The following is a 40,680-nucleotide window of genomic DNA, read 5'->3' on the forward strand; positions in this document are numbered from 1 at the left end:
CATCATGCATAACTGCAGTGTTTTTAGACAAGATAGTAATACCACGTTCACGTTCCAAATCATTGGAGTCCATTACGCGTTCTGCTACCTTTTCATTTTCACGGAACACATGGCTTTGTTTTAATAATGCGTCCACCAAAGTAGTTTTACCATGGTCAACGTGGGCGATAATCGCTACATTACGAAGATTTTCGCGAATCATAAGATCCTCCCTTTAATTCCTTTAGTATATTCTATATCATATAACGCTTGTGAAAGTCGCTATATAGGTATATTCCCAAAATTGGCAACACTTAATTATAACGCAGTCTATAGAAAAAAGTCAAAACAGACGCTATTCTAATCATGGCAATTTCAACATTTGATTATACTTTTGACTCATCTTAAACCAAAGACTTATTTACGCTCTATCACGCGCTTAGCAGATTTACGCAACAATGGAATTTGTTCATTCGTTAAATGAAAACAGAATTTAGGAATCATCTGTTCTATAATCTCTTCATCAGAGGCTTTCAAAATAAATTCTGGCTGTAGCATAGGTTCCAATTCATCAAGTCCAGGATAGTCTTTCCCGACGCTCCAATCATGATTCTTATTAAATGGGCACGAGTCTTGGCAATTATCACAACCTATAATCCACTCTTCCAACATATCCTCTGTCACACCTTCTGGCAAATTACCATCACCAAAGGTATTGATAAAAGATACACAGGTTAATGGGTTCATTGTAAACGGTGCAGATAAAGATTTCGTTTTACACCCTTGCTGACATAAATCGCAAGTATCTGGACATGGTGGTATCTCTAGATGCTGAATATACTCACAAGACTTATCTATTAAATAGGCTACCAATTCATAATTAGAACCTTTAGGGCCATAAAAGAAATTATTTTTCCTATAAATGCCAAGTCCTGCTGCTACGGAAGCGGGGCGTAGCGGAACAACCCCTGCAGGCCTTGCTGTTTCACCGCCAATACATTGGATATTCTTACTATGCAACCACGTTTCAAAAGATCGTCTTCGTTTGGCTTCAACACCATCTGGGATATTGGCTAATGATAATAGTAAGCCTTTTGCATATCGCTTCTGCAGCGACACAGGAAACTTATAATTTCCAAAATACTCGGTACAAACTACTATAGATTGTGCCCAAGGATAATTATCTTTTAATGCTAGAAAGTCTTTACTATGAGCATATACATCTTCACTTTCAGGTACATCTTCTAGACGCTTCGTTAACCGGTCTTTATAAAAATCAAGTGCATCAAGAGGCACTATACCACAACTATCATAGCCACATGCTAGCGCTTTATCATGAATCTCCTGGGCCAACAAAGTATTCATATCATCGCCTCCTAAACATAGATTAACTATATAGTTATCATACTCTTTTACAGACTATAAAAAAAGATTTCTTATGAATTCATCATACCTAAAAAAGGATAACGGTTCATAAGAAATCTTGTATGAGTATTTAGTTTGTATTAATCTTCGCCAATCATACGTACTTCTGGTTCAAGATGCACACCATGTTGGTCATATACGCGACGTTGTACTTCAGCAATTAAATCAAGTACATCCTTCGCACTAGCACTGCCTGTATTGATAACAAAGCCCGCATGCTTATGGGATACTTGCGCATCTCCTACGGATAAGCCCTTAAGGCCTGTTTGTTCAATCAAGGTCCCTGCAAAATACCCTGGTGGGCGTTTAAAGGTGGATCCAGCACTAGCAAATTCTAAAGGCTGTTTGGACTCGCGTTTTTCTGTAAGCTCATCCATTCTAGCCTTAATAACATTTTTATCGCCTGGTTTAAGCGTCATAATCACTTCGCCAATAACCTCATGATTATCATGGAATACACTATGACGATACCCAAAATCTAAATGCGATGCATCGTATTCTTTGATATTGCCTTGAAAATCTACAGCTCGCACCGCAGTGACTACATGGCTCATTTCCCCATCATAAGCGCCGGCATTCATAAATACGGCACCCCCTAATGTGCCAGGAATACCGATAGCAAACTCAAGGCCGGTCAAGCCATTTTCCCAGGCGAACTCAGAAGCGTCTTTCAACATATACCCAGAACCGATACACAATACGTTATCATTGCAGTCCATAATTTGTGTCATATGTCGAACAGATACAACAGCACCGCGAATGCCACCATCCTTCACGAGAATATTGGATCCGCAACCAATAATGGTAACAGGCACATCAAACTCGTGAATGGTGCGAAGCGCAAAGCTCAATTCAGCCATCGTTGTAGGCTCAACGAACAAATCAGCAGGACCGCCGATTTTAAAGGTCGTATGATGACGCAAGTACTCCTCTTCTCGTACACGTGTACTTGGTAATGTTTCTAATAAAGCCGTTTGTAGGGCCTTAATGTTGTGGTTGTTGTTTTTCCCCATGATCTAAAACTTTCATCCCCTCAGTGATTGGTTCGCTAATGATTTTGTAAATATCATTAGATACTTGGCTCCAACGCATTTGCGCTTGCAAATAATTAGCAGCTGCAGTATTTGCTTGAATTTGAGGCATCAATTCCTCTTGTTTCTTTTGCAAATCATCTGCTTCAGGCGCGCCGGACAACTTAGCATATTCCCATTGCATTTGTTGAGCCATAAATGTGCGCACCAATGCAGTTGCTTCTGCGTCAGCTTTCACAGCCTCTTGCGCTTGCATCAACTCTTTATACTCTTCAGATTCACGCATTGCGTGTGCTAAATCATGAGCTTTATCGTAATTCATATTCATTCCCCCTATTGCATACACTATTCTTTGTGAAAGCTAAGTCTCACAAACATCATACATTATTTTACTTATGGCTAATCCAATTGCCAACTTCTTTCAAATCTGGATAATCCAATTGACGCATAGCCTCATAGGCAATAATAGCCACAGAATTAGAAAGGTTTAAAGACCGAGCCTCTTCCACCATAGGAATGCGAATGCACGTTTCCTCATTACCTTCTAATAAACTTTCAGGTAAACCTCTAGTTTCAGGACCAAACACGAGCATATCACCGATTTCAAATTTCACATCAGAATGCACATGTTTTGCCTTTGTAGTAGCATAAAAATAACGACGATCAGGATATTTCGCATATAATTCTTCTATATTTTCATGTACCTGTACATCTACCAAATGCCAATAATCAAGGCCCGCTCGTTTAACGTGCTTGTCATCAATGGAAAAACCCAATGGCTTGATGAGATGCAAGGTCATATGGTTTGCCGCACAAAGGCGTGCAATATTACCGGTATTACCAGGAATCTCCGGTTCATATAATACAATTTCCATACTATTCCCTCTATTCTTATATCTATATTATTCTACCTAATCTAAAGTACGTATTCAAGTAGTGAATTCTATTTTTCCTAGGTGGGACACAAATAGCCCTACACCACTAAGATTATTTACTGCTACTTCGAATAAAATGGCCGCTCTTTCCCCCATCTTTTTCAACGAGATACGTAGGCCCCATAATCATGCCTTTATCAATGGCCTTGCACATATCATATACCGTAAGAAGGCCCACTTGAACAGCCGTAAGGGCCTCCATTTCAACACCGGTTTGCCCCGTCGTCTTAACCGTAGCCGTAATTTTAACTGCTTTATTATGTGTATCCGTTGTGAAAGCCGGACTTTCACCATCAACAAGGTGGCAATGAACCTCTACCTTCGTAAGCATCAAAGGATGGCACAACGGAATGAGATTACTCGTTTGCTTAGCCCCCATAATAGCAGCCAATTGAGCCACGGACAAAACATCACCCTTTTTCATCGTTCCACTTTGGATACGATCAAAAATAGCATCATTAATGGCGATAAAACCTTCTGCTACCGCAATACGATGCGTGTGGTCCTTCCCCGAAACATCCACCATCCACGCATTACCTTGTTCATCAAAATGTGTTAATTCCATAATATTTCCTTATTTTATGTATAAATGTACATCAATAGTTTTACTTTTTCCATTTCTATTATACAATATAATTAAATTAGTATATATGAGGAAGGAAGTGTTCCTATGAAAACAAAATTAACTTATTTCGGCCATGCGTGCTTTATGTTAACAAACGGCGACGTATCCATGATTTTCGACCCATTTTTAACAGGCAATACATGGGATATCGCAAAAAAAGAAGATATTAAATGCCAATACATCTTCGTCAGCCACGGTCACGATGATCACTACGGCGACACTGAGTTCATCGCTAAAGCTAATGATGCGCTCGTAATCTCTACAGCTGAAGTTGCTGGCAAAGCAGCTGCTGCAGGTTGCCGTACACACGCGATGCACCTTGGCGGTAAATATGACTTTGAATTTGGTTCCGTTCGTATCGTTCCTGCATTCCATGGCGCTGGCGTACCAGGTGGTCACGCAGCAGGTTGCATCGTCAACTTCTTTGGCGACATCGTATACTTTGCAGGCGACACAGCCCTCTTTAGCGACATGAAACTATTAAACCGCTTCGGCGATATCGACTACGCACTTCTCCCTATCGGCGATAACTACACAATGGGCGTTGAAGATGCAGCCCTCGCAGCAAGCTATGTAAAAGCTCGTATTTCCATCCCAATCCACTACAAAACATGGCCTGTTATCGACCGCGAACCAGGCGTATTCACAAGCCTTGTAGAAGGCAAATACAACCAAACTGCGGTTATTATTGATCCAGGTTCTTCTATTGAATTAAACAGCTAATTAAGCACACAAGACTGAGGAGGCACCTACTTCCGAAATCTTCCACCGGCTATTTCTTCGCCCCTTCGGGGCTCAGGCCAAAGTCAGATTTCGAAAGCAGGTGTCTCCTCTTTTTCTTTTACTGTAAAGGGAAACATAAAAAAGGACGCAATCGCGTCTTTTTTTATGTGATGAATACTTTAAAATCACAATAAAATAAATAGTATTTACGCCCTAAAGGAAGCTACGGACATCTAAAATTTAACCCGTCCCGCCCTCTGTATATACGTCTAAAAATTAGAACAGGCCTGTTCTATTTCTAGAACCCTAGTGTAATCGGCAACTTAACAATCTTAATAGATAAGTATCATCTACGCTCAAAAGAAAGTTAGGGACGTCTAAAATCTAACCCATCCTATCCTCTATATATGCGTCTAAAAATTAGAACAGGCCTGTTCTATTTCTAGAACCCTTGTGTAATCAACTACTTAACAATCTTAGTGACTAAATTAATAGAAGGTTCAAAAAGGCGCGATGGCTTTCAAAATCTGACTTTGGCCTGTTCTCTTTTTACCCGATGTAATCAGCTACTTAACAATCTTAATAGACTAAATTAACAAGACGTCCAAAGGGGAGGTGAGGGTGTTTAAAATCTGACTTTGGCCTGAGCCCCAAAGGGGCGAAGAAACAGCCGGTGGAAGATTTTAGACACCCTCACCTCCCTTTGCCGTAAAGAATATGGTCTAATTAAGATTATTAAGTAATGATTACTCTTGATTCGCCATGGAAAACCCCGACCGACTGCTCATTCTCACGAATTCGTCAATGTCTTGTGTTTCGTCAACGGCTACATAGCCCATTTCACGAACTATGCCGTGCGGATTATGCAAGGATAGTTTAGGTTCAGAGCCCGTAAGGACCCAAAGTACTTTGTATCCTTTTGGAGCTTCGCGAAGGCGGTCTTCGCCTTTCCCATCCGTAAAGTATACGAGTAAATCTACGTGATGTTGATTGGCTAAGGAGAATACAGGTGAAAAGGCTGTTGACCCACGCACATCGAGTCGTGGTTTTACGTCTTTCACAGTTTCCATTGTGTAGGTACGACGTACTTCGTTATCACATTCTACAATGGTAATGCGATGATTATAGGCATGTACGATTTGTAATACTTGTTCTAAAGCATTGGTAAATTCCGCATCTGTAATGCTACCGCTCATATCGAGGGCTACCCACACATTCGCCTTATGTTGGCGTAATGTGCCAGATAATTCCAGACGCTCAGGTTGACGACGATTGCGACGCATCGTCGTTTTTTTATGTCCACTAGCCACCTTGCCCATCAACTTTTTAAGATAAAAATACCATGGCAAGGAACGACGCGTCTTTTGGAATGTATCGATAAGGCTTTTTACATAACCTTCCATATCCCCTTTTGATGCTTCGTTGATATAGCGTTCCGTAATTTTATCCATCGTCTCTGTATCGATAGCATCGGACTCATCCCAAATATCATGGCTTGAATCAGCATTAAACTCCATGGCTATGATTTGACTGGAATCCTCGACAGCTATAAAAAGATCTGGTTTTTCCTGCATTGCTTTATCAATGGCCTTTGCGTAGTACTCCAATGTGCGGAATCGCTTTAGTAAAAGTCCATATCTTGCATTTACATTGGCAACGGTTATAGCATCGCGGTCTACATGTTCTAAATAATCGTTTACAACCATGTCCATAGCCATGTGAACAGCTTTTTTATTAAACCGTTGACTAAGTTCTTTGACCCGCATCAAATGAGCGGATATAACATGTAATATTTCTCGCTTAATACCATCTTTCATAACATCCGGCGGTTGTCGTAACATAATGAAAGGATTCACATATAGCACATAGCCACCGTGTTTGAGGTTAACACCAAAAGCGCTGGTCATGTCTAAGCGTACACGATGCGTCATTTGTAGATAAAAATAGCCAAAGAATTGATCCTCGTCAAACAATAAACTATTTACATCATGCAAGATATGCCATAACCGTTGTTCATAGCCATCGGCTAGTACGTGTTGTGTCAACACATCGAGATCTGTGCCTTCGCCCTCATACAGTTCCGTTAATCCCTTGCCTATCGTGCCAATATGACTATCCGACATATTGTGATTTACCATATCTACAGCAATATCTTCTGCCTGTTGTTTATGCACTGGATGTTCATCTACATACGCTTGATAACGCGCATATACTTGCTCATACAACGCATCCGCATCACGAGCAATCTGATTTCGCTTTCTATGCCAGCGATCGAGTTCCTTGATAGCCTGTTCATCGTAGCGTCCAGTCTTCTCCCATCCGTCTATATGAGTGAGCAGGTCAGACGCATCCCGAATATCGTCTTTATCTAAATTTCGATTCATAATTTCTACCTGTCATTTGCACTTTCACAATTAACGATTGGCTTCAAAAAACGTTTCAATAAAGAGCTCATCCTCAATAGCATAGCTATACACATGAGCATATGCGTTACGTAAATCTTTCATAACAGCAATGCGCAAATCACCTGGATACAATGTGATGAACTCAATAAAGTAATGAACTTCTTCGGCATTACTATTACGATTCAAACGATACAACATATTTTTCGCAGAAACATAGAGGCGAGTAGGACTTTCACCATTAACACGTTCTTGCAAGGACATAATGGCACCCGGTTTATGCACAGCCTCTAACACATCATCAAAGGAAATCAATGGCTCTTGTTCAGTTTCAACGAAATTAACAAAGGCCTCCGCAATGAGTTTACCCACATTACCACGGATCACATTTTGGAATACTTCACGGTTATAACCACCTTCCTTATAGATACCATAAATATGAGATATCCGTTCAAAGGAACGCGGTGTCGCATCAATATCATCTTCATGACGTTGATTTAAATAATCTGGATAAGAGGAGATAAATTCCACCACCTTATCTTCAATGCCTGCAGAAATAGCCCAGTCAATCCACTGCATATAATCCGCTTCCATATAAAGCCATACGAAACGGTTTTGTTGGGCTGGATCCATATCAATCGTTTGGTAGTCAAAGGAATCCTCTGGGTTCATAGCCGCAATGATGCGCACATCATCGCTCAAAGCAAATCCATTGATTTCTCGATTCAAAATCAAATTCATCAACTCTTGTTGTACCGCATGCTCTGCCCGATTAATTTCATCGATAAACAGCAACACATGTCGACCTGTATTAACAGCTCGTGACACATGTTCTAATGTATGATGAACGGCATACACTGTGGTCTTTATTTCTTTAACCGCCCCATTACTATCTTTATGAGATACAGTTTCCACCGTAGGCAAACCGCCTATTTCGCCTTCTTTTAAAAGATTACCATCAATGGTGACGAGTTCCCAATCATGCGACTCTGCTACGCGCGCTGCTAGCGATGTTTTACCAATTCCCGTTTCACCGACGAGCAATGGTACTTGATTAGCGGCTAGCACCAATTCCACACTAGCCATTGTATCTGTAAAATTCATTATAACTCCTTCTTAATTAATATAGTAAATACTGATCAATAGCAATTTTCTTTGCCTCTATAGATCCGTATGCATCAACTAATGACAATATATCGATGGGCCATGTTGATTGGCGTCCACCAATGGCAGGATTGCTTACGAGTTCTCGCACATAGCGATCTTCTACAGCAGGATTTGCAATCATTTCAGTTATAATTTGTCGAACCATATCGACAGTCAAGCCTATTTGTTTCGGTACATACCCAAGTATCAATGTAGAAACCTTCAATAGCTCTACCACTGTATCTAAATCTAGGTTCGTAATTTGACGCATAGCCTGCGGATCTTGTAACACGGCGGCTTTCAAAATGTCCAATGTCGGATTCTGGATATAGCGCAATGATAAATAATTAGATTTTACAGCAGCCATTTGAACCCGCTCTGATGGATTGGCAATATATTGCAATGCATCATATTGTGTTTCTACAGCCCTTAACTGTAATTCCTCTGATGGATTTGTAATATATCGAATGGCCCAGCCCGATTGGTCTAAGGCAATGCGAACCACATCATCTGATGGATGTTGAATATACTCAAGTACCGCCCAATCTTGTTTGACTAATGAAATCAATAATTCGTCACTTGGATTGTCCACATATTGAATGGCCCGTGGCGACTGTGCTAACGCAGTTTCAATCACTCGATCAGTAGGATTTTTAATGTACTGTAATAGCATCCCATTCTGTTCCACACAGACTAACTGCATTTCCTCTGTAGGATTAGGGATATTGCGTACGCCATGGGGATTGTTTTTGAGAGCCGTTATATATTGTTCTTCTGTCATACTATCCTTCATTTCTATCTAAAAAGGCCATACGAATACGTACGGCCTATACTGAATTCTATTCCTATTGTATCATAATTTTTCGATATAATTATATCTGTTTCGTATACTTACTACACTGTTAATGAATCTAAATCAGAATTATTCCCAATAACTAATAATTTATCATCTTCACCGAGGATGGTAATTGGGTTTGGTGGAACTTCTAAATCCTCACCGCGTCTTATGCCTACTGCATTAAGATTATATTTCTCACGCAAATTGGAATCTTTCAAACATGTGCCAACCATAAATGAAGGCATTTTTATTTCTATAAGACTAATATTTTTGGATAGTTGTAAATAATCCATCACATGGTCTCTAGTTAAAAATTGTACAAGACGTAATGCCATATCATATTCAGGGTAAATCACTTGATCTACACCTATTTTATGAAGCATTTTACCTTGTATATTATTTTCAGCCTTGGCCACAATTTTAGGTGCGTCTAACTCTTTAAGAAGCATAGCTGTCATTAGATTAGCTTGAAGATTTCCACCTATAGCCACAATAACCATATCAAACTGGCTTAGCGCCAATGCTTTGATTGCCTCTTCATCGGTTGTATCTGCAACTATAGCATGTGTTATAAATGGTGAAATTTTCTGTACAACTTCTGGATCAATATCTACACCTAATACCTCATGATCCATGGAAGCTAACATCTTGGCAACAGTGCCACCAAATTGACCAAGACCTATTACTGCTATCGTTTTATGTTTCATATATGCCCCCTTTTATATTCAATCTAATCTGTTTTTATAACAATACACGCTCTTCTGCATAGCTAATTGGTTTAGTCGGTGCCGTTCTTAACGCCCAAGTACCAATAACAGTCATAACCCCAACACGGCCCGTAAACATGACAAGCATCAACACCCATTTACTACTTTCAGATAAATCAGGTGTAATCCCCGTCGAAAGACCTACGGTCCCAAAGGCAGAGGTTACCTCAAAAAGTATTCGAATAAAGTTATACGGCTCATCCCAAGCTAAATAGCAAGTAGCAAGCAAAACAAGAAGGATGGATAAAAAGATTATCCCATTTGCCTTAAGGACAGTAACCAACGAAATACGACGTTCAAAAACCTCTGTATCAGAACGGTTATTAAATAATGTACGCGATGCTAGAAAAGCGACAGCAATAGTACTAATTTTAACACCTCCTCCTGTGGAGTTAGGACCTGCCCCGATAAACATAAAAATGATGGTAATAAACAGAGTTATGGGATGTAAATCATTATAATCTACAGTTGCAAGACCTGCCGTACGAGGGGTAATCGATTGAAATAGAGCAGCCATGACCTTATTCCATATAGGTAAAGGACCAAAAGTTTTGGGATTCGCCCACTCAACTCCCAAGAAAATAATAGTCCCTAAAAGGATGAGCACCGTTGTGCCAACTAACATTATTTTTGTGTGTAGTTTTAAATCTACAAAACGTCGTAGCTTGCGATGCGACCAAATATCAAAGGTTGCGAGATATCCGAAACCACCTATTACAATAAGGGCCATTGTATTTATATTAAATAATACATCGCCCACCATGGCATAAGGTAGATTATTATCAAAGAATATAAACCCTGCATTACAAAAGGTCGAGATGGATTGCATGATTCCCGTATATAATGCAGCATCACCAATATAAGGATATAGCTGAATGGTATAGAGAATACCACCAATAATTTCGGCACAAAAGGTATAAATAGTTAGCTTTTTCGTAATGTGTAAAAGCCCTTTCATTCCATCTTGCCCTACATCCTCAGATAAAAGCACGCGATTTTTTAGACCTACCCGTCGCCCTAATACTAGAGCGATAATAGTGGTAAAGGAAACAATCCCCAAACCACCTAATTGGATAAGGATTACCATGACGATTTTGCCAAACAAGGACCAATGATAATAGGTATCTACTGTCGCCAATCCTGTTACAGAAACGCAAGATACTGCGGTAAAAGCTGCATCTACAAGCGCTGTACTATGGCCTTGAGCATTTGATAGGGGCAACATGAGCAATATCGTCCCTATAGTCATAACAGCCAAAAAGCTAAGAGCTAATAGACGATAAGGATTATGTTGCATATATTGCTGAACTTGATTTTTTGAAGTATTTTTCCACATAACCATAATCCTATCCTATAAGCGCCTTGATATCTTCTAAACTCGGCAATGGACTGCGGCCGCCAATTCCTTGCGTATTAAGAGCTGCTACAGCAGAAGCAAAAGTAGCCGCTTTTTCTAAGTCCTCGTGCGCACAACTATGGAGTAAATCGATAGCATTTAAGGACTGGCTCGTTTCATTCATAGTTGATGTGTTAGTACCATCTGCTATTTTGCAAAGTGTTTTTGTAAGCATATACAAAAAAGCACCATGGAAGCTATCCCCAGCCCCCGTTGTATCTACTACAGTAGCTTGAGAAAATGGTTCACATCGATAAGATGTTCCATCAGGCCATACAAAATAACTACCATTAGCACCATCGGTAACACCTGCTATGAAGGCTCCTCGTTCATGAATGATACGACAAGCATCTTCTAAATTAATTGTGCCTGTATATTTTTCAGCATAGTCTCGAGCTACGATAACGATGTGACTGGCTTCTGTAATAGGCTTCATATCTTCATCGTAGCGTTGAGCACCACCATCTAAAGAAATAATAGTGCCTACCTCTTTTGCAACGGCCATAGCAGAGCACATGAGTTGGCGATGTCTACCATTGATATGCAAAATATAGGCAGATTCTATGAGTTGTTTATGAGCCTCTAAGAACTCAGGCTCAGTTGCAGTAGCTCGTTCAAAAAATACAGCCCGTTCCCCTGTCTTCTGTTTCACAAGAATCGTTGCAGTTCCACTCTTAGCATCCGCATCAACTTGGATGCCCTCTGTATTGACATTATATTTATGAAAGTCCTCTAGAATATAGCGTCCAACCATATCATCCCCAATACGATCAATCATTACCGTCCGAGATCCATATTTACCAGCCGTGGCTAGTGCAGTCGCTACCGGACCGCCGCCATCTGTAGTAGACGAAACGGCCTCTTGCACCTCACGCCCCGTTGGAAAATGATCAACCACGATGAATCGATCTAAGGTACTAGCCCCAATACCAACTATATCTATCACTTCGTTAGGAAATGCATTCATACTAACCTCCTAATACCTTGTATAACTATATGTACAGAATACATTCCGAAACATAAAAAGTAAACCCTAGGCCACGATATATTCTCGTTAAACTGAATAGTCCAGTTTAAAGAATAGATCGTAATCTAGGGTTTTAATACTAAGATAAAACGTACCTGTCAATGTTTGTAGTTATTTATATGAGAGGTTGTTAGTGATAATTAGGACATCATACGTTCCATCATGTATTCAATTTCATCAGCACTCAAATTCGCCATAGCTTGAATCATGCGATTTGCTGCTTCACCAGAGGCACCACTCTTAGCGATTTCTTCTTTCGCTTTTGCCATGAGTGCTTCTTTACGTTGCGCTTCTGTCTGTTCATCGGTTGGTACCGAAATATTCGCCTTACCTTGGCCGATACCACGTACCTCTTGATTAGGATTTTCTTTAGATGTGGTCTTCGTATCTTGAGCCGCTACGGATTCTAAGGCAAAGGAGTTTTTACCAGTTAAAATATATTCCATAGCCTCCAATGTACTTTGCGTGATATTTACAGTCCAGAATTCACCAGCGGATGTCAATTTATACAATAAGCCATTATACGAAACTAGGCCTCGTTTCTCCCATAGTTTATACAACCAATTCAATTCATCTAAACGAGAATCCATAGCCACTAATGTATTGATATCCAAATAGCCTTGTTCCAATTGGCTTACTACTTGGTTTACAAATGGTTGTAAATCACTTTGCTTCATAAGTGCCATAAATGGTTTTTCGCCGCGGCTTACCATATCTTCATATGGTTTAAGCGCACGATGTAACATCATCCCATAACCATCCACATTGCCACCGGCACCACTGCCAAACGGGAACATCGGTACACCTGCTTTAGCTAAAATATTGTATAAACTACGTTCACGATTATTAGCACTCCAGTGTGCGGCACTCAATCTTCGATAGGCACGAGCCTCTAAATAGGTACGTCCAAATTCAAACATATCCCCTTGCATAGACGTTGTGGCTGCTGGTGGCACCTTACCGCTCGCAATATCGCGGTTTAGATCACTACCATCGAATACATTCAATTGATATAGGTCAGCACCATCTACACCAGAACTTACTAAGTCGGATAAGTCTTGTTCCCAAACCTCCATTGTTTGACCAGGTAAACCATAGATTAAGTCGATAACAACAGAACATTGACCATAGGCCTTTAGAGCCGCTAACCGTTCAAGTACAGTTTCTTTTGTATCCAAACGTCCTACCATTTGGCGCACCTTAGTATTAAACGACTGGATACCGATAGACATACGGTTAACTCCATTATTCATCCATACTTCAAGATTTTCAGGAATCAAATCATGAATGCGACCTTCTAGGGTAAGCTCATAATCATTTGCTAGTGGTAAGTATTCTTTAATCGCTTTTAACAAGCGCTCAGAGTTTGTTGGAGATAAGGATGTCGGTGTGCCACCGCCAATGAATACAGCGTGGATAAGACCATCCTTTAAGCGCGGACTTTCACTAGCCAGCTTAAGTTCCCCAATGAGGCCATCAATATAGTTATCTTCAATACTTTGACTTGTACCATTTTGGAAGAACCCACAGTACGTACATTTTGTCTTGCAGAATGGAATATGTATATAAGCACACTGCATTTGCCTCCTCTTAGGAGCACCACGCATTACAGTATCCCATACAGATTGTGATTCCTTCGGTGAAATTAAAGTCCCATTAAGGCCTGCGTGAACAACGCGCTTATGAGGAAAGGCGCCACTCATAGGATTATCACAGGCCAATCCTAGTTGCAGATTCCGTTGTTTTTCTGGAATCGATTCGAAAAAGCTTGCTAAACTCATACGTTCCCCCTTTCACTCATTAGCCTTGCAACTTTGCAAGCACAGATTTAGCAAATTCTTTCGCATTTGCAAAATCTTGTTCATCAGGATGCGTTTCTGCCGCCTTATGCAATGCATCACGTTCAGGGCTTTGTCCATGAGCAGATCCTGGTGGGAACATTTTGTACATCATCTCAATAACCTTAGGGTCGATTTTACCTTGGCATACAAAACCATCTACAAGAGATTCTTTATTAGGCAATAAGGCAGATGCCTTTTCAATACTTTCACGAGCATGATCAGAATCGGCATACATACCTAGTGTAGCAAAGAATACTACATGTTTATTGGTAAGGGTTTCAATCAACTTAGCCGCTTCTTTATTAGCTGTGCCACGATCTACCCAGAAACCTACAAATACCGTATCGTAATCCGCTAGATTAGTAGGTGACTCTTTTACCGGTACACAAGGTGTACCTTCAGGCATAACAGAGGCCATCGCCTCCGCTACGCTTTTTGTATTCCCAGTGAGGGAAGAATATAAAATAATAGTACCCATATTTATCTCCTTACATTATGTATGATTAATCATCGTCATCTGTACCTTCGGATAGGTCAAATCGTACCGGAACAGTTACCGGTTGAATGTCATCTGTTGGGTTTTGATATGGTAATGCACGATTTACCGCAGCCATAGCCTCTTCTCTCAACAATGGATCATCGCCAGATTCCACATATTGTTCAACGGCATTACCATTTGTATCAATACGTACAAATACGTAAATTGTTTCATGAACTTCTTTATGTTGACGAATGTATTGTTGAGGAATCACCTTCTGATTATTTACAGCATTATAAAAGCCTTGTTTATCAAAAGCGACATGAGCTCGACCATGACCATCACCAGAGCCCTTGTCCGTACCAGAGCCTTCGCCTTCACCCTGTCCATCACCAACGCCCGTTCCTGTACCAGTGCCATGGCCGCCACCTTCGCCACCGCCAGAGCCTGGACCATTACCAGCACCGCCGCTTTCGCCAGATACATTTGATGTATTTTCACTACCCTTACTTGGGACATCTACCGCATCAGGAATATCCGTCGCTGTAGATGGTTCTACATTCGCTACTACAGCCTTTGTTCTTGCCGCCACTTCATCTGCAGACAATGGTTTTGGGAATAGAGATGACCTATCACCGCCGCCACCACCAGCGTGACCACTACCGCCATCGTCGAGCACACTTTGGGTGAGATCGACTTCATAGGTTTCCTGCTCTTGAATGGCCGGAACAACTACGAAAAAGATAACGGCAATAAAGAGAATGATAAGATGAACTACGGCGGATATTATGGCTGCTTTTTTCCATGATATGCCTAATCCCATAGTTATCCTTTCTGTTCTGCTGCAATAGCTAAGCGTTTAACACCAGCTTGTTTAAGCATGTCCATAATTGCTACTACTTGTCCATGAGCAGAGCGTTTATCCGCTTGCAATATAACGCTAGCATTCGGATTTTGTGCAATTCGTTCTTTTACCATCGCTTCTGCTGCATCAATGCTCATTGGGACATTATCAATCGTTATATGACCTTCTGCATCTAATGTAAGCACCACCGGTAATTGAGCTGGTGCAGATGCGGTTGTAGCCTGTGGCAACTGTACAGACAAAGCCTTTTGGGCAATTGTTTGTAAGCTATTCATCATGAAGAACACCAATAAGAAGAATATGATATCAATCATAGGGATAATCATGAATTCAGGCTTGGATTTCATACGAAAACTTTGTAAATTCATAGTTATTTCCACCCTTCTCGTTTTGCGGTAATGATGTTAACACACATGTTTTCAATTTGGTTAATAATAGAGTCCAAACGATGGCTAAAGAATGTATACACAATAAAGGCCATAATGGCTACACATAGGCCAGTCGCCGTTGCGATAAGGGCTTCCCCTACACCACCAGTAATGGCAGATGCACCAGCACCGGCATCGAGAATACTAAAGGAACCAATCATACCTGTTACGGTGCCAAGTAGGCCCAACAATGGGGAAATTGTAACGGTTGCACTTAAGTAATCCATATATTTTCTAAAACCTACTGCATCGACACCCATTTGATCAGAGAATGCTGTTTTCATGCCTTCTTCAGTAGCACCATTTTTCAAACCAGCTTCAGCAATACGGCTAGCGATGGATGGGTTTTCTTTGATTACCTTTTCAATTTCATCCCATTTTTGTAATTTTGCATACTCATTAACCGCATGAGTTACTATATAGGTTTTCCCTGCATATTTACGATAGTAGAAAGTGCGTTCTACGGCGATAGCAATGACCATAAGAGACAAGAATAATAATGGATACATTACATACCCGCCACTATGAAACAAGTGAATGACATAATTTAGATTTTCCATACTAATAAACCTTTCTGTCTATTTATAGACTGCACATTAGAACCTGTACGTTCCTTGAATTCTTGCATAATCGCCTAACTTAAAGCTTTCATTACCATATAAAGTATCTCGTTTATTTGTGCCCTTCGCATCAAATGTATAGAATGCTTCAAGGAGTAAATCCTTGCGCGGTACATACCCAGCACCGAATGTAAAGCTGCGGATACCATCGAGGTAACGATCCGGTACAGCACCTGTACCATTACCACCGAGGAATGAGCCATGAGCGAAGTATTTATAATCGATGAACGCGTTCCAAGATTTTGGAACATCGATATCCGCACGACCAATGTCTAGGCGAGCCATCCAGAAATGAGGTGTACCGCCCATTTGGTGACCTTTTACAGTAAAGTCTGCGGTTCCACGTTCATGGTCATATACAGTATTACCATTCATGTAGCGGCCAAATTTCGATCTATTTTGACCATAATCTAAAGTAAGTACTGCACTTTCACCGATTTGATATTTAGCACCAATGCCAAATACATTAGCTATATTGGAGAAGCTTTGTTCATCATTACCATTGCCATTAGCATTTAAGAATGTACGTTTACTACCATTAAAGGAGCGTAAGTACCATGCTTGTAAGCCAAGACGATCTCCAATTTGTTTCTTCACTTGAACAAACGCTGCCGTTTCGATAGGTGGAATTGTATCTTTTTCAAGAACTACACCTTCTGTTTGAATAATATTACCGATAATTTTACCAATTGCTTCACGTGGTAATTTATTTTCAGACTCTGCATCATGTACAACCTTTTCAAGATTATACATATAGTTGAACAATGCATTTGGCATGCCCCAACCATAGTCAGAAGTACCTTCACCATAATCATTGGAGGACATTGTAAAGTTCTTTTTGTAAATCGCATCTTTAGCATCATAATCACTAAATACATAACTACCACTATCGTATTTATATGTTTTAGCACCTAAGTAACCAGTGAACTCATAATCACTAGCTGGTTGTCCATAGTAATCATAAGATTGTTTGAACGTGCCATCTGGCTGTTTAACCCAAACCACATCAAGCTCACTATTGTTATAGTTGCTCCAGTTATCTGTAGCATTATATTTAGCAATTTCTGCTACGGATTGATTGATTTCGTCACTATGTTTTTCAACATAGGCTTTAGGATTTACTAAAGCCTCTTTATTATCAGTAGATACGATAAGACCTTTAGCCTTTTCTTTTAAGTATTCAGGGTATAAAGAAGAGTTCACATTATACATAATGTCCCCGGTCTTATAGAGTTTTTCCCCTGTATTCTTATTAGTGATTTCATACATTGCATAACCACCAGATGGAATATCGAGGGAGAATTTCTTCTCAGCCATATCTGTAGGGTATGCCTTTGTAAGAATATCTTGTAAGCGGCTCATCACTTGAGCTTGTTTTTGTTGTGTTTCTGCGAGCTTTGCATTAGCCTTTTCAAGCTCTTGATCGCGATTCGGATTGCTCCAACTTAGATTCAACGTAGCTTTATAAGCATCATATTCATCTTGTAATCCTTTTAGCTGTTGATAGAAGTAAATTGTATCTACCTTACCTTGATAAGTAGATTCATAAATACCTGTTGGGCTATCTTGTGCTGGTGCATCCTCATTGGATTTGCTTTCACCATCAGATCCAGTTTTTGTAGCATTATTAATATCATAAGGATACTCATCACGATTAATACCAATTAACTCTGCTGCTGTTGGAGGTCTAGTAATCACTTCATGTACCACGTGTGTATACGCTGAATCACTAATACCCGTGCTATGTTTAAAGTTACCTACCCCAATGCGAACTTGCGTATCATTACCAGTCCATACACCACGAACCCCATCATAGGATTGACCAAACCAGTATCCACTAGCCCCCATAGGTTCATTTAAACGACCCACAGAAATATCCCATTTCTTGACATGTCTTGTAAGATCAACAGTATCAAGACGTTGATGATTGAAACCTTTTGACTCCGATTTAGTCCAACTCGTATCAACGCCGCTCATACCTGTCATGCTACCGATAACGGATAGATTTGTGAATGGGTTAAGACGAGCATCAAATCCAAGGCGAATCCGTTGTTCAAAGCTATGTCGATTAGAATCATACATATTCGCCTTAGCAGAACCGATGGCTGAATTAGAACGGAATGGAGATTGCGGACGATTTGTACCATCATGAGACATCCAGCGCGCATGATAATCGCCGATAAACTCAATGCCACGTTCCTTGGTTGTATCAAAATCAGGACGAATAAAGTCAGTTAATTTAACAACTTCGGATATATTTTGTACGCCCGCTTCACTACCGGATGCGCCATTAGTTACGCTGCCATTTGCGACTTTATTACTATCTTTTCCGATTGGCGTAGTCTTAGCATCACCACCGCCAAATTTGAGGTTAACGCCGATACGATATACCCGTTCTTGCGTTGCTCGGTCATCATCACGATGATTAAAGATATTGTTAATACCAAAGTACATCATGGCATTCTTGTTGAATCGTTTTTGAACCATTAAGTTCCAAATGCCAAATGTTTTCTTTTGATAAACTTGCTTTTTGTATACGCCTGCATCACCAGATAAAATATCTGGCCAGTAGTTACCACCATTATTTAAGGTGTTACTATCAAGCATGTTGATGTAGTAATCGCCCCAAATGGATCCATTCCAACCCGTCTTTGGATTGTCATAGGTAACACCAATATCTACCTTGTGCACTGGTTTATCCAATAATTGACGAGGCATAGTTGGGTCGCTCTTATTAATCGCATGTAAATAGGTATATCCTAATTTACCGGACCAATATTTGCCGAATTTTTGTTGCACTTCTGCTTGAAGGCCTGTGATTTCAGCCATACCGATATTCTTAAAGCTATAAATCATATCCGGAGCGCGTTGGTATTTTGCGTCACCTTTCAAATATGGTGCAAAATCTTGGAATTCACCAGTGAAATAAACCGACATATAGTTTTTGATGCGGTTATGGAATACACCAACACGAGCATAGGTGTTTTTATTTTCCCCTTCTAAGCTCATATCAATGTTGAGCGATTTTTCAGGTTTTAAATTTGGATTACCCGCCCAATACCAACCGAGTTTTGCAACACCAATACCTACCGGATTAGATGCATACATTTCCCAGTTATACCACAATTCGCCCATACCAGGTTCAGTATAACCGGTGCCGACATTAGCCTTAAATCGACGATGAGGATTGCCTTTCACATTATAGGTCATCCCCATGGACGCGGATAAATTAGAACCAAACAAACTGCTATTATCTAGTCGGATAATAGGAACAAATGTAAGGTTTTTATTCACTTGCCAAGTATCGGAGATATAAGCATTCATCTTACGAATTGTACCTTGACCAGTCGTCAAGCGTTGGTCGCGATTGCGATACTCTTCTAAGAAGGCCTTGCCATTTAGTTTAGGCGCTTTTTTACGCATTTCAGGATCACTAGACTCGCCATATTTAAAGTAGTCCCCTACGATATTTGAACGAGTATTAGCCATATCCGGATTTTCTGCTTCTAATCGAGATTTTAATGCATTATAACGATTTCTAAAGTCATCGGATATAGGTTGATTATTAGGCGATGTGCTCGACCAAGAGCTAATAGCCCCTTCAGACAATCCATAATTTACATAATCATCGTATGTAATGCCTGGTTTTTGCCCATCCGTTTCAGCACCATAATATTCATAATCCATATCCCATTGTGGCATACCGCTACTGGAGTTTATAAATTTATAATCATGAATATGGGAATAAACCTTAACACTGTTATCCCCTTTTTTACGCACAAGACGATCTAGCTTATCAACAAGCAAGCTCTTATCATATGCCCAAGGGTCGATGTACATGGTACTCGTATTTGGGGAACTCTTTAATCGGCTACCAGAACCTTCTTCACGAGCATAGCTAACACCATAACTAAGACGATGTTTATTATTAAGCTGCGTATTTGCATTGAGCCGAACATCTAGTTGGCGATGATCGATATTATCGATATATCGTAACTCATTAGAACCTTCATAAGATGATCGTCCCGTATAATTGATAAGCGCTACGTCGTCTTCTTTAATGCGGGAGTAGTTTGTTTCTACGGTCCAATCGCTTTTACCGGCTCTAGCATTCCATGAAAGGTTAATCGTATTACGGCCTGCAGTCCGTTTGAAATGTTGTTGTGGCTCTAAATCGGAATCAGAATGTTTAATATCCCGTACAAGGTCTTCCGTATATCGATTTAAACGCATTTCAAATTTATTGTTCTTATTCGCTTCATACGTTGCTACCAGACCAATATCAGATGCATCACCATAGTAGCGCAGTACATTGGGTTTAAAGTTATGCTTCGCATAGTCAAAGCCCATCCCCGATGCACGGCGTTTAACCGATGCAAGGACAGGCATTAAATCGCGTTTACTACCAGATAAGCCAACCTTTAATTTACCCATCTGCCCCGAATCAGCTCGGATATAAAAGTTTTGGAATGGGAATAAATCGCCATCACTCTTACGACGCATTCCTTCGGCATTTACCTGTAATGTTGGTTTCTTAAGAGCCTTCTTCGTGATGATGTTAACAACACCACCCACCGCATCGGAACCATATTTAGCACTCGCTGCACCTTGAATAACCTCGATACGTTCTACATTTTCCGCACCTAACCGTTGTACTTCGTCCGCTGCGCCAGAATACTTATCAAAATCCCCCAATACTGGTTGACCATCCACAAGAATCAATGTATGACGAGCCTCTGCACCGCGAATAGATACACCTACACGTCCCATGGCATCAACGGTTCTAGATACACCCGTTTGGGTAAATATAATATCTTCGACGGACTTCGCCTGCTTCTTCTCAATCTCTTTTTTGGTAATGATTTGCACTTGCTGTGGATTTAACTTTGCTTCTTCTTGAGCCCATGTGCCTTGTACATGAACTACATCTGTCGTAACAGCTGCATTATCCGCTAAAACGACGAGGGGTGCATTTAGCCATAATGCAACCGCACTAGATAGGACTAAATAGCGCTTTGTACGGCTCCACCGATTCATTGTTTCCTCCTCTTATAATCTCACTCAACTATATGCATCATTAAAATTAGTAATAAAAAATACACTTTACTAACAACAATGACATTGAAAGTCATTTACATTTAATATGTTAGCAAAGTGTATTATGCATATCTACTCCGAAAAGACCAAAATTATACGATTTTGATACTTTTGTTAGATACAGTTAAACAATATATAATTATACTCTACGATAATCACTCGGTGTCATACCGACAAAGTCCTTAAAGGTACTTGTAAATTTACTACCGTTTTCATAACCTACGGCATTGGCAATTTGTAGGATGGATTCATCCGTTTCTTGCAGTAAACGTTTTGCCTCATTAAGGCGACATTCTTTGATGAACTGATGAATCGTCACACCATATACGCCCTTAAAGCAACGCTTTAAGGTTGATGCTGGGACATCAAAGTCATGAGATAAATCATCAATGGTAATGCGTTTGACAAAATTCTTAGACAAATATTTACTTACCGCTTTTACAATATCTACCTGTTGCTTTCGGTAACTCCCTCGTTTTTCATAGGAGTCTGTAGAGATTACAGATAATAATAAAAATATTTCTACAATCTTGAGCTTAAAATAATGGGACCTAATTTGATCTGGCACATTATATAAACTGGAAAAAATTTGGCGAACCGACTCAGTTTCCTCCATCATCATACCAAAGTCTGTATTTTCACAAAATCGATTGGCTATGGCAGCCAAATCAATCTGTGTATCTGCTACAAGGGTATCTAATACATGTTGAGCTCGTTCTACATCTACTAATAGAACTATCCCTTTAAACGATTTTGTAGGGAAGTAATTTTCATGTTGATAATCGGACCTGATATGCCACCCTAACGACATATCCCCTGGCCCCATATACAAGTATTCTCCAGATGCGAATTTGCATTCAATACGTCCCTCTTCACAATGATTAATTGCAAAGGTCTTTGTATGAGATTGGGCGAAAAATTGAATCGTTTCACGCTTTACATCAAGGAATAGCAAATCAATACCGTCAAATACGGTATGTCTAGCCATACATACCCCTGATTGTCCTTTCATATGAGCATGTGGATTCATAGTATCACCATATATATAAATATTATAAACAATACATTAATAGTAATTATTTTGAGATTAATTGTCAAATTCATTTTAGTAATAATTCATGTAATCTTTATTAAAATACGAAATATACATTCATCTTCTAAATATAATTGATGGACCTAAAAAATCCTCCCATTAAAGCATGCTCTAATGGGAGGATTTTCATATTATTATTAATTTTTTGTTTTAACTACAAATAATAATGCTATAACATGAGCAATCCATACGACTGCCATGATGATAAGGGCAATAGGAATATTTCTAGAAAAATAGGCACCTATTAGCATGATTGTAGTTACAGAAGCTAAAATGGACAACTTTGCCCGCAACGTCAATGCTTTATCGCGTTCATACGCACCAACTGTCTTTTTATATAATTGGGACTCCAAAAACATTCTATGAAAGCGTTCAGATCCACGAGCTAAACAAAATAAGGTAAGCATATAAAAGGGGACTGTTGGCAATATTGGTAATACGATACCTGCTGTACCAAGGCAAAAACTTATAGCACCAATGGTTAAGAATATATATCGAATTACGACATTACTATGTTGCTCAGCTGTTTTCATTACTCCTCTTCTACGTAATTAATAACTTTCCCTTTTGTTTTAATGAAGTTAGGAATAATAAGAACAAGGGCTGCAATAACAACGACGCCATAAATACCAGCCATGCCAATCCATTCAAAGGCATTACCAAGTACAAGACCCATTACGGCAAAGTCCGCATCGCCGAATGTTGTGTTTTGGAAACCTAATTGACCTAAAACTGGCAATGCTAGTGCTGGCAAGAATGTAATAGCCAAACCGTTAAGGAATGCACCTACTGCAGCACCGCGACGACCGCCGGTAGCATTACCATAGATACCTGCTGTTGCACCGCAGAAGAAGTGAGGTACAAGACCAGGAATGATAAGTACGCCACCTACAGCACCTAGAATAAGCATACCGATGATACCACCGATAAAGGAGCTAATAAAGCCTAATACAACGGCTGTTGGCGCATAAGTAAAGAATACAGCACAGTCTACTGCTGGAATTGCATTAGGAATGATTTTTGTAGCGATACCTTGGAACGCTGGAATCAAATCGCCTAAAATCATACGAACACCAGAATATACGATAGCTACACCTACAGCAAAGTTCATAGCACTCATAACTGCAAATAGGTATGGGCTCATAGAACCGGATAAAGTTGCTACGAATTCAGAGCCAGCTGCAATAGCGGCGATTAAATAGAATACAATCATGGTCAATGCAGTAGATAACGTGGAGTCACGCAAGAAGCCCCATTTTTCAGGAATCTCAATATCTTCTGTACTTTCTTCTGCCTTGCCTACATATTTTGCTACCCATGCAGATAAATAATAACCTAAACTACCAAAGTGGCCCAATGCGATTTCATCGCCATCGGTAACTTTAGAAGTATAGCTTTGACCGATAGCTGGAGAAATGGCTGACCAAGCGCCCATTAAGAAGCCACCTACAAGGATCAATTCAATACCGGATAAACCTGCAGTACCAAGTACAGCAGACATTAAACAAGCCATAAATAAGCTGTGGTGACCAGTAAGGAATACATACTTAAATTTGGTGAAACGAGCAATTAATAAGTTCATCAATAAGCCTACAACAAGGATAGACATCGTTTCAACACCAAGCACCTTTTGTGCTACTGCTACGATAGCTTCATTATTTGGTACAACACCGGTAATATGAAATCCGTGTTCAATCATTTTTCCAAGTGGATCAAGATTGCTAACGATAACACCTGCACCAGCAGCAAGCATTAAATAGCCGAGAATCGGTTTTAATGTACCAGTCATAATCTTATGAAATGGTCGTTTCAAAGCGATTAAACCAACACAGGACATAATACCAATCAACAACGCTGGCTGACTCAATACATCTCGTAAGAATTCTAATATCATTTCCATAGAATTATCTCCCCCTATGAATTACTTAGCGATTTGTTGTAATCGTTCCAAAATATCTTCTTTAATTTTCTTTTTATTAATATAACTACGTACAATAGCTACATCCTTGTCCTCAAATTGTTCTGCCAATTCCTTTACAGTAACAATTAAATCTGCCTTGCGACCTTGAGCCGCATTAAAATCGATTGATTCTACTTGTGCTTCGATATTATTTTCAGCACAAATTTCTTCAATTTTCATTTTTAACATCAAACTAGAACCGATGCCATTACCACATACTGTTAAAATGGAAATCATAGTTTACCTCCAAAATTACGCTTCATCAAGATGTTCTGCTAAAAAAGATTGTACATCTTCAATGCTTTCAAAATTTACCGCTGCATCAAGGAATTCTTCATCCTCAAATAGGGTTGCAATATCGGTAAGCAATTGAATATGTTCATCCTTATTCGGCGCACATAAAAATATCGCTACTGATACAGGATCATTTTCTGGGCTACCAAAATCGATAGGCTTTTCTAACGTTACCAAAGCCGCACCGACTTGCTTAGCCCCCATTTCTGGGCGCGCATGAGGCATAGCAAGACCCGGTGCCAATACAATGTACGGCCCCATGTCACGAACTACGTCAATCATAGCCTCTGTATATGTAGGATCTGTAAAACCAGCATCGACCATGAGCTGACCACCATGACGAATCACATCTTCCCATGTCTCAGCAGGATAACGAAACGATACATTATCCTCTGATAATAAATCTTGTAACAAGCTAACACCTCCTATACTCACAACTTGTATACTCATATTATAACTAGGTATAGTTAAAATGCCTATACCTTATGTATTTATTTACAAAAAAAAGTTAGACCCCAAAAGGGTCTAACTTTCGCTTATTCACATGGCATATATAAGAGTTGCTATTATTGGAAGAGTACAAAAAAGATATTTTATATACATACACCATGTCAATATTTAGTTATTCAAGTACTCTAAGTGTTGCTTATTAGATGCATCTGTACGCGTTCTAATAGCATCTACTAATGGTTTCAGGATTTGATATTCCTCGTCTGTCAAACGGAACGAGCGACATTCGCGTTTGTACATACGAGGTCTACGACCAGAACCTTCTCTCTGTCCGCCCCAGGTCATTAACATATACCTCTCTCTAAGAATCATTATATTATTGTCTCTCACAATAATTAGTATATGCTATTTTATGCGGATTTTCAAGATTTTTATCCAATTTTATAAATAATTAATTATTTATTTGCTTCTGCAGCCGCTTTTGCAGCTTCTGCTGCTTTTTTCAAATTAGGTACAGACGTTGGACATGTAGCAGGTGTACATGCACCATTAGGACCTAAGTCTTCTGCACGGCTCACAAATGTAGTATGCAACATGTGATGTGCTTTGTGGCTCATAGGTTTGCCATCAAAGAACTCAGCATATAATTTTTGGATATCTGGATTATCACAAGCTGCTTTCACTTTTACTTCCGCATCGCGCGTATACAAGGAAGCAATACGAGCTTCACGAGCTTTGTCGGCCATAGGTAATTTAACGCGTGGTTGACCACCGCCACCGATACAGCCACCGCGGCAAGCCATAACTTCGATGAAATCATAATGGATGTTTTCTGTGCGCATGCGTTCAATGAATTTACGCAAGTTGCCAGTACCATGAACAGCCGCTACATGTAATGTTTTATCACCAATCACTACATCAGCTTCACGTGCACCATCCATACCGCGAATAGCTTCGAATGGAATCAATGTACTAGGAGCATCTTCACCTGTTACAAGTTTATAAGCAGTACGCATAGCTGCTTCCATAACACCACCAGTGTTACCGAAGATGATGCCGCCACCAGATGCTTCACCCATCAATGGATCAAACGTGGAGTCTTCCAATTCATCAAAATTAACTTCTTCTGCACGCAACCATTTAGCAAGTTCACGTGTAGTAATACAGTAATCTGTATCGCGCATTTCTGGCGATTCCCAGTATTCTGCAGAGGAATTCATTTCATCGCGACGAATTTCAAATTTCTTAGCAGTACAAGGTGTTACCGCTACGGCTACCATTTGTTTTGCGTCGATGCCCATTTTTTCAGCAAAATATGTTTTTTGCGTAGGTGCTTGCATTGCAATTGGGCTCTTTGCAGTAGATAAGTTAGGTAAAAATTCTGGGTAGAATGTTTCAGCAAATTTTACCCAAGCAGGACAGCAAGATGTGAATTGAGGCAATTCACCACTGCCATTAAGGACACGTTCAACCAACTCAGATGCTTCTTCCATAATAGTCATATCCGCACCAAAGTTTGTATCGAGTACATAGTCGCCGCCAAGTTTACGAAGAGCTGCAACCATTTTGCCTTCTACGAAAGTACCTGCATCCATACCAAACTCTTCGCCTAAACCAACGCGCACAGCTGGTGCTGTTTGGAATACAACGATTTTGTTAGGATCAGCAATAGCAGCCTTAACTTCATCGATTTCAGAACGTTCGTTAATGGAATCGAATGGACAAATAGATGCACATTGACCGCAATGGATACAAATCGGATGATCTCCATTAGTTGTCAAATCGTAATAGTCGAATACGCCCATATCAACAGCGCATGCTTTACGACATAAAGAACAGTTTTTACATTTAGATAAATCTTGCACAATGGCAATATTGCCTTCTTCAATAGGCACACGACGATCTAAAAATTCGTACTTACTCATGTTTCCTCCTACTTAGGTAACGTTGTTATCGTTAATCGATGAAATTATACTACAAAATGTGATTTTTATCAATAATTCTGAAAGTAATTCCTATGCATATCAGGTATTAAAAAATCGCATAAAATAAAGATTTATAGACGTTCTTCTAATTCCATCCATCGTTCAGTCAATGTATCGATTTGAGATTGTGTCTCTTCACGTTCAGCCATGAGTGTTTGCATTTTTTCATAATCCGTCCCCGCTTGGCTAATCATGACATCCAACCCTTTAACAAGATGTTCTAGTTTTGGCAATTCCTCCATAATCGATGCATATTCTGCCTCTTCAGCCTTATTAAGGCCTTTTTTTACAGGAGTTTCTATATGACTAGATTCAGTACTAGAGGATGCACCAATTGTCTCGGTAGAATCTGATGCAGCTTCTGTGCTATGCACACTAGAGCTCTGTTGTTCAGGCACATAGAATGGAGAATTATTACTTTCACCCATGTCAGCCTTATAATCAGAATAGGATCCATGTACGATATCGATGTGGCCATTGCCTGTAAATACAAATAATTTATCTACCACGCGGTCTAGGAAATACCGATCATGACACACGGTTATGATGACACCACTGAAAGAATCGAGAAAATCCTCTAGCACCTCAAGTGTGGGGATATCCAAATCATTAGTCGGCTCATCCAAGAGAAGTACATTCGGCGCACTCATAAGCAATTTTAAGAGGTACAATCTACGACGTTCACCACCGGATAATTTGCGAATAGGCACACCATGTAATTCAGGAGTAAATAAAAAGCGTTCCAAAATTTGACCCGCACTTAACGTTGTACCATCACCAAGAGACATATACGAATGGTCTTCTTTTATATAGTCAAGGACACGCATGTTTTCATCAAATTCAGGCAACTCCTGTTTAAAATGCGCAATCCGGACAGTCTCGCCTTTGCCAATGGTTCCTGATACTGGTTCATAGGTACCATCGAGGATTTTCATAAATGTTGATTTACCAACCCCATTGGGACCTACGATACCAATCCGGTCATGACGCACCACATGATAGGTAAAATCATCAACCATAGGACGTCCATCAAAATCAAAGGATAAATGTTCAATATCAAAAATAGTCTTGCCCAATCGAGTCTTTAAGGCAATCGGATCCATTTGATCAGGACGTCTAGTTTTTTCCATATTTTTAAGCGTTTCATACCGTTGTAAACGAGCCTTTTGTTTAGTACTGCGAGCTTGCGCACCGCGGCGTACCCATTCGATTTCTCGCTTTAAAAATTGGCGCCGTTTTTCCTCCGTAGCCGCCTGACGAGCCTCACGATCTGCTTTCAGTTCAATAAATTTCTCATAATTGCCTTCGTATTCATACATATGGCGATTAGATAATTCCAAAATACCATTACATACAGAATCTAAGAAATATCTATCATGAGTACTAATCAACAAGCCACCTTGCCGATTGCTTAAATACGTTTCGAGCCATTCAATGCTATCCTCATCTAAATGGTTTGTCGGTTCATCCAACAATAGTAAATCGCATGGATATAGCAAGGCTTGCCCTAATGCTAATCGCCGCTTTTGACCACCCGATAATAGGCTAACGGACATATTGACATCGTGAAAGCCCAATTTACTCAAAATGATACGCGCCTCTTGCTCTACTTGCCAACCATCTTGGGTATCCATTTCTTCTAAGCACTGCATATAATGGCGCTCAATACGTTCATCAGATACGCCTTGCTCTTGTATGTAGTGGTAATCACGACTGGCCTTATCAAATCGTTTTACCATTTGTAATCGCGGATGATCACCATCTAAAATGGCTTCCAATAAGGTATTTCCTTCATCAAAGCTTGGGGTTTGTGCTAAATAATGAATGGTAGCCTTGCCATTGCGCTCAATAGTCCCCTTATCACACTCCATCTGGCCCGTTAAAATCTTTAAAAAGGTTGATTTACCCGTTCCATTAATCCCAACAAGTCCCAATCGTTTTTGATTGGTAAATGTTATGGATACATCGGTGAATAACAATCGTGTGCCATATGATTTCTCTATATTCTGTAAACTAATTACGTTCATTCCCGTACTCCTCTGTTATCATTATGTTATTTATTATACTACAGATTTTCATTGACAGTCATACACCGCATCAGTAGAATACAGATAGATAACTAGACAGTAATACGACATGATAAGTACATACTATTAGGAGGTTCTCATGGCAACAGATGCAGTATTAGATTTTTATGATGCTCTAGATTTTGAAATTATCGACTTTGATGGTTATGATACGCTTTTTGTTGAACTATTAGACGATGGTACCTATGCAACTGTATCCGACGACGATGGTCATATGCCAGATACACTTGATACACCAATCGTATTCAATGTATATGACGATACCGATTCATTCCAATGGAGTGTAAGCCTTAATGATTCTCATCAATTGCAAGCACTACTGGAGGAACATACTTCAATAGAAGATTTCTTAAACGCATTACAAGAGATTCGTACGGAAAATATTGAAAACTATCAATAAATTCACCCACGAATAAAGAAAGGTCATCCCCAAGCTAATGGTTACCTAATCCATACTATGTGGTAGGTAAATTAGTTTAGTGGATGACCTTTTTATTTATAACGCCTCTAACTCGCACTTAGTAGAAAGCGCATCTGTTTTTGTATCGAGAATATGAATGAGTTCATTTACGATATTGGCAGCACCATCGACATGCCAAGCACGCGCTTGTTCAGACATTTGTTGTAACCGTGGCGGATTAATTAATAACGCAGCCACTACGTCCTCTAGATTATGTATATCTCTCGCCCAACGTGCACAACCTCGCTCCTCTAATAGCTCCGCATTAGCCTCTTCTTGACCAGGGATGGCATTAAAGAATACCATAGGTAGACCAATGGTAACAGCCTCCATACAGGTCAACGCACCAGGTTTTGTGACGAGCATGGTCGCTGAATGCATTAACTCAGATATATTGGATGTATATCCGTATACGGTAGTTTTCGTTTTCATCCGTACACTTAGATTTACCAAAGACTCATAGAGCGATGTATTTTGTCCTGCTACGACAGTAATCTCATCGATACCATTAACTGCATCTAAGTGCTGTAGTGCAATCTCTAATGAACCTAAGCCTAATCCACCGCCCATAACGAGAACCTTAACAGGTGACTTCATCTCATAATGATCAATGGCATCCTTAAAGAATGACCTCCGCACTGGAATACCGGATACATGAATTTTATCCCGCTCAATACCGACGGCGGTCATTTCTCCTACCATGTCCTCTGTAGCGACAAAATACGTATCTACTTGCGGATAAATCCAGAATTGATGACTACTAAAATCCGTTAGGATAGCCACTAATGGTACATCAATAAGGCCTTGGCGTTTCAAAATACTGGCGGCCCCACAAGGGAATGGATGCGTGAATACAATCACATCAGGCTTTTCTTGTTGAATCAGTTTCAACATACGGCTCTTTAGAATATAGGACAAAACGGTTTGTAAAATGGTCCCTTTTTTCTCTCCCTTTGATACGCGATAAATCATATCGTATAACATAGGAAACACGTCAATCATCTTAATATAGGTTCCCTTGATAAGATGTTCTACTGACAAGGTTTCCGTATCAAGAAAATCCACATGGCTAATCTCTGCCTGTGGTTCTTTTAATTTCCAATATTCTTCTATCGCCCTTGCGGCCTGCATATGACCTGTCCCAATAGAGGCAGATACAATGAGGACCTTCCGTGATTGTTCTGTAGTCATAATCTATCCTTTCCTTGTGATTATACCACATAAACAAGAAAAAATAACATAGACGAAAAAAGAGACCCTATCGGGTCTCTTTTACATCTTATTCAGATTATTTTTTGCGTTTTTTGGCAGGAGCTGCGTTAACTTGTTCTTTCAAACCTTTACCAGCTTTGAATGCAGGAGATTTGGAAGCTTTAATAGTGATAGTTTTACCGTTTTGTGGGTTGCGGCCTTCACGAGCAGCGCGTTCACGAACTTCGAAAGTACCGAAGCCGATAACTTGAACTTTACCACCAGCAGCTAATTCTTCAGCAACTGTGTCGAATACAGCTTTTACCGCTTTTTCAGCGTCTTTTTTAGTCAATTCAGTTTTTTGTGCAACACTTGCGATTAATTCTGTTTTATTCATGACAGAACCTCCTTAAAAATACAATACCCGAGATTACTAACATACCTCTAGGTTACTTTTCCTGCACTTTAGCCTCCTCCCAAAAAGCATCCAGCTCAGCTAATGAAAAGTCTTCCCATGAGCGATCGCTTTGGTTAACACAAGCTTCTACATGTGAAAAACGCTGTCGGAACTTAGTGTTTGTGCGATTCAGTGCATTTTCACCGCTTATTTTATACCATCTAAAGAGATTAATCAAGGAAAAAAGCACATCTCCAGCCTCTTTTTCCATATTTTCTCTATCTTTTAAGGCCACAGCCTCCTTAAATTCACCAATTTCTTCACTTACTTTTGCCCAAATTGGCTCCAGCTCATCCCAGTCAAAACCTACCTTTCCGGCCTTATCTTGTAGCTTTTGAGCAGCCACCAATGCAGGTAAACCCTTGGATACTCCATCTAATACACTTTTTCGTATATTTCCCTTTTCTTGTGCTTTTAATTCATCCCAAGTGTATGTTTTTCCTTTATTGTCAGGATTTTCTTCTGGAAATACATTAGGATGACGATGAATCATCTTCTCAGTTACGTCATTTATTACATCTTGTAATGTAAAAGCTCCTGATTTTTCAGCAAGACTACTATGAAACACGATTTGTAATAATACATCACCTAGCTCTTCACGCAGATTATCCATATCTTTATTATCAATGGCATCCACTACTTCGTAGGTTTCTTCAATAAAATAACGGCGCAATGATTCATGAGTTTGCACCTTATCCCAAGGGCATCCATTAGGAGAGCATAATTTTTGTACCACCTCTACAAGAGGTTGTATATCAATATTGGTCTTCATAGATTTGATTCTCCTCTGCTTGGCGTTTACGCAATCGTTTTCCAATAACAGGCATATGATACATATCATCCATTACGATAGCCTTAGTAATCCAAAGAGATAGTATATATACAATGAAAGCAATAAGGATGGATATAGCTACGGCAGCACCATTACCAACCATATCGACAAGGAACATAAAGCTAACTTGTGTAGCACCACCCATAGCCATAGCGGAAATGATGATTTTCAATAGGTTCATACATTGAATAATACTACCTACATACCGTTTTACGAATACTAGATTAATTAAGGCAGCGATGGCGAAGTTTAAGTTCGTAGCCCATGCAGCACCATTAATACCGAGTTCAATGGACCCGGTCAATTGATAGTCTAAGATAGCTTTCACCATAAGCCCTATAAAAATAGACAGCATAGGAATAATGGTGCGCCCTAATCCTTGTAATATACCAGCCGTAATCTGTTGCCATCCTAAAAAGATAATACTAAGACTAATCACGGCAATAACGGGACCTGCATTGGGCGTTGCATATATTAACTGAGAAATAGGCGTTGCCAATACGCATAAGCCTATACAAGCCGGTATAGCAAATAAATTGGCAATCTTCATCGCTGTGCTAGCACGCTCGATTATACGCCCCTTATTCACCGTTGCATGCGCTTCGGATACAGCCGGTACGAGGCTCGCTGCGAGAGCCGTCGTTAAAATAATAGGTAATCCAATTAATGACGTTGCCATCCCTGTCAAATATCCAAACTGTGTAGTCGCCTCATGTAAATAGTAGCCAATATCCATCAATCGTTTTGGAACGATAAAAGTATCAATTAAAGATACCATAGGCAACATAATATTGGCCATGGAAACGGGAATGGCTAGGGCAAATAAACGTTTAATAACAGCACTGGTACGTTCTATAGGGGCCTCTTCATTTTGCTCACTTAGCATCTGCTGACGCAAACTACGTTGAGACCTATAAAAATACACAAGTACGATTAAACCCGCTAATACGCCCGGAAATGTGGCGAAGGTAGCGCCACCTGCGGCCAGATGTAATCCGGAGTCGATAAAATAGTACGCAAGCCCCACCATGGACCCTACGCGAAATATTTGTTCAAAAACCTGACTTGTCCCGGTAGGAACCATATATTGGAAACCTTGGAAATAACCTCTAAAACAGCTTAAAATAGTGACAACAATAATAGCCGGCGATAATAATTGAATCGGTATTAAAGCCCTTGAATCCGTTATAATGTTCCATTTTATAAGCCATTCTGCACTAGCATAAAGTCCCACACTAAATATAATACCTACTAGTGTAAGCACCCGTAAGGATACATTAAAAACTTGTTGTACCCCACGCATATCTCTATTCGCCAATTTTTCAGCAATCATAATGGAGATTGCCACAGGAATCCCTGCAGCCGAAATACTAACTATAATCTGGTATATCGGATAGGCCATCATATAGAGACCTATCCCCTCGCCTCCAAGAATACGAGCGACGAGTACCTTACTGAAAGCACCAATAATTTTAACGATAACACCAGCTATTGTTAAAATCATGGCTCCCTTTAAAAATCGGTTCATAGGCCCCCCTTAGATTTCTTTGACAACTCCTTCATCACCGCTTCTGTAATCGTTAAAATAGATCCCTTTAATCCATTCAAACTGATGTATAATGACGCAGGTTTTGTGTCCATGAACTTCATTTTCTTCCATAAATCTTCGCGAACAGCACCCATATCCCAATCGGCCATTTTTGAATCATCTTGCCAATGGATGATGAGCTGACCATCGCGACGAACGATGCTCTTAATTCCCAACAAACGAGCCTGTTCCTTAATTTGAGCGACTCGTAGTAAACGATCTACCGGATCCGTTGGTGTACCAAAACGGTCGATAAGTTCATCCGTCAAATCATCAAGCTGCGCTTTATTCTTGATTTGTAACATCCGTTGATATACAGAAATCTTGCGCGCACTATCCTTGATATAGGCATCATCTATGAAAGCATCAATTTCAAGGTCAATGGCAGGATCTGGTACTACCTCTTTGACGACCTCTTTATTTTGTGCTTTCGCAATGGCTTCCTCTAACATAGATACATACATGCCAAAGCCGACCGATGCGATATTACCATGTTGTTGTGAACCTAATAGATTACCAGCCCCTCGAATTTCCAAATCGCGCATAGCTAGTTTAAATCCCGCCCCTAATTCTGTGAATTCTTCGATGGCTTTCAAACGTTTTTCTGCCGCTTCTGAAAGCATCTTATCAGGTCGATACATGAAATATGCATAGGCGCGTCGTCTAGACCGACCTACACGGCCACGCATTTGATAGAGTTGAGATAAGCCTAAACGATCCGCATCGTATATGATAATCGTATTGGCATTTGGTATATCAAGGCCTGTTTCAATGATGCTTGTACTGAGCAATACATCATAATGACCTTCATAGAAATCGGTCATAATTTCTTCGATTTGACGGCCTGTCATCTGTCCATGTGCAACAGCATAACGCAAATCTGGCAACGCCTGTTCTAATAGTTCCCCCATATGATTAATCGATGCTACCCGATTATACACGAAGTAAACCTGTCCCCCTCGAGCAAGTTCTCGTTTAATTGCATCAGCTATGAGATTCATATCGTATTCTACTACATAGGTCTGTACTGGTAGTCGATCCTCTGGAGGTGTACTAATAACAGACATTTCACGAACACCTACAAGAGACATATGAAGTGTCCGTGGAATAGGTGTCGCACTTAAGGTAAGGACGTCAATATTACTAGCCCATTCCTTCCATTTTTCCTTTTGTGCTACGCCAAAGCGTTGCTCTTCATCGACGACGAGGAACCCTAAATCTTTGAATTTTACCTTTTTATTTAACAAGGAATGCGTGCCGATTAAGATATCGATAGAACCATTTTCGACGCCCTTTAAGACCTCTTTCTTCTCCGCTGTAGAACGGAATCGATTGAGTACATCTACCTTTACACCAAATGGATTAAATCGATTTAAAAACGTTTGGTAATGTTGCTGAGCTAATACAGTAGTTGGTACCAATACGGCCACTTGCTTACCGCTCACAACGGCCTTAAAGATGGCACGCATAGCGACCTCTGTTTTACCAAAGCCCACATCCCCCGCTAACAAGCGATCCATCGGTGTTGGTCTTTCCATGGATTCTTTAATTTCTCGCGTAGCTTGTAATTGGTCCTCTGTTTCCTCATAAGGAAAGGCATCTTCAAATTCTTGTTGCCACGGTTGATCCGGCAAGAACGCAAATCCTTCTGTAATTTCCCGTTTCGCATACAGTTCAACTAGCTTATCCGCCAAATCATCAATGGATTTCTGTGCCTTTGTAACCGCTTTACGCCAATCGCTACCACCCATCTTATGAATGCGAGGTACATCGCCTTCATTGCCGATATACTTTTGCAATTGATCTAAATTACTAGCAGGCAAATACAGTCTATCTGTTCCAGCATAAGCAATTTCAATGTAGTCTCGATGGATACCTTCTGTTTCAATCGTTTTTAAGCCCACATATTTACCGATACCATGCATGCTGTGAACAACGTAATCGCCAACCGATAAATCCGTAAAATAATTAATTTCTTGGCCTTTTTTAGGCTTATTGCGAAGTTTGCGTTTTAGCTGCCCGTAAATATTGCCTTCTACAACGACGACTAAATGGCTATGCGGTAATTCAAATCCATCAGTTAATAAGCCTTGCATAACGTGAACCGTATTAGGCTCAAAATCCCAGCTTTCACAAAGCTTATACGGAATAGCATCACCATGCAAAGCCTTTTCTATGCCTTCACGGCGCTGCAAATTATTAATCACAAGTACAACTTGATTGCCCAGCTTTTGCCACTGCTTGATTTCATCCATCAACAACGGAATTTGACGCTCAAAGCTCGTCATCGTTTTGCCTTGAATGCCAATCGGATAAAATCCAGCTAGCCCTATAGAACGCTGTTGCATGAATGTGAAAGCCACCTCAATTTTAGCCTCTACAGAGCGTTGCAATTCAGACCATTCACAATGTTGCTTGCGATGTGTTGCATCTTCTTTTAAGAATTTCTTCAACGCTTCTTGAATGCGCACCGGTTCATCATAAATGATAAGTCCATCCTTTGCATAAGATAGCAATGTACTATCTGCGTCATCGCTGGTTAAAAAGAATGGCGTCACCGTATAAGAATCTACCGTTTCAATGGACCGTTGTGTATCTACGGAGAAATGGCGCATTGTATCGATTTCATCGCCAAAGAATTCCATACGTATTGGATCATCACTATTCACAGGGAAGATATCAAAAATATCTCCGCGTACAGAAAAATGACCACGTTGTTCTACCTGGTCTACGCGTTCATATCCAATTTTAACTAGTTTTTCTAACAGCTCATCTCGCTCTATAGATTGAGAAACCTCAAGATGCACACTTTGAGATATAACATATTGAGGACTCACTACATATTGCGTGGCCTCTTCTATTGTAGCGATGACTACAACAGGACGATTCCAGGCCAACATACTGAGCGCTCGCATTTGAGCCCCTTGTCCTTCAAGGCTACGAGCTACGGTAGTAAATTCTACACGTTCTGTAATGGGAAATGGCAATACCTGCACATTAGGCCAAAAAAACGCCAAATCCCGTTCCCACAATTCTTTATGTTCTTTATCGTGCACCACGATAATAATAGATTGTACTTGTTCCTCTGGAATAGCACGACTTAAGAGGAAAGACTTTTGTGATCCACTTAAACCATATATAACTGACTTTCCCTTTTGGCGAAACGCCTTTAGCCCATCTGTCATAGATGGGTTTTGTGAAAGCAGTGTGTCAATTGAAGTATCCATACTGCACCATATATAATGATTATCTATATAATATCTTAAACATATCTATTACAAGTACAATAGTACTGATAATTTATTATAGCATATTTACGAATATGCAAAAAAAAAGCCTGTTTCCTTGAACAGATGTAAATGGGCAAAAAAAAAGCACCTACAGGTGCAAATATAGTTGGTGCGGGAGAAGGGACTTGAACCCCCACGCCGTAAGGCGCCAGATCCTAAGTCTGGTGCGTCTGCCAATTCCGCCACTCCCGCGTACCGACTGAAACTATAATACCACTTATTATATATGTCGTCAATCATTTTTTGTAATTTTTATGAGACTTCATCATATATATAGAATTAACAATTTCAAGATGTCTATGTATCTATCAACTCTAAAGTTCCAAGAATCAAAAAAAGAGATGGTCCAAACACCTAACCTAGGTGCTAGGACCATCTCTCTTTTTAGGATGATGATGAATAAATGCATGCCCTACATTTACCAATAAATATATTAACAGACATAACAAAAGCCATGCTGATAATACCAAACGGTATATTCACCATGACTACTCTAACGATACAAAGATTATAATTTGTGTACTACAAAACATCATTTACACAAAAAAATCCTTTTTACGGGTACGTAAAAAGGGAGTCTAAAACTTCTCCTCCCTATCACTCGTAGGTCAAATGGTGAATGTTGAATAGGCAGTTCTCCTGACTCGGTGTCAACGCTCATCTAGCCTTCCCAGTTTCCCAGTGACTTAATTAGACTCGCTCAACCATACAGTGGCGGGACCGTGCTGGCCTTTAACCAGCTTCTCTATTATGCTTTTCAGCACCTATTCCCAAATATGATGTTGTCTATGTGTTTATATTATCACCGTATGTTACTTTCGTCAAACCTTTTTTACATTTTCATAAATAAATATTTATAATACACTAATAACAAAAGACTATATTTCAATCTATCTATTATCTCATTATGCTTTCATGTATAATGATAGAGTAATTTACATTATGGAGGTCATTATGTATATCGGAGACATTATAAAAGCATTCCGCGAGGAACACCAACTTTCACAAGAAACATTTGCAGCAAAAGCAGTTTTAACAGTTAGCGAAATCAATACACTAGAACAAAACTTTCAAGACGGGTCTTCTACACCCGTACCAGTTGCGATTCGACAAATAAAAGGCATTGCGCAAGCCATGGAACAACCAATGCCGGTTATCATGAGTCAAATACCATCCGACCAACAAGTTGTGGTCAACGTCGTCGCTGAATCAGATCAGCCTCATGCCAAATAAGGAGCAATCACCATACTATGAAAAAATTAGCTATTCTAACGCTTACATTTCTTGCCTTAACGGGTAGTGCCTACGCAGTTAATATAGGTGACCTAGAGAACGCTAGAGGCTATTCCTATATGTATCGCATGAACGGCCAACAATACTATGCAGATAATCGCGTCATCGTCCGTGCAGGCGAAGGCAATAACTACGAAATCATCGCAAAAACATATAGCCATCAAGGTGCCATGTATTACATGACAGAATATATCAATCATTACTATTTCAACCAAGATGCTGATACCATCTATTGGACACAAGACGAAATCAATCTAATTGATGCTCGTACAGGTCAAATTCTACGTAGAAACATTAAGAAAAACCCTAAGCTAAAAGAATTAAAACCAGATACATATGGTTATATGCAAGCCATCTATTCTAAAAATATGGCGATTGCTGCCGGACAATTAAAAGAAGTATCCAACTAACAAAACGGAGCTGTTAATACAAAGCAGCTCCGTTTTATTATTGTTAAGCCTCCGTATATAAGGTCCTACAAATTAGTACAGGCCTGTACTATCTCTAAGATGGCCTATCTATATAGGGTCCCTACGAATTAGAACAGGCCTGTACTATCTCTAAGATGGTCTAGCTATATGGGGTCCTACGAATTAGAACAGGCCTGTTCTATCTCTGAGACGACCTATCCATATAGGGTCCCTACGAATTAGAACAGACCTGTTTTATCTCTGAGTTGGCCTATCTATATGAGGCCTACGAATTAGAACAGGCCTGTACTATCTCTGAGATGGCCTATCTATATGAGGCCTACAAATTAGAACAGGCCTGTACTATCTCTAAGATGGCCTATCTATATAGGGTCCCTACGAATTAGAACAGGCCTGTACTATCTCTAAGATGGTCTAGCTATATGGGGTCCTACAAATTAGAACAGGCCTGTTCTAATTCTAAAAAGGCACTTAAGTTAGTATTAGTCTATAAGATCCATAAAATATAGTTAGACAAATAAAAAAACTCACACATTCGTGTGAGTTTTAGTTTGGTGACCCAGAAGGGATTCGAACCCCTGGCCTTTTGATTCGTAGTCAAACGCTCTATCCAGCTGAGCTACTGAGTCATGTACTTGGTACTTGATTATATTAACATAATGACTAGCTTTTTGCAAGCATTATTTTAATATTTTTAAGTAACTTTTTTATAGAATTGCGACCCGAAGGTCGCAGCTCTAAAGTTTGGCAGGGGCAGTAGGACTTGAACCCACAACCAACGGTTTTGGAGACCGCTACTCTACCAATTGAGCTATACCCCTATGCACATCAAGTGTACTTGATACTTGAATATAATACCAAGAAGCGCCCCCATCTGTCAAGGTAATTCTAAGATATTTAAGAATTTCATCTTTTTTATATAATACATAAATTACTATTAAAGTATAAAGATAATTATCCCCTCACTTTCATGTATACAAACAGATAATTATTCTATAACAATACTATTTATACGAAAAAAGGAAAGAGCCCTTTCGGGCTCTTTTTGTCTACTTAACTTTTATCTTTATATATACGGGAGATGGTATATATAATTAGAGAGTTTTGTATATGTATTGTTTTTTATACACAGGGAGAGTATTGTTGTGTATTTAAGTGTTGTTTTATGTGTTGTATTGTTTTGTGTTGTGTTGTTTGTATTATTTGTAAAAGGGACAGATAAAAGTTATTAAGTAGTAGACCTCCATTTCCTAGTTGATCTCAATCAACTATTGATAGTATAAAGATTCTATATGAATTATGAGTGAATAGAATTTAAACAAATTGTAAAATGAGTAATTTTTTGTGCATATTTAAATATGATGTGTGAATCACAAACGTCTCTACGCGCCTCTATCACCCCATACTCTATTTTCTCAGGTACGCTGGTCGGACTCTACATGTAAGTATATATAACAAAAAAGGCTAACCATTTGGTTAGCCTTTTTTAGCTTAATCAGCGACTTCCTATCCTCCCAGGCCGTCTCCAGCCAAGTACTTTCGGCGTTTACGAGCTTAACTACTGTGTTCGAGATGGGAACAGGTGGACCCTCGTAGCTATCGCCACTGAATCTGTCAGAGTTTGTACTCTGAAAACCACATAGAAG

35 protein-coding genes, 3 tRNA genes, 1 rRNA gene and 1 riboswitch (1 of these 40 only partly in view) are annotated in these 40,680 nt (G+C 39.8%); of the genes, 4 read left to right on the forward strand and 35 right to left on the reverse strand.

The genetic code is table 11. The features are described from left to right. From typA to moaC, 6 genes are all read right to left on the reverse strand, one after another. Positions 1 to 202: the 5' end (the start) of a translational GTPase TypA gene (gene typA, locus O3598_RS06710; RefSeq protein ID WP_038123845.1), read on the reverse strand. Its footprint begins 1,610 nt before the window's first position; the window shows 202 of its 1,812 coding nt (coding positions 1-202); its start codon is at positions 200 to 202; the stop codon falls past the left edge of the window. Positions 203 to 396: 194 nt separating this feature from the next. After that, positions 397 to 1,344: an epoxyqueuosine reductase gene (locus O3598_RS06715; RefSeq protein WP_060807857.1), complete on the reverse strand. Its 948-nt coding sequence runs from the start codon at positions 1,342 to 1,344 to the stop codon at positions 397 to 399. Positions 1,345 to 1,484: 140 nt separating this feature from the next. Beyond that, the gene (gene murB / locus O3598_RS06720; RefSeq protein ID WP_005378587.1) at positions 1,485 to 2,417 is read right to left on the reverse strand and encodes a UDP-N-acetylmuramate dehydrogenase; all 933 of its coding nucleotides are present in this window, start codon (positions 2,415 to 2,417) and stop codon (positions 1,485 to 1,487) included. After that, the gene (locus O3598_RS06725) at positions 2,389 to 2,757 is read right to left on the reverse strand and encodes a YlbF/YmcA family competence regulator (RefSeq protein ID WP_005378601.1); all 369 of its coding nucleotides are present in this window, start codon (positions 2,755 to 2,757) and stop codon (positions 2,389 to 2,391) included. Before O3598_RS06725 ends, murB begins: the two co-directional genes overlap by 29 nt. Positions 2,758 to 2,824: 67 nt before the next feature. Then, positions 2,825 to 3,310, reverse strand: a complete 486-nt coding sequence (trmL, locus tag O3598_RS06730; protein ID WP_005381877.1) for a tRNA (uridine(34)/cytosine(34)/5-carboxymethylaminomethyluridine(34)-2'-O)-methyltransferase TrmL — start codon at positions 3,308 to 3,310, stop codon at positions 2,825 to 2,827. Positions 3,311 to 3,422: 112 nt separating this feature from the next. After that, positions 3,423 to 3,935, reverse strand: a complete 513-nt coding sequence (moaC, locus tag O3598_RS06735; RefSeq protein WP_118353615.1) for a cyclic pyranopterin monophosphate synthase MoaC — start codon at positions 3,933 to 3,935, stop codon at positions 3,423 to 3,425. A 105-nt stretch (positions 3,936 to 4,040) separates the two neighbouring features. Between moaC and O3598_RS06740 the strand changes: the two genes are divergently transcribed. Further along, the gene (locus O3598_RS06740) at positions 4,041 to 4,718 is read left to right on the forward strand and encodes a metal-dependent hydrolase (protein WP_371452232.1); all 678 of its coding nucleotides are present in this window, start codon (positions 4,041 to 4,043) and stop codon (positions 4,716 to 4,718) included. A gap of 746 nt (positions 4,719 to 5,464) precedes the next feature. On the opposite strand, the gene O3598_RS06745 is transcribed toward O3598_RS06740, so the two are convergent. The 20 genes from O3598_RS06745 to O3598_RS06840 form a co-directional block, all read right to left on the reverse strand. Then, positions 5,465 to 7,102: a vWA domain-containing protein gene (locus O3598_RS06745; RefSeq protein WP_316065149.1), complete on the reverse strand. Its 1,638-nt coding sequence runs from the start codon at positions 7,100 to 7,102 to the stop codon at positions 5,465 to 5,467. Between the two features lie 30 nt (positions 7,103 to 7,132). Next, entirely contained in the window at positions 7,133 to 8,224 is a 1,092-nt protein-coding gene (locus O3598_RS06750; protein ID WP_227068513.1) for an AAA family ATPase, read from the reverse strand. Positions 8,225 to 8,240: 16 nt separating this feature from the next. After that, positions 8,241 to 9,047, reverse strand: coding sequence for a hypothetical protein (locus tag O3598_RS06755; RefSeq protein WP_316065150.1), 807 nt, complete (start codon positions 9,045 to 9,047; stop codon positions 8,241 to 8,243). A 113-nt stretch (positions 9,048 to 9,160) separates the two neighbouring features. Beyond that, entirely contained in the window at positions 9,161 to 9,811 is a 651-nt protein-coding gene (locus tag O3598_RS06760) for a potassium channel family protein (RefSeq protein WP_009661413.1), read from the reverse strand. A gap of 34 nt (positions 9,812 to 9,845) precedes the next feature. Continuing rightward, on the reverse strand, positions 9,846 to 11,207 hold the full coding sequence (locus O3598_RS06765) for a TrkH family potassium uptake protein (RefSeq protein WP_038141401.1): 1,362 nt from the start codon (positions 11,205 to 11,207) through the stop codon (positions 9,846 to 9,848). A gap of 10 nt (positions 11,208 to 11,217) precedes the next feature. After that, a complete protein-coding gene (locus O3598_RS06770) occupies positions 11,218 to 12,234 on the reverse strand; it encodes a carbohydrate kinase family protein (protein WP_227068515.1) in 1,017 nt (338 codons plus the stop codon). Positions 12,235 to 12,434: 200 nt separating this feature from the next. Beyond that, complete coding sequence (gene hutW, locus O3598_RS06775) at positions 12,435 to 14,075, reverse strand: heme anaerobic degradation radical SAM methyltransferase ChuW/HutW (RefSeq protein WP_227068516.1); 1,641 nt, start codon at positions 14,073 to 14,075, stop codon at positions 12,435 to 12,437. 19 nt (positions 14,076 to 14,094) lie between these two features. Continuing rightward, a complete protein-coding gene (locus tag O3598_RS06780; RefSeq protein WP_227068517.1) occupies positions 14,095 to 14,613 on the reverse strand; it encodes a flavodoxin family protein in 519 nt (172 codons plus the stop codon). A 25-nt stretch (positions 14,614 to 14,638) separates the two neighbouring features. Continuing rightward, entirely contained in the window at positions 14,639 to 15,436 is a 798-nt protein-coding gene (locus O3598_RS06785) for an energy transducer TonB (RefSeq protein WP_038123868.1), read from the reverse strand. Positions 15,437 to 15,438: 2 nt separating this feature from the next. Beyond that, positions 15,439 to 15,846 (reverse strand): ExbD/TolR family protein, encoded by a 408-nt coding sequence (locus O3598_RS06790; protein ID WP_005381857.1) that lies wholly within the window; start codon positions 15,844 to 15,846, stop codon positions 15,439 to 15,441. Positions 15,847 to 15,848: 2 nt separating this feature from the next. Beyond that, positions 15,849 to 16,466: a MotA/TolQ/ExbB proton channel family protein gene (locus O3598_RS06795; protein WP_005382865.1), complete on the reverse strand. Its 618-nt coding sequence runs from the start codon at positions 16,464 to 16,466 to the stop codon at positions 15,849 to 15,851. Positions 16,467 to 16,502: 36 nt separating this feature from the next. Continuing rightward, complete coding sequence (locus O3598_RS06800; RefSeq protein WP_371452235.1) at positions 16,503 to 21,563, reverse strand: TonB-dependent receptor plug domain-containing protein; 5,061 nt, start codon at positions 21,561 to 21,563, stop codon at positions 16,503 to 16,505. Between the two features lie 199 nt (positions 21,564 to 21,762). After that, positions 21,763 to 22,653 carry a helix-turn-helix transcriptional regulator gene (locus O3598_RS06805; protein ID WP_371452236.1) on the reverse strand — a complete coding sequence of 297 codons (891 nt, stop codon included), beginning with the start codon at positions 22,651 to 22,653 and terminating at the stop codon, positions 21,763 to 21,765. A gap of 200 nt (positions 22,654 to 22,853) precedes the next feature. Then, positions 22,854 to 23,249 (reverse strand): YbaN family protein, encoded by a 396-nt coding sequence (locus O3598_RS06810; protein WP_119982709.1) that lies wholly within the window; start codon positions 23,247 to 23,249, stop codon positions 22,854 to 22,856. Next, positions 23,249 to 24,616, reverse strand: a complete 1,368-nt coding sequence (gene ulaA / locus O3598_RS06815) for a PTS ascorbate transporter subunit IIC (protein WP_005378638.1) — start codon at positions 24,614 to 24,616, stop codon at positions 23,249 to 23,251. The genes O3598_RS06810 and ulaA overlap by 1 nt, the downstream gene beginning before the upstream one ends. 21 nt (positions 24,617 to 24,637) lie before the next feature. Continuing rightward, entirely contained in the window at positions 24,638 to 24,913 is a 276-nt protein-coding gene (locus O3598_RS06820) for a PTS sugar transporter subunit IIB (RefSeq protein ID WP_005381928.1), read from the reverse strand. 15 nt (positions 24,914 to 24,928) lie between these two features. Beyond that, complete coding sequence (locus O3598_RS06825; RefSeq protein ID WP_119982710.1) at positions 24,929 to 25,384, reverse strand: PTS sugar transporter subunit IIA; 456 nt, start codon at positions 25,382 to 25,384, stop codon at positions 24,929 to 24,931. Between the two features lie 204 nt (positions 25,385 to 25,588). Beyond that, positions 25,589 to 25,771: a hypothetical protein gene (locus O3598_RS06830; RefSeq protein WP_371452238.1), complete on the reverse strand. Its 183-nt coding sequence runs from the start codon at positions 25,769 to 25,771 to the stop codon at positions 25,589 to 25,591. 104 nt (positions 25,772 to 25,875) lie between these two features. Further along, positions 25,876 to 27,345 (reverse strand): [FeFe] hydrogenase, group A, encoded by a 1,470-nt coding sequence (locus O3598_RS06835; protein ID WP_371452239.1) that lies wholly within the window; start codon positions 27,343 to 27,345, stop codon positions 25,876 to 25,878. Positions 27,346 to 27,476: 131 nt separating this feature from the next. Then, positions 27,477 to 29,432 carry an ABC-F family ATP-binding cassette domain-containing protein gene (locus O3598_RS06840; RefSeq protein WP_371452240.1) on the reverse strand — a complete coding sequence of 652 codons (1,956 nt, stop codon included), beginning with the start codon at positions 29,430 to 29,432 and terminating at the stop codon, positions 27,477 to 27,479. A 139-nt stretch (positions 29,433 to 29,571) separates the two neighbouring features. Between O3598_RS06840 and O3598_RS06845 the strand changes: the two genes are divergently transcribed. Beyond that, positions 29,572 to 29,892, forward strand: a complete 321-nt coding sequence (locus tag O3598_RS06845) for a hypothetical protein (RefSeq protein WP_371452242.1) — start codon at positions 29,572 to 29,574, stop codon at positions 29,890 to 29,892. A gap of 96 nt (positions 29,893 to 29,988) precedes the next feature. On the opposite strand, the gene O3598_RS06850 is transcribed toward O3598_RS06845, so the two are convergent. From O3598_RS06850 to O3598_RS06875, 6 genes are all read right to left on the reverse strand, one after another. After that, the gene (locus tag O3598_RS06850; protein ID WP_371452243.1) at positions 29,989 to 31,143 is read right to left on the reverse strand and encodes an MGDG synthase family glycosyltransferase; all 1,155 of its coding nucleotides are present in this window, start codon (positions 31,141 to 31,143) and stop codon (positions 29,989 to 29,991) included. A gap of 97 nt (positions 31,144 to 31,240) precedes the next feature. Further along, the gene (hbs, locus tag O3598_RS06855; RefSeq protein ID WP_005381952.1) at positions 31,241 to 31,540 is read right to left on the reverse strand and encodes a non-specific DNA-binding protein Hbs; all 300 of its coding nucleotides are present in this window, start codon (positions 31,538 to 31,540) and stop codon (positions 31,241 to 31,243) included. Between the two features lie 52 nt (positions 31,541 to 31,592). Beyond that, complete coding sequence (mazG, locus tag O3598_RS06860; protein ID WP_005381939.1) at positions 31,593 to 32,372, reverse strand: nucleoside triphosphate pyrophosphohydrolase; 780 nt, start codon at positions 32,370 to 32,372, stop codon at positions 31,593 to 31,595. After that, positions 32,356 to 33,960 carry a putative polysaccharide biosynthesis protein gene (locus tag O3598_RS06865; protein WP_060807493.1) on the reverse strand — a complete coding sequence of 535 codons (1,605 nt, stop codon included), beginning with the start codon at positions 33,958 to 33,960 and terminating at the stop codon, positions 32,356 to 32,358. The genes mazG and O3598_RS06865 overlap by 17 nt, the downstream gene beginning before the upstream one ends. Further along, positions 33,957 to 37,247 (reverse strand): transcription-repair coupling factor, encoded by a 3,291-nt coding sequence (gene mfd / locus O3598_RS06870; RefSeq protein WP_371452245.1) that lies wholly within the window; start codon positions 37,245 to 37,247, stop codon positions 33,957 to 33,959. The genes O3598_RS06865 and mfd overlap by 4 nt, the downstream gene beginning before the upstream one ends. Positions 37,248 to 37,417: 170 nt before the next feature. Next, positions 37,418 to 37,502, reverse strand: a tRNA-Leu gene (locus tag O3598_RS06875). 420 nt (positions 37,503 to 37,922) lie between these two features. Beyond that, positions 37,923 to 38,093, reverse strand: a riboswitch (cobalamin riboswitch). A gap of 171 nt (positions 38,094 to 38,264) precedes the next feature. Between O3598_RS06875 and O3598_RS06880 the strand changes: the two genes are divergently transcribed. Then, positions 38,265 to 38,543 (forward strand): helix-turn-helix domain-containing protein, encoded by a 279-nt coding sequence (locus O3598_RS06880; RefSeq protein ID WP_038148711.1) that lies wholly within the window; start codon positions 38,265 to 38,267, stop codon positions 38,541 to 38,543. A 17-nt stretch (positions 38,544 to 38,560) separates the two neighbouring features. Next, positions 38,561 to 39,013: a hypothetical protein gene (locus tag O3598_RS06885; protein WP_009661397.1), complete on the forward strand. Its 453-nt coding sequence runs from the start codon at positions 38,561 to 38,563 to the stop codon at positions 39,011 to 39,013. Positions 39,014 to 39,586: 573 nt separating this feature from the next. Here the strand turns inward: O3598_RS06885 and O3598_RS06890 are convergent. From O3598_RS06890 to rrf, 3 genes are all read right to left on the reverse strand, one after another. Next, positions 39,587 to 39,663 (reverse strand) — tRNA-Arg (locus O3598_RS06890). A gap of 116 nt (positions 39,664 to 39,779) precedes the next feature. Then, positions 39,780 to 39,855 (reverse strand) — tRNA-Trp (locus tag O3598_RS06895). Between the two features lie 672 nt (positions 39,856 to 40,527). After that, positions 40,528 to 40,644 (reverse strand): 5S ribosomal RNA (rrf, locus tag O3598_RS06900). Positions 40,645 to 40,680: the final 36 nt, after the last annotated feature.

It is taken from the genome of Veillonella atypica, assembly GCF_041431435.1.
Taxonomy (GTDB): Bacteria; Bacillota; Negativicutes; order Veillonellales; family Veillonellaceae; genus Veillonella; species Veillonella atypica.

Excerpts from the sequence above, each read along its gene's own strand:
- O3598_RS06715 (WP_060807857.1), bottom strand. The coding sequence starts at position 1,344 with ATGAATACTTTGTTGGCCCAGGAGATTCATGATAAAGCGCTAGCATGT.
- murB (WP_005378587.1), bottom strand. The coding sequence starts at position 2,417 with ATGGGGAAAAACAACAACCACAACATTAAGGCCCTACAAACGGCTTTA.
- O3598_RS06725 (WP_005378601.1), bottom strand. The coding sequence starts at position 2,757 with ATGAATTACGATAAAGCTCATGATTTAGCACACGCAATGCGTGAATCT.
- trmL (WP_005381877.1), bottom strand. The coding sequence starts at position 3,310 with ATGGAAATTGTATTATATGAACCGGAGATTCCTGGTAATACCGGTAAT.
- moaC (WP_118353615.1), bottom strand. The coding sequence starts at position 3,935 with ATGGAATTAACACATTTTGATGAACAAGGTAATGCGTGGATGGTGGAT.
- O3598_RS06740 (WP_371452232.1), top strand. The coding sequence starts at position 4,041 with ATGAAAACAAAATTAACTTATTTCGGCCATGCGTGCTTTATGTTAACA.
- O3598_RS06745 (WP_316065149.1), bottom strand. The coding sequence starts at position 7,102 with ATGAATCGAAATTTAGATAAAGACGATATTCGGGATGCGTCTGACCTG.
- O3598_RS06750 (WP_227068513.1), bottom strand. The coding sequence starts at position 8,224 with ATGAATTTTACAGATACAATGGCTAGTGTGGAATTGGTGCTAGCCGCT.
- O3598_RS06755 (WP_316065150.1), bottom strand. The coding sequence starts at position 9,047 with ATGACAGAAGAACAATATATAACGGCTCTCAAAAACAATCCCCATGGC.
- O3598_RS06760 (WP_009661413.1), bottom strand. The coding sequence starts at position 9,811 with ATGAAACATAAAACGATAGCAGTAATAGGTCTTGGTCAATTTGGTGGC.
- O3598_RS06765 (WP_038141401.1), bottom strand. The coding sequence starts at position 11,207 with ATGTGGAAAAATACTTCAAAAAATCAAGTTCAGCAATATATGCAACAT.
- O3598_RS06770 (WP_227068515.1), bottom strand. The coding sequence starts at position 12,234 with ATGAATGCATTTCCTAACGAAGTGATAGATATAGTTGGTATTGGGGCT.
- hutW (WP_227068516.1), bottom strand. The coding sequence starts at position 14,075 with ATGAGTTTAGCAAGCTTTTTCGAATCGATTCCAGAAAAACAACGGAAT.
- O3598_RS06780 (WP_227068517.1), bottom strand. The coding sequence starts at position 14,613 with ATGGGTACTATTATTTTATATTCTTCCCTCACTGGGAATACAAAAAGC.
- O3598_RS06785 (WP_038123868.1), bottom strand. The coding sequence starts at position 15,436 with ATGGGATTAGGCATATCATGGAAAAAAGCAGCCATAATATCCGCCGTA.
- O3598_RS06790 (WP_005381857.1), bottom strand. The coding sequence starts at position 15,846 with ATGAATTTACAAAGTTTTCGTATGAAATCCAAGCCTGAATTCATGATT.
- O3598_RS06795 (WP_005382865.1), bottom strand. The coding sequence starts at position 16,466 with ATGGAAAATCTAAATTATGTCATTCACTTGTTTCATAGTGGCGGGTAT.
- O3598_RS06800 (WP_371452235.1), bottom strand. The coding sequence starts at position 21,563 with ATGAATCGGTGGAGCCGTACAAAGCGCTATTTAGTCCTATCTAGTGCG.
- O3598_RS06805 (WP_371452236.1), bottom strand. The coding sequence starts at position 22,653 with ATGAATCCACATGCTCATATGAAAGGACAATCAGGGGTATGTATGGCT.
- O3598_RS06810 (WP_119982709.1), bottom strand. The coding sequence starts at position 23,249 with ATGAAAACAGCTGAGCAACATAGTAATGTCGTAATTCGATATATATTC.
- ulaA (WP_005378638.1), bottom strand. The coding sequence starts at position 24,616 with ATGGAAATGATATTAGAATTCTTACGAGATGTATTGAGTCAGCCAGCG.
- O3598_RS06820 (WP_005381928.1), bottom strand. The coding sequence starts at position 24,913 with ATGATTTCCATTTTAACAGTATGTGGTAATGGCATCGGTTCTAGTTTG.
- O3598_RS06830 (WP_371452238.1), bottom strand. The coding sequence starts at position 25,771 with ATGTTAATGACCTGGGGCGGACAGAGAGAAGGTTCTGGTCGTAGACCT.
- O3598_RS06835 (WP_371452239.1), bottom strand. The coding sequence starts at position 27,345 with ATGAGTAAGTACGAATTTTTAGATCGTCGTGTGCCTATTGAAGAAGGC.
- O3598_RS06840 (WP_371452240.1), bottom strand. The coding sequence starts at position 29,432 with ATGAACGTAATTAGTTTACAGAATATAGAGAAATCATATGGCACACGA.
- O3598_RS06845 (WP_371452242.1), top strand. The coding sequence starts at position 29,572 with ATGGCAACAGATGCAGTATTAGATTTTTATGATGCTCTAGATTTTGAA.
- O3598_RS06850 (WP_371452243.1), bottom strand. The coding sequence starts at position 31,143 with ATGACTACAGAACAATCACGGAAGGTCCTCATTGTATCTGCCTCTATT.
- hbs (WP_005381952.1), bottom strand. The coding sequence starts at position 31,540 with ATGAATAAAACAGAATTAATCGCAAGTGTTGCACAAAAAACTGAATTG.
- mazG (WP_005381939.1), bottom strand. The coding sequence starts at position 32,372 with ATGAAGACCAATATTGATATACAACCTCTTGTAGAGGTGGTACAAAAA.
- O3598_RS06865 (WP_060807493.1), bottom strand. The coding sequence starts at position 33,960 with ATGAACCGATTTTTAAAGGGAGCCATGATTTTAACAATAGCTGGTGTT.
- mfd (WP_371452245.1), bottom strand. The coding sequence starts at position 37,247 with ATGGATACTTCAATTGACACACTGCTTTCACAAAACCCATCTATGACA.
- O3598_RS06880 (WP_038148711.1), top strand. The coding sequence starts at position 38,265 with ATGTATATCGGAGACATTATAAAAGCATTCCGCGAGGAACACCAACTT.
- O3598_RS06885 (WP_009661397.1), top strand. The coding sequence starts at position 38,561 with ATGAAAAAATTAGCTATTCTAACGCTTACATTTCTTGCCTTAACGGGT.